Annotated in this window: 54 protein-coding genes and 6 pseudogenes (1 of these 60 cut by a window edge); 27 read left to right on the top strand and 33 right to left on the bottom strand. The window is 60.3% G+C overall.

Annotated elements, in window-relative coordinates:
- From scpA to AC244_RS17445, 4 genes are all read right to left on the bottom strand, one after another.
- A protein-coding gene (scpA, locus tag AC244_RS17460; RefSeq protein WP_053250097.1) for a methylmalonyl-CoA mutase crosses the window boundary here: on the bottom strand, positions 1 to 2103 show its 5' portion. The gene continues 36 nt to the left of window position 1, outside the view; the window shows 2103 of its 2139 coding nt (coding positions 1–2103); the start codon lies at positions 2101 to 2103; the stop codon falls past the left edge of the window.
- 173 nt (positions 2104 to 2276) lie between these two features.
- Positions 2277 to 4280, bottom strand: coding sequence for an acetyl/propionyl/methylcrotonyl-CoA carboxylase subunit alpha (locus tag AC244_RS17455; protein WP_053250096.1), 2004 nt, complete (start codon positions 4278 to 4280; stop codon positions 2277 to 2279).
- A gap of 30 nt (positions 4281 to 4310) precedes the next feature.
- A complete protein-coding gene (locus AC244_RS17450) occupies positions 4311 to 4601 on the bottom strand; it encodes a hypothetical protein (RefSeq protein WP_202596089.1) in 291 nt (96 codons plus the stop codon).
- A gap of 11 nt (positions 4602 to 4612) precedes the next feature.
- The gene (locus tag AC244_RS17445; RefSeq protein WP_053250095.1) at positions 4613 to 6145 is read right to left on the bottom strand and encodes an acyl-CoA carboxylase subunit beta; all 1533 of its coding nucleotides are present in this window, start codon (positions 6143 to 6145) and stop codon (positions 4613 to 4615) included.
- A gap of 141 nt (positions 6146 to 6286) precedes the next feature.
- Here AC244_RS17445 and AC244_RS17440 point away from each other — a divergent pair, with 141 nt between their 5' ends.
- The 4 genes from AC244_RS17440 to mmsB all read left to right on the top strand — a co-directional run bounded on the left by AC244_RS17440 (position 6287) and on the right by mmsB (position 11001).
- A complete protein-coding gene (locus tag AC244_RS17440; RefSeq protein ID WP_053250094.1) occupies positions 6287 to 7705 on the top strand; it encodes a helix-turn-helix domain-containing protein in 1419 nt (472 codons plus the stop codon).
- A 123-nt stretch (positions 7706 to 7828) separates the two neighbouring features.
- Complete coding sequence (locus tag AC244_RS17435) at positions 7829 to 8971, top strand: isobutyryl-CoA dehydrogenase (RefSeq protein WP_053250093.1); 1143 nt, start codon at positions 7829 to 7831, stop codon at positions 8969 to 8971.
- A gap of 12 nt (positions 8972 to 8983) precedes the next feature.
- The gene (locus tag AC244_RS17430) at positions 8984 to 10048 is read left to right on the top strand and encodes an enoyl-CoA hydratase/isomerase family protein (RefSeq protein ID WP_053250092.1); all 1065 of its coding nucleotides are present in this window, start codon (positions 8984 to 8986) and stop codon (positions 10046 to 10048) included.
- Positions 10049 to 10104: 56 nt separating this feature from the next.
- Positions 10105 to 11001, top strand: a complete 897-nt coding sequence (gene mmsB / locus AC244_RS17425) for a 3-hydroxyisobutyrate dehydrogenase (RefSeq protein WP_053250091.1) — start codon at positions 10105 to 10107, stop codon at positions 10999 to 11001.
- A gap of 77 nt (positions 11002 to 11078) precedes the next feature.
- On the opposite strand, the gene AC244_RS17420 is transcribed toward mmsB, so the two are convergent.
- On the bottom strand, positions 11079 to 11489 hold the full coding sequence (locus tag AC244_RS17420) for a tautomerase family protein (protein WP_053250204.1): 411 nt from the start codon (positions 11487 to 11489) through the stop codon (positions 11079 to 11081).
- A gap of 104 nt (positions 11490 to 11593) precedes the next feature.
- On the opposite strand from AC244_RS17420, the gene AC244_RS17415 reads away from it, so the two are divergent.
- On the top strand, positions 11594 to 12457 hold the full coding sequence (locus tag AC244_RS17415; protein WP_053250090.1) for a LysR substrate-binding domain-containing protein: 864 nt from the start codon (positions 11594 to 11596) through the stop codon (positions 12455 to 12457).
- A gap of 15 nt (positions 12458 to 12472) precedes the next feature.
- Here the strand turns inward: AC244_RS17415 and AC244_RS17410 are convergent, their stop codons facing one another.
- The 7 genes from AC244_RS17410 to AC244_RS17380 all read right to left on the bottom strand — a co-directional run bounded on the left by AC244_RS17410 (position 12473) and on the right by AC244_RS17380 (position 19776).
- The gene (locus AC244_RS17410) at positions 12473 to 13222 is read right to left on the bottom strand and encodes an SDR family oxidoreductase (protein ID WP_053250089.1); all 750 of its coding nucleotides are present in this window, start codon (positions 13220 to 13222) and stop codon (positions 12473 to 12475) included.
- A gap of 115 nt (positions 13223 to 13337) precedes the next feature.
- Positions 13338 to 14969, bottom strand: a complete 1632-nt coding sequence (locus AC244_RS17405) for a glycosyltransferase (RefSeq protein ID WP_053250088.1) — start codon at positions 14967 to 14969, stop codon at positions 13338 to 13340.
- 3 nt (positions 14970 to 14972) lie between these two features.
- On the bottom strand, positions 14973 to 16088 hold the full coding sequence (locus AC244_RS17400; protein WP_053250087.1) for a DegT/DnrJ/EryC1/StrS family aminotransferase: 1116 nt from the start codon (positions 16086 to 16088) through the stop codon (positions 14973 to 14975).
- Entirely contained in the window at positions 16085 to 16576 is a 492-nt protein-coding gene (locus AC244_RS17395) for an acyltransferase (protein WP_053250086.1), read from the bottom strand. Before AC244_RS17395 ends, AC244_RS17400 begins: the two co-directional genes overlap by 4 nt.
- A complete protein-coding gene (locus AC244_RS17390) occupies positions 16576 to 17724 on the bottom strand; it encodes a DegT/DnrJ/EryC1/StrS family aminotransferase (protein ID WP_053250085.1) in 1149 nt (382 codons plus the stop codon). The genes AC244_RS17395 and AC244_RS17390 overlap by 1 nt, the downstream gene beginning before the upstream one ends.
- Positions 17721 to 18731, bottom strand: a complete 1011-nt coding sequence (locus tag AC244_RS17385) for an NAD-dependent epimerase/dehydratase family protein (protein WP_053250084.1) — start codon at positions 18729 to 18731, stop codon at positions 17721 to 17723. The genes AC244_RS17390 and AC244_RS17385 overlap by 4 nt, the downstream gene beginning before the upstream one ends.
- A gap of 4 nt (positions 18732 to 18735) precedes the next feature.
- Positions 18736 to 19776 carry a Gfo/Idh/MocA family protein gene (locus tag AC244_RS17380; RefSeq protein ID WP_053250083.1) on the bottom strand — a complete coding sequence of 347 codons (1041 nt, stop codon included), beginning with the start codon at positions 19774 to 19776 and terminating at the stop codon, positions 18736 to 18738.
- Positions 19777 to 19867: 91 nt separating this feature from the next.
- Here AC244_RS17380 and AC244_RS17375 point away from each other — a divergent pair, with 91 nt between their 5' ends.
- Entirely contained in the window at positions 19868 to 20446 is a 579-nt protein-coding gene (locus AC244_RS17375) for an acyltransferase (RefSeq protein ID WP_234716961.1), read from the top strand.
- Positions 20447 to 20477: 31 nt separating this feature from the next.
- On the opposite strand, the gene AC244_RS17370 is transcribed toward AC244_RS17375, so the two are convergent.
- From AC244_RS17370 to AC244_RS17355, 4 genes are all read right to left on the bottom strand, one after another.
- Entirely contained in the window at positions 20478 to 20915 is a 438-nt protein-coding gene (locus tag AC244_RS17370; protein ID WP_053250082.1) for a hypothetical protein, read from the bottom strand.
- Between the two features lie 54 nt (positions 20916 to 20969).
- Positions 20970 to 21746 carry an ABC transporter substrate-binding protein gene (locus tag AC244_RS17365; RefSeq protein ID WP_053250081.1) on the bottom strand — a complete coding sequence of 259 codons (777 nt, stop codon included), beginning with the start codon at positions 21744 to 21746 and terminating at the stop codon, positions 20970 to 20972.
- A 129-nt stretch (positions 21747 to 21875) separates the two neighbouring features.
- The gene (locus tag AC244_RS17360) at positions 21876 to 22271 is read right to left on the bottom strand and encodes a VOC family protein (RefSeq protein ID WP_053250080.1); all 396 of its coding nucleotides are present in this window, start codon (positions 22269 to 22271) and stop codon (positions 21876 to 21878) included.
- A gap of 93 nt (positions 22272 to 22364) precedes the next feature.
- A complete protein-coding gene (locus tag AC244_RS17355; RefSeq protein ID WP_053250079.1) occupies positions 22365 to 23273 on the bottom strand; it encodes a DMT family transporter in 909 nt (302 codons plus the stop codon).
- Between the two features lie 446 nt (positions 23274 to 23719).
- Between AC244_RS17355 and AC244_RS17350 the strand changes: the two genes are divergently transcribed.
- The gene (locus tag AC244_RS17350) at positions 23720 to 24823 is read left to right on the top strand and encodes a DUF475 domain-containing protein (protein ID WP_053250078.1); all 1104 of its coding nucleotides are present in this window, start codon (positions 23720 to 23722) and stop codon (positions 24821 to 24823) included.
- Between the two features lie 125 nt (positions 24824 to 24948).
- Positions 24949 to 25221: a hypothetical protein gene (locus AC244_RS17345; RefSeq protein ID WP_053250077.1), complete on the top strand. Its 273-nt coding sequence runs from the start codon at positions 24949 to 24951 to the stop codon at positions 25219 to 25221.
- Between the two features lie 106 nt (positions 25222 to 25327).
- Here the strand turns inward: AC244_RS17345 and AC244_RS37585 are convergent, their stop codons facing one another.
- The 4 genes from AC244_RS37585 to AC244_RS17330 all read right to left on the bottom strand — a co-directional run bounded on the left by AC244_RS37585 (position 25328) and on the right by AC244_RS17330 (position 28721).
- Complete coding sequence (locus AC244_RS37585; protein ID WP_139110098.1) at positions 25328 to 25495, bottom strand: hypothetical protein; 168 nt, start codon at positions 25493 to 25495, stop codon at positions 25328 to 25330.
- Between the two features lie 261 nt (positions 25496 to 25756).
- Positions 25757 to 27274 carry a tripartite tricarboxylate transporter permease gene (locus AC244_RS17340; RefSeq protein ID WP_053250076.1) on the bottom strand — a complete coding sequence of 506 codons (1518 nt, stop codon included), beginning with the start codon at positions 27272 to 27274 and terminating at the stop codon, positions 25757 to 25759.
- Positions 27275 to 27288: 14 nt separating this feature from the next.
- Positions 27289 to 27780: a tripartite tricarboxylate transporter TctB family protein gene (locus tag AC244_RS17335; protein ID WP_053250075.1), complete on the bottom strand. Its 492-nt coding sequence runs from the start codon at positions 27778 to 27780 to the stop codon at positions 27289 to 27291.
- A complete protein-coding gene (locus AC244_RS17330) occupies positions 27777 to 28721 on the bottom strand; it encodes a Bug family tripartite tricarboxylate transporter substrate binding protein (protein WP_053250074.1) in 945 nt (314 codons plus the stop codon). Before AC244_RS17330 ends, AC244_RS17335 begins: the two co-directional genes overlap by 4 nt.
- Positions 28722 to 29026: 305 nt before the next feature.
- Here AC244_RS17330 and AC244_RS17325 point away from each other — a divergent pair, with 305 nt between their 5' ends.
- Positions 29027 to 29257 (top strand): type II toxin-antitoxin system VapB family antitoxin, encoded by a 231-nt coding sequence (locus AC244_RS17325; protein WP_321166228.1) that lies wholly within the window; start codon positions 29027 to 29029, stop codon positions 29255 to 29257.
- Positions 29257 to 29694 carry a type II toxin-antitoxin system VapC family toxin gene (locus tag AC244_RS17320; RefSeq protein ID WP_053250072.1) on the top strand — a complete coding sequence of 146 codons (438 nt, stop codon included), beginning with the start codon at positions 29257 to 29259 and terminating at the stop codon, positions 29692 to 29694. The genes AC244_RS17325 and AC244_RS17320 overlap by 1 nt, the downstream gene beginning before the upstream one ends.
- A 247-nt stretch (positions 29695 to 29941) precedes the next feature.
- Here AC244_RS17320 and AC244_RS17315 read toward each other — a convergent pair.
- A pseudogene (locus AC244_RS17315) lies at positions 29942 to 30460 on the bottom strand (NAD(P)H-dependent oxidoreductase); the annotation flags it as partial.
- A gap of 239 nt (positions 30461 to 30699) precedes the next feature.
- Between AC244_RS17315 and AC244_RS17310 the strand changes: the two are divergent.
- The 5 genes and pseudogenes from AC244_RS17310 to AC244_RS35390 all read left to right on the top strand — a co-directional run bounded on the left by AC244_RS17310 (position 30700) and on the right by AC244_RS35390 (position 33809).
- A complete protein-coding gene (locus AC244_RS17310; protein ID WP_053250071.1) occupies positions 30700 to 31872 on the top strand; it encodes an ATP-binding protein in 1173 nt (390 codons plus the stop codon).
- A gap of 121 nt (positions 31873 to 31993) precedes the next feature.
- A pseudogene (locus tag AC244_RS17305) lies at positions 31994 to 32364 on the top strand (LysR family transcriptional regulator); the annotation flags it as partial.
- 79 nt (positions 32365 to 32443) lie between these two features.
- Positions 32444 to 32710 carry a hypothetical protein gene (locus AC244_RS37580; protein WP_152975994.1) on the top strand — a complete coding sequence of 89 codons (267 nt, stop codon included), beginning with the start codon at positions 32444 to 32446 and terminating at the stop codon, positions 32708 to 32710.
- A gap of 422 nt (positions 32711 to 33132) precedes the next feature.
- Positions 33133 to 33375 carry a type II toxin-antitoxin system Phd/YefM family antitoxin gene (locus tag AC244_RS17295; protein ID WP_053250069.1) on the top strand — a complete coding sequence of 81 codons (243 nt, stop codon included), beginning with the start codon at positions 33133 to 33135 and terminating at the stop codon, positions 33373 to 33375.
- A complete protein-coding gene (locus AC244_RS35390; protein ID WP_082366886.1) occupies positions 33375 to 33809 on the top strand; it encodes a type II toxin-antitoxin system VapC family toxin in 435 nt (144 codons plus the stop codon). The genes AC244_RS17295 and AC244_RS35390 overlap by 1 nt, the downstream gene beginning before the upstream one ends.
- A 193-nt stretch (positions 33810 to 34002) precedes the next feature.
- Here AC244_RS35390 and AC244_RS17285 read toward each other — a convergent pair whose 3' ends face one another.
- Complete coding sequence (locus tag AC244_RS17285) at positions 34003 to 35070, bottom strand: ABC transporter substrate-binding protein (RefSeq protein ID WP_053250067.1); 1068 nt, start codon at positions 35068 to 35070, stop codon at positions 34003 to 34005.
- Between the two features lie 77 nt (positions 35071 to 35147).
- On the opposite strand from AC244_RS17285, the gene AC244_RS17280 reads away from it, so the two are divergent.
- From AC244_RS17280 to AC244_RS35385, 7 genes are all read left to right on the top strand, one after another.
- Positions 35148 to 35825 carry a response regulator transcription factor gene (locus AC244_RS17280; protein ID WP_053250066.1) on the top strand — a complete coding sequence of 226 codons (678 nt, stop codon included), beginning with the start codon at positions 35148 to 35150 and terminating at the stop codon, positions 35823 to 35825.
- Positions 35822 to 37201: a sensor histidine kinase gene (locus AC244_RS17275; RefSeq protein WP_053250065.1), complete on the top strand. Its 1380-nt coding sequence runs from the start codon at positions 35822 to 35824 to the stop codon at positions 37199 to 37201. The genes AC244_RS17280 and AC244_RS17275 overlap by 4 nt, the downstream gene beginning before the upstream one ends.
- Before the next feature lie 519 nt (positions 37202 to 37720).
- Complete coding sequence (locus AC244_RS17270; RefSeq protein WP_234716960.1) at positions 37721 to 40387, top strand: ATP-binding protein; 2667 nt, start codon at positions 37721 to 37723, stop codon at positions 40385 to 40387.
- A gap of 182 nt (positions 40388 to 40569) precedes the next feature.
- Positions 40570 to 40938, top strand: coding sequence for a hypothetical protein (locus AC244_RS17265; protein ID WP_053250064.1), 369 nt, complete (start codon positions 40570 to 40572; stop codon positions 40936 to 40938).
- An 87-nt stretch (positions 40939 to 41025) separates the two neighbouring features.
- The gene (locus tag AC244_RS17260; RefSeq protein WP_053250063.1) at positions 41026 to 41226 is read left to right on the top strand and encodes a hypothetical protein; all 201 of its coding nucleotides are present in this window, start codon (positions 41026 to 41028) and stop codon (positions 41224 to 41226) included.
- A 51-nt stretch (positions 41227 to 41277) separates the two neighbouring features.
- Positions 41278 to 41685 (top strand): c-type cytochrome, encoded by a 408-nt coding sequence (locus AC244_RS17255; RefSeq protein ID WP_053250062.1) that lies wholly within the window; start codon positions 41278 to 41280, stop codon positions 41683 to 41685.
- Between the two features lie 55 nt (positions 41686 to 41740).
- Complete coding sequence (locus AC244_RS35385; RefSeq protein ID WP_152975992.1) at positions 41741 to 42598, top strand: helix-turn-helix domain-containing protein; 858 nt, start codon at positions 41741 to 41743, stop codon at positions 42596 to 42598.
- Positions 42599 to 42694: 96 nt separating this feature from the next.
- On the opposite strand, the gene AC244_RS38130 is transcribed toward AC244_RS35385, so the two are convergent.
- The 8 genes and pseudogenes from AC244_RS38130 to AC244_RS17220 all read right to left on the bottom strand — a co-directional run bounded on the left by AC244_RS38130 (position 42695) and on the right by AC244_RS17220 (position 48906).
- Positions 42695 to 43003, bottom strand: coding sequence for a hypothetical protein (locus AC244_RS38130; protein WP_152975991.1), 309 nt, complete (start codon positions 43001 to 43003; stop codon positions 42695 to 42697).
- A 26-nt stretch (positions 43004 to 43029) separates the two neighbouring features.
- Positions 43030 to 43220 (bottom strand): annotated as a pseudogene (locus tag AC244_RS36515) (ABC transporter permease); the annotation flags it as partial.
- Between the two features lie 114 nt (positions 43221 to 43334).
- Positions 43335 to 43609, bottom strand: a pseudogene (locus tag AC244_RS35380) (type II toxin-antitoxin system RelE/ParE family toxin).
- Positions 43599 to 43859, bottom strand: a complete 261-nt coding sequence (locus AC244_RS17240; protein ID WP_053250060.1) for a CopG family ribbon-helix-helix protein — start codon at positions 43857 to 43859, stop codon at positions 43599 to 43601. Before AC244_RS17240 ends, AC244_RS35380 begins: the two are co-directional and overlap by 11 nt.
- A 301-nt stretch (positions 43860 to 44160) precedes the next feature.
- Entirely contained in the window at positions 44161 to 45186 is a 1026-nt protein-coding gene (locus tag AC244_RS17235) for an ABC transporter permease (protein ID WP_053250059.1), read from the bottom strand.
- Positions 45187 to 45221: 35 nt separating this feature from the next.
- Positions 45222 to 46763 carry a sugar ABC transporter ATP-binding protein gene (locus tag AC244_RS17230; RefSeq protein ID WP_053250058.1) on the bottom strand — a complete coding sequence of 514 codons (1542 nt, stop codon included), beginning with the start codon at positions 46761 to 46763 and terminating at the stop codon, positions 45222 to 45224.
- Between the two features lie 163 nt (positions 46764 to 46926).
- Positions 46927 to 47856: a sugar ABC transporter substrate-binding protein gene (locus AC244_RS17225; RefSeq protein ID WP_053250057.1), complete on the bottom strand. Its 930-nt coding sequence runs from the start codon at positions 47854 to 47856 to the stop codon at positions 46927 to 46929.
- Between the two features lie 237 nt (positions 47857 to 48093).
- Positions 48094 to 48906: a TIM barrel protein gene (locus AC244_RS17220; protein WP_053250056.1), complete on the bottom strand. Its 813-nt coding sequence runs from the start codon at positions 48904 to 48906 to the stop codon at positions 48094 to 48096.
- Positions 48907 to 49811: 905 nt separating this feature from the next.
- On the opposite strand from AC244_RS17220, the pseudogene AC244_RS38865 reads away from it, so the two are divergent.
- The 4 genes and pseudogenes from AC244_RS38865 to AC244_RS17200 all read left to right on the top strand — a co-directional run.
- A pseudogene (locus tag AC244_RS38865) lies at positions 49812 to 50012 on the top strand (helix-turn-helix domain-containing protein); the annotation flags it as partial.
- Between the two features lie 241 nt (positions 50013 to 50253).
- The gene (locus AC244_RS37570) at positions 50254 to 50880 is read left to right on the top strand and encodes a transposase family protein (RefSeq protein WP_202596088.1); all 627 of its coding nucleotides are present in this window, start codon (positions 50254 to 50256) and stop codon (positions 50878 to 50880) included.
- Positions 50881 to 51086: 206 nt separating this feature from the next.
- Positions 51087 to 51542 carry a transposase gene (locus AC244_RS37565; protein ID WP_202596087.1) on the top strand — a complete coding sequence of 152 codons (456 nt, stop codon included), beginning with the start codon at positions 51087 to 51089 and terminating at the stop codon, positions 51540 to 51542.
- A gap of 95 nt (positions 51543 to 51637) precedes the next feature.
- A complete protein-coding gene (locus AC244_RS17200) occupies positions 51638 to 52348 on the top strand; it encodes a YecA family protein (protein ID WP_053250053.1) in 711 nt (236 codons plus the stop codon).
- A gap of 216 nt (positions 52349 to 52564) precedes the next feature.
- Here the strand turns inward: AC244_RS17200 and AC244_RS17195 are convergent.
- A pseudogene (locus tag AC244_RS17195) lies at positions 52565 to 52895 on the bottom strand (hypothetical protein); the annotation flags it as partial.
- A 278-nt stretch (positions 52896 to 53173) separates the two neighbouring features.
- Positions 53174 to 54517, bottom strand: coding sequence for a Fic family protein (locus AC244_RS17190; RefSeq protein ID WP_053250052.1), 1344 nt, complete (start codon positions 54515 to 54517; stop codon positions 53174 to 53176).
- Between the two features lie 527 nt (positions 54518 to 55044).
- Here AC244_RS17190 and AC244_RS17185 point away from each other — a divergent pair.
- On the top strand, positions 55045 to 55749 hold the full coding sequence (locus AC244_RS17185) for an IS5 family transposase (protein WP_152975990.1): 705 nt from the start codon (positions 55045 to 55047) through the stop codon (positions 55747 to 55749).
- A 345-nt stretch (positions 55750 to 56094) separates the two neighbouring features.
- Here the strand turns inward: AC244_RS17185 and AC244_RS17180 are convergent.
- A partial coding sequence (locus tag AC244_RS17180) for a c-type cytochrome (RefSeq protein WP_152975989.1) occupies positions 56095 to 56494 on the bottom strand: 400 nt, incomplete at its 5' end.

Raw genomic sequence — 56494 nt, 5'->3', positions numbered from 1 at the left:
CACGGCACGGGCGGCATCCAGCACGTTGGTGCCGGGTCCGAAGACGGCCGAAACACCGTTGTCCATCAGATATTCGTAATCCTGTCGCGGGATGACGCCACCACAGATGACGATGATATCCTCGCCACCGCGTTTTTTCAGCGCCTCGGCAAGCTGCGGCATCAGGGTCTTGTGGCCGGCGGCAAGCGACGACACGCCGATCACGTTGACCTTGCTGGCAAGCGCCATGTCGGCCGCCTCTTCAGGGGTCTGGAACAGCGGCCCGGCGAGAACGTCGAAGCCGATATCGCCAAAGGCCGAGGCGATCACTTTGGCGCCGCGATCGTGGCCATCCTGGCCGAGTTTCGCCACCATGATTCTAGGCTTGCGACCGAGTTTTTCCGAGACTTCATCGAGCCGTTCGGTCAGCAACGCAAGTTCAGGCTCGCCCTCATAGGCCTTGCCATAGATCTTGCTGACCACCTTGGGTGTGGCAGTATGGTCACCGAAAGCCGCGCGCATGGCGTCGGAGATCTCGCCGACGGTCGCCCGGGCACGGGCTGCGTCGACCGCAGCCGCCAGCAGGTTACCGTCGCCTGTGCGGGCGAATTCGGTAATGGTGGCCAGCGTCGTTGCCACATCCTGCGAATTGCGCCGACGCTTGGTTTCCTCGATCCGGCGGATCTGGGCGGCGCGCACGGCAGTGTTGTCGATCTCCAGAATGTCGATCGGCTCTTCGTTGTCGAGCCGGTACTTGTTGACGCCGACGATGACTTCTTCGCCCTTGTCGACCGCCGCCTGCCGGCGGGTGGCCGCCTCTTCGATCAGCCGCTTCGGCAATCCGGCATTGACCGCTTCGGTCATGCCGCCCATCGCCTCGACTTCCTCGATCAGCGCCCACGCTTTCTCCGCCAGCTCGTTGGTGAGGCTTTCGACATAATAGGAGCCGGCCAGCGGATCGACGACCTTGGTCACGCCCGTCTCATGCTGCAGGATGAGCTGGGTGTTGCGGGCGATGCGCGCCGAAAACTCGGTCGGCAGCGCGATCGCCTCGTCGAAGGAGTTGGTGTGTAGCGACTGGGTGCCGCCAAGAGCTGCCGACATCGCCTCGAAGGCGGTGCGGATGATGTTGTTGTAGGGATCCTGCTCCTGAAGCGAGACGCCCGAAGTCTGGCAATGGGTGCGCAGCATCAGCGACGACGGTTTCTTCGGCTCGAACTCGGTCATGATCCGCGTCCACAGCAGCCGTGCTGCACGAAGCTTGGCGGCCTCCATGAAGAAGTTCATGCCGATGGCGAAGAAAAAGGAAAGGCGGCCGGCGAACTCATCGACGTTCAGGCCCTTTGCAAGTGCCGCGCGCACATATTCGCGGCCGTCGGCGAGCGTGAAGGCGAGCTCCTGCACCAGCGTCGCGCCCGCCTCCTGCATGTGATAGCCGGAGATCGAGATCGAGTTGAACTTCGGCATCTCCTTTGCCGTGTACTCGATGATATCGGCGACGATACGCATCGAGGGTTCCGGCGGGTAGATATAGGTGTTGCGGACCATGAACTCCTTGAGGATGTCGTTCTGGATGGTCCCCGACAGCTTGTCGCGCGAAACGCCCTGTTCCTCGCCGGCGACGATGAAGGAGGCGAGGATCGGGATGACCGCGCCGTTCATCGTCATCGACACCGACATTTCTTCGAGCGGAATGCCATCGAACAGGATCTTCATGTCCTCGACCGAATCGATCGCGACGCCGGCCTTGCCGACGTCGCCCTCGACGCGCGGGTGATCGCTGTCATAGCCGCGATGGGTGGCAAGGTCGAAGGCGACCGAAAGGCCCTTCTGGCCGGCGGCGAGGTTCTTGCGGTAAAAGGCGTTCGAGGCTTCGGCGGTCGAGAAGCCGGCATATTGCCGGATCGTCCAGGGCCGGCCGGCATACATCGTCGCGCGGGGCCCGCGCAGGAACGGCGCGAAACCCGGCAAGGATCCGAGATGGCCGATGCCGTCGAGATCGTCCGCAGTATAGAGCGGCTTGACCGCTATGCCTTCCGGCGTCTGCCAGGTGAGGCTTTCAGAGGGTGCCTTGAGTTCGCGCTCGGCGAGGGTCTCCCAGTCTTTCACGGTCTTATCGCTCATCGGTAACTCCTTGGCCCAAAGGCCGCCTTCCGGACATCATCCCTGTGCCCGTCACAGGGATCCAGCCACGCCAAGTCCCTCGTGTGAAAGAACGGACTTCGTGCGCCGCCAACGCGGCGCTGCTGGATTGCTGTGACAAGCACAGGAATGAGGGCGTGATTGCTCGGCAACCATCATTCGAATTCCATGATCAACTCGTCAACCGCGAGGCTCGCGCCGGCGGCGACGGCCACACGCTTGACGGTGGAGCGCTTCTCGGCCCGCAGAATGTTTTCCATCTTCATCGCCTCGACGATCGCAAGCGACTGGCCCGCTTCCACCGTGTCGCCGGGCTTGACCGAGACCGAGGTGATGACGCCGGGCATCGGGCAAAGCAGCATCTTCGAGGTGTCCGGTGGCAGCTTCTTCGGCATCAGCTTGGCAAGCTCGGCGACGCGCGGGCTTCTGACCCGGGCAATCACGTCGATGCCGCGCCAGCGCAGCCTGATCGCGGTGCCGGTCAGTTCCACCTTCACGCTCATCGGCTGATTGTCGATGTTGAAGGTGGCAAGCGTGCGGCCCGGCGTCCAGTCGCCGGCGATCGAGGCGGATGTGCCATCCTCGAAGCGGACATAGGCCCCGTCGGCCGATGCACCCGATGTCAGCGGAAGGTCCATGTCGGCCAGAGTGACGACCCAATCGTTGCCGACGATCCGGCGATGATTGCCGATGGTGCCGGAAATCTGGCTGGCGCGCTCCTGCAGGACCTGGTTGATCGAAACGGCGATCGCCGCCAGCTTGCGCGCCGATGCTTCGTCCGGCGTCACGCCATAAAAACCGTCGGCAAACTCCTCGGCGATATAGGCGGTCGTCAGACGGCCGTCGCGGAAGCGCTGCTGCTGCATCACGGCGGACAGGAAAGGCAGGTTGTGACCGATGCCTTCGACCTCGAACTGGTCGAGCGCGCCCGCCATAGCTTCGACCGCGGTCAGGCGGTCCGGTCCCCAGGTGCAGAGCTTGGCGATCATCGGATCATAATACATCGAGATCTCGCCACCTTCGAAGACGCCAGTGTCGTTGCGCGTCACCGTGCCGTCGTCGTTTGCACCTTCGGCCGGCGGCCGATAACGCGTCAACCGGCCGATCGAAGGCAGGAAGTTGCGATAGGGATCTTCGGCATAGAGACGGCTCTCGATCGCCCAGCCGTTGAGCTTCACGTCCGCCTGACCAAAGGCGAGCTTCTCGCCGGCCGCAACGCGGATCATCTGCTCGACAAGATCAAGGCCGGTCACGAGTTCGGTGACCGGGTGTTCGACCTGCAGGCGGGTATTCATTTCGAGGAAGTAGAAGTTGCGATTGCCGTCGACGATGAACTCGACGGTGCCGGCCGAGTGGTAGCCGACGGCCTTTGCCAGCGCCACGGCCTGCTCGCCCATGGCCTTGCGGGTGGCGGCATCCAGGAACGGCGAGGGGGCCTCCTCGATGACCTTCTGGTTGCGGCGCTGGATCGAGCATTCGCGCTCGCCGAGATAGAGCGTGTTGCCGTGCTTGTCGCCGAGAACCTGGATTTCGATATGACGCGGTTCGGTCACGAACTTTTCGATGAAGATCCGGTCGTCGCCGAACGAGTTCTTCGCCTCGTTCTTCGAAGACTGGAAGCCTTCGCGTGCCTCCTGATCGTTCCAGGCGATGCGCATGCCCTTGCCGCCGCCGCCGGCCGATGCCTTGATCATCACGGGATAACCGATCGATCCGGAGATCTTCACGGCTTCGTCGGCATCCGCGATCAAGCCCATGTGACCGGGGACGGTGGAGACGCCAGCCTCGGCCGCAAGCTTCTTCGACGTGATCTTGTCGCCCATCGCCTGGATCGCTCCGACCGGCGGGCCGATGAAGGCGACGCCTTCCTTCTCCAGCGCTTCGGCGAAGGCTGCATTTTCCGAAAGGAAGCCGTAGCCGGGATGAACAGCGTCTGCGCCGGTGCTGCGGATCGCCGCGATGATCTTGTCGATGACGATATAGGACTGCGCCGAGGGCGAAGGACCGATATGGACCGCCTCGTCGGCCATGCGCACATGCATGGCGTCGCGGTCGGCGTCGGAATAGACGGCGACGGTGGCGATGCCCAGTTTCTTCGCGGTCTTGATGACGCGGCAGGCGATCTCGCCACGGTTGGCGATGAGGATCTTCTTGAACATGCGTTTCTCTTTCAAATCCTTGGTGTCGCGTCAGCGTTTGAATTTGCGCCGGTAGGGCAGGAGCGCGATGGACGATGCCGCAACGGCGCCGCCGAAGAGCAGCGCAAAGGGCACGACGACCATGGCCGTGGCGAGAATGGGGCTGGTGGAGCGGGCGATATGGGTGCCGACGGCGCCGATGTTGAGCCAGATCAGCACGCCGGCGACGGTTGCCCCGGTCGCCAGGCCGTAGAGCGCGTTGACCGCCATGTAACGCAGCATCTCGCGGTGGTCGCGGCGGGCCTCTTCGGGCGTCATGATGCGTTCGCGTTCCGGCTCCATGGTTGCCTCCATCATAAGGGGATCGTGTCGTGCTTGCGCCAGCGGAGATCGACCTGCTTGTTGCGAAGCGAGGCGAACGCGCGGGCGATCCGGCGGCGCGAGGAGTGGGGCATGATCACTTCATCGATGAAGCCACGTTCGGCGGCGACGAACGGGTTGGCGAAGCGCTCCTCGTATTCCGTCGTGCGCGCCGCGATCTTCTCGGCGTCGCCGAGTTCGGACCGGTAGAGGATTTCGGTTGCCCCCTTGGCGCCCATGACGGCGATTTCGGCCGTTGGCCAGGCATAGTTGACGTCGGCGCCGATATGCTTGGAGGCCATAACGTCATAGGCGCCGCCATAGGCCTTGCGGGTAATCAGCGTCACCATCGGCACGGTCGCCTGGCTGTAGGCAAAAAGCAGCTTGGCGCCATGCTTGATGACGCCGCCATATTCCTGGGCGGTGCCGGGCAGGAAGCCGGGCACGTCGACGAGGGTCAGGATCGGGATCGAGAAGGCGTCGCAGAACCGGACGAAGCGGGCCGCCTTACGGGAACTGTCGATATCGAGGCAGCCGGCAAGGACCATCGGCTGGTTTGCGACGACGCCGACGGTCTGGCCTTCCATGCGGATGAAGCCGGTGATGATGTTGCGCGCGAAACTCTGCTGCAGCTCGAAGAAGTCGCCCTCGTCGGCAAGCGCAAGGATCAGCTCCTTCATGTCGTAGGGCTTGGCCGCGCTGTCGGGGATGAGGCTGTCCAGCCGCCGTTCCAGCCGCGACGGATCATCGTGGAAAGGCCGGACCGGCGGCTTTTCGCGGTTGTTCAGCGGCAGGAAATCGAAGAGCAGGCGCACATGCTCCAGCGTCTCGATGTCGTTCTCATAGGCCGCGTCGGCGACGGAAGACTTTTTCGTGTGCGTGCCGGCGCCGCCGAGTTCTTCGGCTGTGACGATCTCGTTGGTAACGGTCTTCACCACGTCGGGACCGGTGACGAACATGTAGGACGAATCGCGCACCATGAAGATGAAGTCGGTCATCGCGGGCGAATAGACGGCGCCGCCCGCGCACGGACCCATGATCACCGAGATCTGAGGGATGACACCCGATGCCTCGGCGTTGCGGCGGAAGACTTCGGCATAGCCTGCAAGCGAGGCGACGCCTTCCTGGATGCGAGCGCCGCCTGAGTCGTTGAGGCCGATGACGGGGGCGCCGTTCCTGACCGCCATGTCCATGATCTTGCAGATCTTCTGCGCGTGGGTTTCCGACAGCGAGCCGCCGAGCACGGTAAAGTCCTGGGAGAACACATAGACCTGCCGGCCGTTGATCGTGCCCCAGCCGGTGACGACGCCGTCGCCGGCGACCTTCTGGCTGTCCATGCCGAAGTCGACGCAGCGATGCGTCACATACATGTCGTATTCTTCAAAGGAATCTTCATCGAGCAGAACCTCGATGCGCTCGCGCGCCGTCAGCTTGCCTTTACCGTGTTGGGCGTCGATGCGGCGTTGACCGCCGCCGGCCCTTGCCTCCGCCCGGCGAGCTTCGACCTGTTCGAGTATGGCGCGCATAAATCCCTCCCGGTTTTTGTGTGATTGTGCAGAGGCGTTTGTCGCTTCGCAATAGCGTCGAAGGTCGGATGGCAAAACGCCCGTTCATGTGCAAATGTGAAATAGAGAATATTGCGAAATGTAAATTGCAAAGTTGCGAACATGGCGATCGGCAAACTCTATATCGGCCGCAAGGTCAGGGAACTTCGGGACGCAAATCGGGCGACGCAGGGGCAGTTTGCCGAGCGCATCGGCATTTCCACCAGCTACCTCAACCAGATCGAGAATAACCAACGGCCCGTCTCGGCTTCCGTTCTTCTGGCGCTTGCCGAAAAGTTTCAGATCGATATTGCCGAACTTTCGACCGGGGAGGGCGACAGGCTGCTGTCGGCCCTGTCGGAAGCGCTGAGCGACCCGCTGTTCGAGACCTATTCGCCGAGCCTGCAGGAATTGAAGCTGATAACCCAGAACGCGCCAGGACTGGCGCATGCGCTGATCAGCTGCCATCAGGCCTATCGGCGCAACGGCGAGCAGCTTGCCAGCATCGATGATACCATCGGCCGCGGCGGACCTTCGGTGGAGACGACGCCCTATGAAGAAGTCCGCGACTTCTTTCACTTCGTCGACAACTACATCCACGACATCGATCTTCTCGCCGAACGGCTGGCAGGCGAGCTCGGGCTTGGCGAGGACGACAACCATGCAGCGCTGGCGGCCTATCTCGAGCAGCGCCACGGTGTGCGCGTATTGCGGGGGGCGGCCGGCGACGAGGCGATCCGACGCTACGACCCCCGCGCACGTCTGCTGACGCTGAACCCCTATGCTCCGACGGCGACACGCGACTTTCAGATTGCGCTTCAGATCGCCCAGCTCCACGCCCGGGAAGAGATCGACCGGGTTGCCGGCGGCGCCGGTTTCCGCACCGAAGAAGCCTACGAGATCTGTCGCATCGGGCTGCAGAATTATTTCGCCGGTGCTCTGATCCTGCCTTACCAGGCCTTCCACAAGGCAGCGCGCGAACTTCGGCACGACATCGAGCTTTTGGCGGCTCGCTTCGGTGCGTCGCTGGAACAGGTCTGTCACCGCCTGTCGACGCTGCAGCGCCCCGGCCAGAAGGGTGTGCCGATCTTCTTCGCGCGCATCGACCGGGCCGGCAATATCACCAAGCGCCATAGTGCTGCCAAGCTGCAGTTCGCCCGCTTTGGCGCGGCCTGTCCGCTCTGGAACGTGCACCAGGCCTTCGAGACGCCCGGTCGCATCATTCGCCAGCTCGCCGAGACGCCCGATGGCGTGCGCTATCTCTGCCTTGCGACACAGATCACCAAGGGCGGTGGCGGCTTTCGCGCGGCACAGCCGCGTTATGCCTTGGCGCTCGGTTGCGAAATCTCCTACGCCGACGCCTTCGTCTATGCCGACGATCTCGATCTCGGCAACCGCGCGGCGTTCGATCCGATCGGCATTTCCTGCCGGATCTGCGAGCGCACGAAATGCGCCAGCCGTGCGGTACCGCCGTTGAAGCGAAAGCTGATCGTCGATCATGACTTGCGCGGCGCTCTGCCGTATCGTCTGAGTGAGAGCTGATGGAGGTTGATGACGGTTCTGTTCGTTTTTGAACAGAACCTGTGAGAAGTTGCACCTGTGCCTGTACGGAATTTGGTGTAACTAGCCCCAATCGTTCAATATGCGGTCAGGGAGGACATGCATATGGATTTTCGCCCGTCTGAGGAACAGGAAGCCATTCGCCAGATGGCGCTCGATTTCGCTCGTGACGAATTGGCGCCCAACGCCATCGAGTGGGACCAGGAAAAGCATTTCCCGGTCGATAAGCTACAGGCCGCAGCCGCGCTCGGCATGGCGGGCATCTATGTCCGTGAAGATGTCGGCGGCACTGGCCTGACGCGGCTCGACGCCGCGATCATCATCGAAGCGCTGGCAACCGGCTGCCCGGCGGTCGCCTCCTTCGTTTCCATTCACAACATGTGCTGCGGCATGATCGACCGCTATGGCACCGACGAGCAGCGGCAGCGGCTGCTGCCGCAACTGCTGAGCATGGAAATACTGGCGAGCTACTGCCTGACCGAGCCGGGATCCGGTTCGGATGCGGCCGCGCTCAAGACTAAGGCCGTCAAGGACGGCGACAGTTACGTCCTGACCGGCCAGAAGCAGTTCATCTCCGGTGCCGGCGTGTCCGGCCTTTATGTGATCATGGCGAGAACCGGCGAGGATGGGCCGAAGGGCATCTCCACCTTCGTGGTGGAAAAGGATGCGCCGGGCCTCACCTTCGGGGCGAACGAGAAAAAGATGGGATGGCACGTCCAGCCGACGCGCGCTGTGATGCTCGATGGCGTGCGGATTCCCGCTGAAAACCGCCTCGGCGCCGAAGGCGACGGCTTCAAGATTGCCATGGGCGGGCTCGACGGTGGCCGGTTGAACATTGCCGCGGCCTCGCTCGGCGGTGCACAGGCGGCCTTCGACAAGGCCCTTGCCTATGTTCAGGAGCGCCGAGCCTTCGGCAAGGCGATCGGCGAGTTCCAGGCGCTGCAGTTTCGCCTGGCCGATATGGCAACCGACCTTGAGATCGCCCGCACGTTTCTATGGCGTGCAGCCTCGGCGCTTGATGCCGGTGACCCGGAAGCGACCAAACTCTGCGCCATGGCCAAGCGCTTCGTCACCGATCGTTGCTTTGACGTCGCCAACGATGCGTTGCAGCTCCACGGCGGCTACGGCTATCTCGCCGACTACGGCGTCGAGAAGATTGTCAGGGATCTGAGAGTGCACCAGATACTCGAGGGCACCAACGAGATCATGCGGCTTATCGTGGCGCGCTCGATCATCGGCCGGAAATAGGAAGGGCTTTTCATGGAAATGCAGGCGGTAGCACCGGAAGTCATTGTCGAAAGCCAGGGCGCAGTTGGTCGCATCCGGCTCAATCGCACAAGGGCGCTGAACAGCCTCAATGTGCCGATGATCCGGTTGATCGCCGAAGCGCTGACCGAGTTCGAGAACGACCCTACGGTCGCGGCCGTCATGGTGACGGGCGAGGGTGAGCGCGGGCTTTGCGCCGGGGGCGACATCCGCATGATTTATGAGAGTGGACGTGAGCGGCCGGCCGAAGGCGCACAGTTCTGGCGCGAGGAGTTCATCGTCAACAGCCGGATTTCCGCGTACCCGAAGCCCTACATCGCCATCATGGACGGCATCGTCATGGGCGGTGGCGTCGGTATTTCGGCGCATGGCAGCCACCGTGTCGTGACTGAGCGCACGCGGCTGGCCATGCCGGAAACCGGTATCGGCTATTTTCCGGATGTCGGCGCAACCTGGCTCCTGCCGCATGCGCCCGGCGAGTTCGGCACCTATCTCGGCCTCACCGGCCGCGATATCGGTGCCACTGACGCGATCCATGCGCGGCTTGCCGACCATTACGTCCCGACCGGCAAACTCGACGATCTGATCCGTGCGCTTACCGCGCTGCCGTCTTTGGCCACGGCGGCGGATGTAGACGCCGCAATTCGGCGCGTTGCCGTCCAGGCGCCATCCTCACCGCTTGCGGCACATTTGAAGGCAATCGACCGATGCTTCGCTTTCGATACGATCGAAGAGATCCTATCGGCGCTCGAGGCGGAAGACACCGATTTCGGTCGGGAAACGCTGGCCCTGCTTCACTCGCGTTCTGCTCTGAGCATGAAACTGACGCTCGATCTTTTGCGTGCCGGGCGAAAAAGCGCCTCGCTCAATGAATGCCTCGAGCGCGAATACTCGGCCACGCTCGGCATGCTTTCCAATCCCGATTTCTATGAGGGTGTGCGGGCCGCCGTTATCGACAAGGACCGCAGCCCGAAATGGTCGGTGGGCTTGTCCGACGTGACGGAAGAGATGCGCGCGCGTTTCGCGAGCCGAGATCACCTGCCACTGTTTGTCGCCTGAAGGGAGCCAGCCGCTCCGATCGGCGCGGGTCGAATTGCAATCCAGGAGGAGTGAAGATGACGAAGATCGCCTTTATCGGGCTTGGAAACATGGGCGGCCCAATGGCGGCCAATCTGGTGAAGGCGGGTCACGCGGTGACCGGCTTCGACCTGTCGGAGGCATCGCGCAACGCCGCGGCCAAGACAGGTGTTTCGGTCGCGGGTTCGATCGCGCATGCGGTGCGTGAGGCGGAATGCGTCATCACCATGCTGCCGGCCGGTGCCCATGTCCTCTATGTCTGGGATGAGCTGCTCGGCTTCGTTGATCCCGGCACATTGCTGATCGACAGCTCGACCATCGATGTCGACAGCGCCCGCAAGGCGCATGCGCTTGCCGACAAGGCCGGATGCCCGTCGCTCGACGCGCCGGTCTCCGGCGGAACCGGCGGAGCTGCCGCCGGGACGTTGACGTTCATGGTGGGCGGCGCGGACGATGCCTTTTCCCGCGGCAAACCGCTGCTCGACGCCATGGGCAAGAAGATCGTTCATTGCGGCGACGTCGGCGCGGGCCAGGCGGCAAAGATCTGCAACAACATGATCCTCGGCATTTCCATGGCCGGCGTCTGCGAGGCCTTTGTGCTCGCCGAGCGCCTCGGCCTGTCGCATCAGGCACTGTTCGACGTTGCGTCGACCTCTTCCGGCCAATGCTGGTCGTTGACGACCTATTGCCCGGTACCAGGACCCGTGCCGACGTCGCCCGCCAACAACGACTACAAGCCGGGTTTTGCGGCAAGCCTGATGCTGAAGGACCTGAAGCTGTCGCAACAGGCGGCAAGCACGAGCGGCGCCTCGACGCCCATGGGTGCCCAGGCCGCCCAGCTTTATTCCATGTTTGAAAAGCTCGGCCATGGCGCCGAAGACTTCTCAGCGCTTATTCGTCTGCTGCGCGGTAACGAAGAGGCGAAGCCCGGCTGATCAGGCACGACAGATTTGTGGCGTCGATCCGAACCGACGCCGCATATCCACATTGGCTCAATCGTCAATGTTGGCGTCTAGGCTGCCGCTTTGAGCTTGTTGCTGATGTAGCGAAACTCCTGCGTCTTGCCTTCGAAACCATAGGCGGCAGCGGAGACTTCGTGTACGAGAATATAGCTTTCCGAATGCACATTGCCGAGCAGCTGCTGGAAGCCGGCGAACACGGCCTCAAGGTAACTCGCCATCTCCTGCTTGGTGTTGGTGCCGTCCACCACCTTGATATCGAGCCAGAAACTGTTGGTGCCCTGTGCGGCAAGCGAACGACCGCCGGCGAACCAGTGCGCCGGGTCGGCGTAGTTGACGACGATGGCCGTAATCGTAGGGTCCTTGTGCAGATGCTTAGCGGTCAAATCGCTGACGGCGGCGGCGATGCGCCGGGAAAGGGCGGGGTCGGCTTTGCCGGTGACGGTGATATTGATGATGGGCATGATCGGCTCCTTCGAACGCCGGTTGGTGTTGAGCAAATCTCGCACTCCTCTTGGTGAACTAAAATCGAATTGTTCTTGATCAACAATTCGATTATAGTGAAGTTATGCAAACGCTCGACCCAGACCTGCTGCGCACGTTCCTGGCCTTTGCCGAAAGCGGCTCGCTGGCGCATGCCGCCACGGTCGTTGGACGAACCCCTTCGGCAGTCACTGCCCAGATGCAGCGGTTGGAGGCGCTGATCGGGGAAGCGTTGCTGGCACCGTCCGGTCGCGGCCGCGTGCTGACGCCGGCCGGCGAAGACGTGGTCGTGCATGCCCGCAAGATCCTCGACGCGCACCGCGACGCCTGGCTCAGCCTTAGGGGTGCGCGGACCGACGGACGCGTGTCGCTCGGCTGCACCCAGGATTTTGCCGACAGCACGTTGCCGGCACTGCTGCAACAGTTTGCGCGTGCCCACCCGCGGGTGCGGCTGGATCTGCGGGTAGGTCGCTCGAAAGAACTGGTGAGCCAATACGACCAGGGCGCGGTCGACGTGATGATTGTGATGCGGCAAGGCGGGGCGGTCGACGAAATCGCGGTGCTGCGCGAACCGATGGTCTGGCTGTGTGCGTCGCCTGATGTCATGCTTGCCGACGAGCAATTGCCGCTTGCCGTCCTCGATCAGCCCTGCGGTTTCCGTTCAGCGGCCGTCGATGCGCTCGAGACAAGTGGTCGGCCCTACCGGATCGCAGCGACAAGCCCGAGCCTCTCAGGCCTGCGGGCCGCAGTTCGCAGCGGCATCGCGTTGACAGCAAGAACTGAACGCTTCGTCGGCGAGGGCGTGGCGATTGCGCCGGAAAGGCTCGCGCTGCCAACCCTACCCGATGCCGAATTCAGCCTGCGTCTCAAGGGGAATGCCGAAAAGGCCGCGACCACACTTGCGGGCCTGCTTGCCGATGGGCTTTCAAAGCCGTTCGTTGCGCGCTAACGGCCGCAGCGGGCCTTACATCTGAACCGTCATGCCGCCGTCGACCGTCAAGGTGATGCCGTTGACGAAGCTTGCGGCCGGCGATGCAAGGAACACGGCAGCAGGCGCAATCTCCTCCGGCCGGCCCCAGCGCTTCAATGGGATGCGGACATCGACGAACTGCTGCAACACGGGATCGGCGGCAAGCGCGGCGTTTGTTTCCGTCGCAAACCAGCCGGGTGCGATGGCATTGACCGTCAGGTTGTCGGAGCCGAGTTCGACCGCAAGCGATCGCGTCAACGCCTCAAGTCCGCCCTTTGCCGCGGTATAGGCAGGGTCACCGGCGCGGGCTGTAAAGGCCGCGATCGAGGTGACGAAGATCAGCCGCCCGGCGATCGACTGCCGGAGATAGCGCAGCGCCGCCTTGGCCATCCCGTAGGCGGCAGTCAGATCAGTGTTGATGAGGGCCGCAAAGCCGGCCGCATCCATATCGTCGGTACCGCGGCGGTCGCGCTCTCCAACGGCGTGGATCAGAATATCCAGCTTTCCGGTGCTGCGTGCCGCCGCCGCCAGGATCTCTTCAGTATCCGTCGTCACGTCGCCAGCCACGATCTCGAGCCTGATGCCTTCGCTCGCGACCTGATCGCGCGCGGCATCCAAAGTCAACCGATTGCGGCCGTTGATCGCGACAGATGCGCCCGCTTTGGCGAGTGCCTTTGCCATCTCAAGGCCAAGTCCACGGCCACCGCCGGTGACCAGTGCGGTCTTTCCTGTCAGATCAAACATATCTTGCCTCGTCTTGCCTGTACGAAGGACTTTGGCCGGACGGGAAGGTGGAGGCAAGCTTCGACAGAGGTTATGGAAGCGACGAGGCCGTCGATATCAACGGCCTCGCACCAATTCAGCTCGTCCCGAGCATGATCTTGGACCGGCCGTCGAGAACGGCACCGTAGCGAATCCGATCGGCCCTGCTATTGGCAGCGAGCACGCGCTCGGCAAGGGAGATCCAGGTTGCGAGATCCTCTTGGCCAAGCCAATGGATCGACAAGCAGTCGCCAGGCTCGGGACCATCGACGCCGGTCGCGTGGTCATCGAGTTCATCAGCATCGGCACGCCATAGCCATTGCATGCGCCGGATGCTGACGTGGGGAGCGTCGATCGCACGCTCCAGCATCAGGTCGCGAAGGCCTTCATCTTCCAGCAGTTCGGCAAGCATCAACAGCCAGGCGATTTCGACCGGATCGAGGCGGCCGAGTTCCGGGTCCGATTGGCCCTGGGCATTGCCTCTGCGGCTGAGCCAAAGGGCCGCCTGGTTGAGGTCACCCTCAAGAAGCGCGATGACGCCCATCAGGATCCAGGGCTCCGCCACATGACCGATCCAGGTGGTCAGCTCGTTGAGCCCTGCCTTGGTTGACGTAAGGTCTTCTCCCGAGAGGATCGCGTCGCGCGCCGACCGCAGGACGGCGGACATCGGGCTATCGAAGATGACGGCGTCGGCAATCCACGGTGTGCCAGGAGCGGCCGGGACATTCTCGAACCGTCCGAATTTGCCCTGCTGCTGCACGATTTCGCCCGGCTGAAGCCTGATGCGGCATTCGAACCAATCGAGCATGTGTGTCCAGGATTGCCGGGTATAGCGGCTGTGAACGAGGTCGTGCCCCTGCTTGCAGATATAGGAATAGAGATCAGGGCTACGCGAGATCGCATTTATCTTGATATAGAGCTCGCGGCCGGAGCCGAGCACGCAATTCTCAAGATCGACGAAACCGTATTCCTTCAAGGGCTCCGATTCCGGCGCAACGAGGATGGCGCCGGATGCCGGGATCTCCAGATGTTTGCGAACGACGTAGTCCATCCGTGTGGTGTCGGAGATCGAGAAATAGCTCTGTGAAATCAGCTGCGAGTATTTCTCGTCACGTACTTCGAAGGGTGCCTGATGGTTCTTGTCGTAGCCGGGATGCGTGTAGACCAGTGTCGGGAACAGGCGTTGGACCTCTTCTGTCACCTGTGCACGCCAGGGGTAGAAGGTTGGGAACAGATGCCCACTGAAAACCGTGACGGGGATAATCTTGTCGAGTTTGTAATCCCGGAACACGGTCGGATCGATAAATTTTGGCAGTATGAAAGAGGTGATCCGCAGCAGTTCCGGCATATGTTGGATTTGTTCGTTGCCGGTGCAGAAAACCGTGTCGATGCCGTAGTTGTCTAGCATCTGCAGAATGAGCGGACGCATCGGGTCGTGCGGGTCGCAGTTGAGATACAGCGCACGCGGTACATGCGGATGCGCTTGTGCGTTGGCGATATTCAACCGGTGAGGTCGCCCCCAATGGACGGAGTCGAAGATCAGGAAATCGGGCTTCAACTGCTCGTAGACCTCAGCAAAGTCGAAGTCCTGCTCGATGACGCTAACGTCGCAGTGAAGCGCGAGCGCATGAACCCATTCATCGATAACCGTCGCTAGGACCGCCGCGCAGTTCGGGTTCTGTCGCGGTCGCACGCAGAGAACCTTGCGACGTTGTGCTGTCTCAGCCATGGCTCACTCTCCGTCGAAAAATGCAAGGACGGCGTCAATGACGCGTTTCTGCTGGTCGGCGCGCATGCCCGCAAACATCGGCAGCGACAGACCCTGTGATGCGAATTCCTCGGCGACAGGGAAGTCCGACTGCCCCGCAGCGATCTCGATCAGGCACGGCTGCCGGTGCAGCGGGATCGGGTAGTGCAGGCCCGTCTGGATGCCGTGTCCATCGAGATAAGCCTTCAACTCGTCGCGGCGATCCGTCCGCACCACATAGAGGTGATAGACATGGTCGCCGTGCACGATCTCAGGCAGCTTTAACGGCGTTGCTACCAGAGCGTCCTTGTAACGCGTGGCGATTGCGCGCCGTTGATCCGTCCAGGCGTCGAGGTGGCCGAGCTTGTGGCCAAGGACAAGCGCCTGGATGCCGTCCATCCGGTAGTTGTAGCCAATCCGTTCGTGCAGGTATCGCTGTGACTGCCCATGATCCCTGAGCGCCCGCAGCGCTTTGGCGTGCTCGTCGTCATTGGTGACGATAAGGCCGCCTTCGCCGGCCCCACCTAGGTTCTTGCCCGGGTAGAAACTGAAGCAACCGAGATCGCCGATCGTTCCGAGGCTGCGGCCGCCGTGACGTGCGCCGATCGCTTGCGCCACATCCTCGATGACCGTCAGGTTGTGGCGGCGAGCAAATTCCATCGTCGCCGACATGTCGGCCGGCTGCCCGTAGAGATGCACCGGAATGATAGCCTTGACGCCGTCATCGAGCCGGCGTTTGGCATCGGCGAGATCGATGGTGCCGGTGGCCGCGTCCACATCGCAGAAGACCGGGATCGCACCTTCGTAGAGAAGGCCCCATACCGTACCGATGAACGTATGGGCAGGCACCAGGACCTTGTCACCACGGCGAATTCCGGCGGCAATGACGGCGAGATGCAGGGCGGCGCTGCCGCTGCTGACGGCAACCGCATGTCGCGCGCCGAGATAGTCGGCGATGCGCCTTTCGAACTCGCTGGCCCATGGCCCCAGGCAAAAGGCATTTGCCTCGAACAGCCGCTCGACGTCGGGCATGACGTCGGCACGGATCTGGTTCCACTGGATCGAGAGATCGACGAAAGGTACTGTGGCGTGCGCGTTCATTCGGATGTCCGTTGCGAAGGGGAAGTTGAACCGACGATGCGGGCAGGATTGCCGGCGACGATTGCGTGGTCCGGGACGCTACGCGTCACGACGGCACCCGCGGCCACCAATGCGTATTGACCAATGACGAGATCCGGCAGAATCGTTGCGTTGCTACCGATCGAGGCGCCTTTGGAAACACGCGTCGGCAGGCAGGTCCAGTCGGCTGCCGATTGCAGGCTGCCGTCGTCATTGATCGCGCGCGGGTAGCGGTCGTTGGTAAACATCACGCCATGCCCGACAAAGACGCCGTCTTCGATCGTGACACCCGAGCAGATGAAGCAATGCGACTGGATCTTGCAGTTTGCGCCGATCTCGACGTCCGACTGGATCTCGACGAATGTGCCGACACGTGTGCCATCGCCGATCTTGCAGCCGTAGAGGTTTGCGAGATCCGGATGGTAGATGACGACGTTTTCACCCAGGAAGACAGTGTCGGCGATCGGCATCACTTCAATCCTTGTGCGGAAAGCGACGTCTTCAGGCCTTCGACCACGATCGCCTGCTCGTCTTCCGTCATGCTGTTGAACAGTGGAAGAATGAGATGGGTACGACTGACCTTCTCCGATCGTTCCAACCCGCCGTGACGGGCGTTTTGCCAGGGCTTTTCGAGATGGCTCGACATGATCGCGCGGCGGGTAGCGATGCCCTTGTCCAGCATGGATTGCATGACGCCGTCACGATCCGCTGTTTCAGGCAGGCCGACACAGTAGCTCTGAAAGTTCGAGCGCGCCCAGTCAGGTTCGATCGGCACGGCGATGCCGCCGATTTCGCTGATCTGCTCCGCGTAACGTCTCGCCAAGGCACGGCGCTCGGCAACGATGCTGTCCACCCGCTTCAATTGCTCGCGCCCGACCGCCGCTTGCATATCGGTCATGCGGTAGTTGAAGCCGGATTCATCATAGGTTTCGGTCACGACGCGGTTGGACTTGTGGCGGGCAAGATCCGAAACGCTCATGCCGTGCTGGCGAAGCAGACGGCAGCGCGCGTCAATTTCGGGGTCGTTCGTCGTAATCATTCCGCCTTCCCCTGTGGTCAGGATCTTGCGGGGATGGAATGAGAAGCAGGCGACATCGGCGAATATGCCGCCGAGCTTGGTCCAGGTGCCGTTGGCCTGGATTTCCGCACCGCTCGCACAGGCCGCATCTTCAACCACCCGCAGACCATGGGCGCGGGCGACCTCGCAAATCGCGGGAAGGTCGCAGGGCATGCCGATCTGATCGACGCATAGCACTGCCTTCGTGCGCGGGGTGATGAGCGCGGCGATTGCGCTCGGGTCGATATTGAAGCCGTCGGGACAAATATCGGCAAAAACCGGCGTTGCACCGCACATGTGAATGGAGTTGGCCGTGGCAATGAAGCTGTGGCTGACGGTGATGACTTCGTCACCCGGCCCGACGCCGACCGCAAGCAACGCCAGATGCAGGGCCGTTGTGCAGTTCGATACGGCGCAGGCATATGCAGCACCCGTCATGGCTGCAAATTCGTTTTCGAAGGCAAGAACCTGTGGGCCCTGCGTCAGCCAGCCGGAGGCGATGACCGCGGCAACGGCTTCGGCTTCGGCCTGGCCGACAAGAGGACGCATCAGCGGGATCATTGTGCTGCCTCCATCGCGAGCGCACGTTCCTGCTGCCACCACGCGACAAGATCGGACAGTCCCTGCTCAAGGCTGATCGTCGCTTCGAAGCGGAGCTGTTCTTTTGCCTTGGTTGGGTCGGCGAGACGCCGCTCGACCGGATTGACGCTTCGAGCCGGCATATATTCGATCGACAGATCTAGTCGTCCCATGGTCTTCAGCAGCGCATCGGCGAGTTGCTTGAGCGACACTTCCTCGCCAGAAGCCACGTTGTAGACCTGATCGGACGCCGGGGAGAGTGCTGCTGCGATATTGGCGCGTGCAACGTCACGAACATCGATGAAGTCCATCGTCTGCAGGCCGTCGCCGAAAATGATCGGTGCCTGTCCGGCGGCGATACGCTCCATCCAGCGGATAAGCACCTCGGTGTAGCGACCGTGGATATCCATGCGCGTGCCATAGACATTGAAATAGCGCAGGGCGCAGTAGTTCAGGCCGAACATGTCGTTGAACGAGCGAAGCAGGCTTTCGTTGAGGAGCTTGAGCCCGCCATAGAGCGTCCGGTCAGCATAGGGCGCTGCGGCCTCCGTCGTCGGGAACTCCGGTGCAAGCCCATAGATCGAGGCAGAAGAGGCGGCGATGAGCTTTTCGACGCGGTGCTTCACGCAGGCTTCGATGAGATCGAATGTCGATTGACCCATCACTTCGAAGGCGTGGCGCGGTTCGGCAGCGCAATGGGTGATGCGAAGGGCTGCCTGATGGAACACGACGTCGCTGTTGCCGATCAGCCTGTCGAGCAGGTCACGATCGCGAATGTCCGCGTTGATGACTTCGAGGCGATCGGGGTGGGCAACTGATGCAAGGTTGGCGAGCCTACCGCGCACCATGTTGTCGATGACGACGACCTTTGCCACGTCTTGCTGCATCAGTTGATCGACTATATGCGAGCCGACAAAGCCGGCTCCTCCTGTGACCAGGATGCGCTTGCCATTTAGGGTGTTGACGGTCTTGGACGATGTGTTCTGCATTGGTTTATTCCGCGGCTACAGCGTTGATTGAAGCAGGCATGAACCCACGGACGCGACGAAGGCTAAGGTCGAGTGCGGCTTGCGCGCGCTCCAGGGTGCGCACGACGCGCAGGCCAAGGCGCCCGTCTGTCTTGCAGGTGACTTGTTTCGTGATGGACTGCCGGAAGTGTTCGACGACATCGACAAGCGGCTCGGACGCTGCAAGCCGTGGCGAGGAAACGGATCCAATCCGGTAGTTCGGCAGGATGAGATCCCGTTCCTGCTTCGAATGGAACGTGATGCCGGAATCGTAGATTTTTAGCGGCTCGTCTCGATTGAGATCATCCCAGACGACCATCTGCTCGCTGCCACCGATCGCGACGCGGCGAAGCTTCACCGGCGACATCCAGCTCAGATTGAGATGAGCCACCATCGAATTGGGATAATGCAGCGTCAGGTAGCTGATATCAGGCGACCCCTGGTTGACGTGGCAGTAGCCCGTGGCCTCGACATCGACCGGTTCGATGCCGAAGAGGAAATCGAGGATCGACAGATCGTGCGGCGCGAGGTCCCAGAGAACGTTCACATCCGGCTGGAACAGACCGAGATTGATGCGCTGTGAGTCGAAATAGGAAACGTGACCTAGCGCTCCGGAGTGGACGAGTTCCGCCAGCTTCAGGACCGCCGGGTGGAAAAGGAAGGTGTGGTCGACCATCAAGGTCAACCCGTAAGCCTCGGCGCGTGCGACAAGGTCACTCGCCTCGGCGCTCGACGCGCACATCGGTTTTTCGACCATGACATGTTTGCGGGCTTCCAGGGCTGCGCGCGCTAGGTCGTAATGTGAAAATACCGGTGTCGCGATGACCACTGCGTCGATCGTCGGATCGGCCATGACGGCGCTGGCGTCGGCGTGAACCACGATCTGCGGGTGCGATTGGCGGAGCCTGTCTGCGAGCTCCGGTTTCGGATCGACGACGGCGACGAGTTCTATGCCGGAGTTGCTCGACAGCACCCGAAAAAGATTCCGTCCCCAATACCCCATCCCGCAAAGTGCGACCCTGACCATGCTGATTCCTCTCAAGCAACCGCGTAGGTTCATATTGCGAGGAAAGCTTGCTTGGGCCTGACGTGGGTATAACTCTCGGAGCCGGGCAATCTTGCCTGTTGTTTCCACCGCAGGGAAATTAGGGTGCAGGTATTGCGGATTGGTCAGGGGGAGCCTGGTGTTCAATGCTCTAAGAGTGCTGCAAGCTGCCTTGCAGAAGGAGAAGCTCGAAAAGTTCAAACGGCGTGTCTCTCTCGGGGATCTCCTTACCGATCGCTGGGAGAACGCACGTGAGTATGGCCTCGGCGAGGGGACATCCTGTTACGACAATGTTTTGATCCTTGGCGACGTCAAAGTCGGCGCTCACACCTGGATCGGCCCGAACACCATTCTTGATGGTTCTGGTGGCCTGGCGATCGGAGACCATTGTTCTATCTCGGCCGGCGTTCAGATCTACTCGCATGACACTGTTCAAAGGAGCGTCACGCTTGGCCAGGCACCGATCGATTATGCTCCGACGACCATTGGCCACGGCGTCTATATCGGTCCAAACGCCATCATCGCCAAGGGCGTGACGATCGGTGATCGCGCTGTCATCGGTGCAATGTCCTTCGTCAACAGCGACATCCCGGCCGAAAAGAAGGCGTGGGGAACGCCGGCGCGTATCGCTGGAGACGTCGTGACCGATTGAAGTTACGGAACGCGTCTAGCAGAGGAGTGTGTCAGCGCACCTGCCGAAGCTGATCAAGGAAGCGCTCATGCGGGACGGCGAAATTGCCGGTTACGTGTCCGCCGTCCGCAACGTCGCGCGTGACAACTGCTCCCAACGTCACCCTCGCGTGCCGCCCGATACGGAGCCCGTTCGAAACCGTCGCATTTGGCCCAATCCGAGCGCCATCCTTGATGATGGTCGAGCCGGCGAGAAGGCAACAGGCGGTGATCTGGCATCCCTGGCCTATACGGACGTTGTGGGCAACCTGCACCAAATTGTCGATCACGGTGTGGGCGCCAATTTCCGTGTCGCGGCCGTACATTCCCCAATCGCCACTCGTGTTACTCTGGATGACGGCGCCGCGGCGGATGATGACGCGCCCATGGTGGGGGAGGGATATCTGGCGACCGTCGATGGTCCCGGCTTCAAGCCAGTCGCCGCCGATCACCGACCCTGTCCTAGCACCGACCGCCCTGGTGGCGGTCGGTCGCAGCCGATCTGTCTACTTCATCGTATAGACGTCGATAGTGAAGTATTTGTCGTTGATCTTCTTGTAGGTGCCGTCGGCGCGGATTTCGTCGAGCGCCTTGTTGAGTTTCTCGCGCAGCTCGTTGTCGTCCTGGCGAACGGCAATGCCGACGCCATCGCCGACGAACTTCTTGTCGGTGATCGGTTCGCCGATGATTTCGCAGCAGGCCTTGCCGTCGTCGTTCTTCGTCACCCAATCCAGGAGCGGCAGCATGTCGCCGACCTGCAGGTCGAGACGGCCGTTGACCATGTCGAGATTGGCTTCATCCTGGGTCGGATAGAGCTTGATCTCGGCGTCCGGATAGGTAGCAGCGATGAAATCCGCCTGGGTGGTGCCCGACTGGGCACCGATCACCTTGCCCTTGAGGGCCTCATTGGTAAAGGCGGTGATGCCGGCGCCCTTCGGCGCGACATGCGTCATTGCCGCAAGATAATAGGGATTGGTGAATGCGACCTGCTTCTTTCGCTCTTCGGTGATGAACATCGACGCGATGATGAGATCGTATTTCTTGGCGAGCAGACCGGGAATGATGCCGTCCCAGTCCTGCGCGACAACCTCGCAGTCCGCCTTCATGCGCTCGCAGAGCGCCAGCCCGATGTCGACATCGAAGCCGCCGATCTTGCCGGCGGAATCGACGAAGTTGAAAGGAGGATAGGCGCCTTCGGTGCCAATCTTGATCTTGTCTGCGGCCCCGGCCGACGTTGCCGTCGCCATGACAGCCAGCATGATTGCTGCAATCTGCGTCTTCATCCGTGTTCCCCTTGTTGGCGCATCATTCTTGATGCTTCCGGAGAACACTAGATCCGGCCGGCCTATAAGCGAAATAGATAGGCGCGATAATCGGTATTGTTTTGATTGATTGTGATCGCCGTCAGACGATCACTTGTACCGGCCGTGACGTTGCAGGACCTCGATCTTGTAGCCGTCCGGATCGGTAATGAAGAAGAACCGTGCCAGAAGCGCACCGTCGCGATTGAATTCGACGATCTTGTTCGGGCCAAGCCCAGCCTCGGTCAATCGCTTGTGCTCGCTGTCGAGGTCGCTCACCGACAGGGCGAGGTGACCGTAGCCGTCGCCGAGCGCATAGGGTTCGGTGCGATCCTTGTTGATCGTCAGTTCGAGTTCGAATTCGCTCTCATCATTGCTGAGATAGACGAGCGTGAAGGCTTCGAAATCGAGCCGTTCGGCGACGGAAAGCCCGAATGCAGCGCCGTAGAAATCCAGGGATTTCTGTTCGTCGAGAACCCGGATCATCGAATGGATCGCTTTGGCCAAGTGAGCCTCCTTCAGCTTTGAGACGCGTGCGAAGTATCAGAGGACGAGGGAGGTGGAAACGCTGCTCCCAAGGTTCCGATTGCTGGCCGGCGGCTAAACGTTTCGGCCGCGCTTCTTCAACTGCTGTTCGCGGAAGAAGATGAAGAGGCCCGAAGTGACGATCAGCCCGGCGCCGATGATGACGGTCGGGCGCGGCATGTCGCCGAAGAACCACCAGCCGAAGACGACGGCCCAAAGGAGGAGCGTGTATTGCAGCGGTACCACCGTTGCAGCGTCCGCGAGTTTCAGTGCGCGGTTGACCAGAATGTGCGCCAGCATCGCAACGATGCCCAGCATACCGAGTTGAAGGATCGCCTCGCCATCGACAGGCGCCCAGCCGGAAGGGTTGGCGACGACGCCTACAAGCGAAAAGACGAGCGCGCCGATGACCTGCCAGCAGACCAGCGTCGTATCCGGGGTCGAGCGCAGCGTTCGACCGAGCATTAGCGCAAAGGCAAAGGCGGCGCTGCCGACAAGGGCAATCAGGGCCGGCAGGCTGAAAGTGTCCTTCGACGGCTCGAGCGCGATCACGACGCCGGCAAAACCGACGAGGATTGCCGTCCAGCGTCGCCAGCCGACCTTCTCGCCGAGCAGGAACGGCGAGGCGGCGGCAACATAGATCGGCGCTGCCAGCCAATAGGTCATGGTGTCTGCAAGCGGCATGTAGGCGACGGCGAAATAGAAGGCCGATGCATCTACGGCAAAAAGCAGCGAGCGCAGCGCCTGGAGCCAAGGCCGCTCGACGCGCAACATCGAGCGCAGCCCGCGCTTCAGGATGAAGGGCGAAAGCACGAGCAGTGCCGCGATGCTGCGGATCACCATCAACTGGCTGACGGAATAGGTCGCCACCAGCCATTTGCCCATGACGTCGTTCAGCGAGAACATCAACATGCCGAGAAGCATGATGATGACACCTGTCCGAGCAGCGTTCGGAGCGGTTGCAGAGGCGGTCAGTATGGTCATGGGAGCGGCTTTCAAACGTGTTCCCGTGCCTTTTACATATTCCCGCGCGCCGATCCATCGCGCTCTTCGTATGGGACGATAAGTTTTACGAATGAATCCCGCTGCGCCGACCTCAATCCGCTTGCCTGATTTCGATCATGGAATGCCAGATCGACCTGTGGGAGATGGCGTTGCCTCTTGACGTAACGCGCGGCGCTGCTACTTAAGGGGTGATCCTGCCGTCCAGACATCGGACCACGGGATGAACACTGGTGCCGGGCCCCTCTGGCGAGAGTTTTACGGCGCTCTCGTGATGTCGGTACCGCCAGCAAATTAGCCGGCGGATTAGCTACCATGAAAACTGATTTCATGCCTAACGCATGTGCCCTTTCGGCCGTGCGCGTTCTCGTTTCCAAATCTCACTTTTTCTCCGAACCGGGTGTCGTGCGCGCGAAGGAGGTCCGTCGATGACGCAGCCTCAAACGCACACAAGCGCAGTTGGTTATTTCAAGTGGGCCTTCATCGTCACGGCGATCGGCCTTGTGCTTGGCGCCTGGCTCGGCTGGCAGTCGACCGGCACGCTCGGCGGCATGGCCACGGTGTTCTTCATCTGCACCGTTTTGGCCGTTCTCGAAATTTCGCTGTCCTTCGACAACGCGATCGTCAACGCCAACAAGCTGAAGGACATGACCCCGGAATGGCAGCACCGCTTCCTGACCTGGGGTATCATCATCGCCGTCTTCGGCATGCGCATCGTCTTTCCGCTGCTCATCGTCGTTATCGCGGCGAGCATCGGCCCGATCGATGCGATCGTTCTGGCAGCGACCAAGCCCGAAGAATATGCCCGCATCATGAATGATGCGCACCTGCCGATCGCCGCCTTCGGCGGTACCTTCCTGATGATGGTGGGCCTCACCTACTTCTTCGACCATGAGAAGGACGTGCACTGGATCCACTGGGTCGAAAGCAAGATGGCGCGTTTCGCCACGATCAAGGGCATCGAAATTGCCTTCGTGCTGGCGCTTATCCTTGGTTTCTCGACCCTGCTCGATCCCGCCGAGGCACATACCTTCGTTTATTCGGGTATCTACGGCTTGCTGACCTTCCTCGTCGTCGAGGTGGTCGGAGGTTTGCTCGACGCATCGCAGCAGACGTTGAGTGCTGCGGCAAAGGGCGGCTTCGGTGCCTTCCTTTACCTGGAAGTGCTTGATGCGAGCTTCTCGTTCGACGGTGTCATCGGCGCCTTCGCCTTGACGCAGAACCTCTTCGTCATCGCCATCGGCCTTGGCATCGGCGCGATGTATGTGCGCTCGATGACAATCATGCTGGTGGAGAAGGGCACGCTCAACGAGTACCGCTACCTGGAACACGGCGCGTTCTACGCGATCCTGATCCTCTCGGTGGTGATGTACTTCCAGACGCTGGTGCACATTCCTGAAGTGATCACCGGCCTCGGCGGCGCTGCCCTGATCGGTATCTCGCTCTGGTCCTCCATCCGCTACAACAAGCGGGAACGCGAGGCAGAACCCAGCGGGGAAGTGAGCCATCAACGGGCCCACGTCGAGGCATAAGCAGCTCAACCACACATACTTCTTGAAAGGCCCCGTGCGATCGCGCCGGGGCCTTTTTGCAGCCGAAAGCCAGCAACGACGGCCGCCGGCATTGCCAAACTGCCTTCGTCCCGGGATAACGGGGGATGATTTCAGGTGATCTGCAGCGGGTTTTGGAAGAGGTTTACCGAGCAGGCGCCCATCGGGTGCCGGCCGATGATATCGATTGGCCGCAAGAGCTTCACGCCGCGGTCTTTCGTGCCTTGAACATGCAGTACATCACAAGACGCGAGATCGACGGCAGCGTCCGCTTTTCGCTGACGCAGGCCGGCTACCGGGCAATTGATGCCGAGGTGCCGTGGGGGCGCATCCTGCGGCAGCGCATGCGCGACTTGATGCGGATGGCCACGGGACGCTAGTAGGGTCGATTGGCCAAAAAATAACGGCCCGTCCTCTCTCGAGGTCGAGCCGTTTCATCCTTGGGAGGATAAGGCGCCCTGTCGTGACGGGCGCTGGAAATCTCTGTTAGCTGCGGCGTGCGTCCGGGAAATTGGCCGGATCGATGCCGAGGGTGCGCAGATCGCTTGCTTTCGGGCGGCGGTGGCCTTCGACAGCAGCGGCAGCGGCGCTAGCGGCGCCGAGAACTGCGAATGCGCGGCCGATGAAACCCTTGCGGTAAGTTGTGGTAGCCATCTCTTTGCTCGCTTTCGTTTTCTCTCTGATGAGCAAAAGATGGGGTTTGCCAGGTCTTTTTGCAATGCACAATTAGTCACTGCAGCCATGCAACGGAAGCAGACCCGGTCGATAGTCGATCGACCGGGCCTGCTAATTGAGCCTTGGGAGGCTCCTGCATAATCCCCTAAATCAGAATCGATTTAGGGACAAAATTATGCAGAAGATCAAAATGTTACAGCGCCGCGCGCCTGAACAGGCGCGTGGCGCTGTAGGGCTTTCTTAGTCTTCGTTGGCTGCAAGCTGCGCCAGCACTTGGCCGCGTCCGCGAGCCCTGAGGATCAGTGGAACGATCAGCGCAGCCGCAGCGATGACCAGCAGTACGGCGGCGATCGGCGAGGTGAAGAGCACGCTGACGTCCCCCTGGCTGATCGCGAGCGCACGGCGGAGCTGCTGCTCGGCGAGCGGCCCAAGGATGAGACCGACGACAACAGGTGCGATCGGATAGCCGAACATACGCATGGCATAGCCGAGCAGGCCGAAGGCGAGCAGCATGCCCAGCTCGTAGACCGACGGGTTGGCGCCGATGGTGCCAAGCGTCGCAAACAGCAGAATGCCTGCATAGAGCCACGGCTTCGGGATGGTCAGCAACTTAACCCAAAGGCCGATCAGCGGAAGGTTCAGGACCAGCAGCATGAAGTTGGCAATCAAGAGGCTGGCGATCAGACCCCAGACGAGCTGAGGGTTGGTTGCAAACAACAGCGGTCCGGGCTGCAGACCATATTGCTGGAAGCCGGCGAGCATGATCGCGGCGGTCGCGGTCGTCGGCAGGCCGAGCGTCAAGAGTGGAACGAGCGTGCCGGCAGCCGATGCATTGTTGGCAGCTTCCGGACCGGCCACACCTTCGATGGCGCCGTTACCGAATTCTTCCGGATGCTTGGCCAGGCGCTTTTCTGTCGCATAGGACAGGAAAGTGCCGATTTCAGCGCCACCGGCCGGCATGGCGCCGATCGGAAAACCGATGAAGGTGCCGCGCAGCCAGGGCTTCCACGAGCGTGCCCAGTCGAGTTTGCTCATCCAGACCGAGCCGCGTACGGCCTCGACCTTGTCCGGCCCCTTGTCGCCTTGCGCCGCAATGAACAGCGTTTCGCCGATCGCGAACATCGCCACGGCAAGCGTGGTGACCTCGATACCGTCAAGCAGTTCCGGGACGCCGAAGGAAAGGCGCGTCTGGCCGGTCAGCTGATCGATGCCGACGACGGAAAGCGCCAGGCCGACGAAGAGTGCGGTCAGGCCACGAAGCGTGGAATCGCCGAACGCTGACGACACCGTCACGAAGGCGAGAACCATCAGCGCGAAATATTCACGCGGGCCGAAAACCAGGGCCAGCTTGACGATATAGGGGGCGATGAACGCAAGGCCGAGCGTCGCGATCAGGCCGGCAACGAATGAGCCGATGGCCGCGGTCGCAAGCGCAGGTCCGCCCCGTCCGGCGCGGGCCATCTTGTTGCCTTCGAGCGCGGTGACGATCGAAGCGCTTTCACCCGGTGTGTTGAGCAGGATCGAGGTGGTCGAGCCGCCATACATGCCGCCGTAATAAATGCCAGCGAACATAATCAGCGAACCGGCCGGATCGAGCCGGTAGGTGACTGGAAGCAAAAGGGCGACGGTCAAGGCGGGGCCGATGCCGGGAAGCACGCCGACGGCGGTCCCGAGCGTCACGCCGATCAGCGCATAAAGCAGGTTCATCGGCTGGGCAGCAACCCACAATCCCTGCAACAGGAAATCAAAAGTAGCCATGGTCGTCGGCCCTCTTAGAAGAACAGGCGTTCAAGCGGCCCTGCGGGTAGCGACAGTTGCAGGAGCTTGGCGAAGATCACCCACACGGCAAAACAGAGCGCGATGCCGACAGGCAAAGAGAACCAGAGCTTGCGTTTGCCGAAACCGCGTGCGGTGAGCGCAAAAAGAATACCGGTGGCGATCGAAAATCCGGCGACGTTCAACAGCAGCATCTGTGCGACAAGGCCCGCGACGATCCAGAATACTGGACCGAACTCCTGACGCTCGCGCTCGGGAAAGTCGTTCCGGAGGGCTTCGAAGACCGTCCAGACCGAAAGGCCGGCGAGACAGCAGGCGATCGCGTAGGGGACCGTCGTCGGTCCGACCTGGGAGTAACCGGCAGCGCCTGCCAGGCGCGACACGTCCCAGAAAATGAGGCCAGCGATAGCGGCAAGCACGGCCGCGATGAAGAGCGCCGCCCGATCCGGGCGACGCGTTGTGGTGGAAGGGTTGAGCCCCTTGGTCATTTCACCAGTCCAATGTCCTTGAGGACGCCTTCGGTGGCCGCAACGTCCTTTTCGAGCTGGGCGGCGAATGCGTCACCTGCAAGGTAGCTATCCTGCCAGCCCTTGGTCTTCAGGACCTCCTGCCAGCCGGCCGACTTGGCAAGCTTTTCGACGTCGGCCGAAACGGCCGCCTTCTGCTCGTCGGTGAGGCCGGGAGCCGCTGCAACCATGCGCCAGTTTTCAACGACGACATCGAGGCCGGATTCCTTCAGCGTCGGAGCGTCGATGCCGGCGATGCGCTCGCCGCTCGAAACCGCGATCAGGCGCAGCGTTCCGGCCTTGACCTGGGCTTCGAACTCGCCGTAGCCGGAGATGCCGGCCGTAACCTGGCTGCCGAGGATGGCTGCAAGGGCTTCGCCGCCGCCGGAGTAGGCAATGTAGTTGATCTTGGTCGGGTCAACGCCGGCTGCCTTGGCGATCAGGCCAACGGCGATGTGGTCGGTGCCGCCGGCAGAGCCGCCAGCCCAGGAAACCGCGCCCGGATCCTTCTTGAGGGCTTCGACGAGGTCAGCCATCGTCTTGATCTCGGAAGCAGCCGGAACGACGATCGCTTCATATTCGCCGGTGAGGCGTGCGATCGGGGTGACATCCTTGAGGGTGACCGGCGACTTGTTGGTCAGGATCGCGCCGACCATGACGTATCCGCCGACGATGAGCGCGTTCGGGTTGCCCTTCTGCTGGCTTGCGAACTGAGCGAGACCGATTGTGCCGCCGGCGCCCGGTACGTTCTGGACCTGTACGTTGCCGGAGATGCCTTCCTGCTGCAGGACGGTCTGGAGCGAACGAGCGGTCTGATCCCAGCCGCCGCCCGGATTTGCCGGAGCGATGATGGTGTAGTCAGCCGCATAGGCCGGCAGCGCCATTGCGCCGGCGAGAATGGATGCCAGGAAAAAGTGTTTCAAGGTCAGTCCTCCATGAGGCGCGATTTTCCACGCGCACGTTGTTTCTGCGTGCGAACGGGAAGAGGCGACGGTGCCCAAAGGACCCTTGTCGCTGACCGGATTGGTGACTTCCTCCCAGACGCAACCGGCGGGCCCGCCTCCACGGGGCGCCAGCGACTGCTAAGCCATCATAGAAAGCTGACATTAAGCTGACATCAAGTCCTCAATGCGAAAAATGAACCGCAGTGTTTACGAAATCTTAGGCTGTTGCTTGCCGCTCGCGGCGCGAGTGGGCTCGCCATGGGGCCCTCTGCCGTTTCCGGTTGGTGCGCGAATCGCGAACGTTCTCGCGTCATTTGCCACAGAAGCTGTCCAAGGCTCCTAACAAGACAGAGGCCGTTCGGCGCGCCTTGCAGCATGAACTCGATCGCATCCGGCAAGAAGTGCCGTTACGCGAGCGCGTCGCGAAAATTCAAGGCAAGTTCAGGGCGCGTATGGGGTCGAACAAGCCCAACTTTGACATGAAGCGCTTCACCGACGAGATGTGGGAACTCTGATGTTTCTGGACGCCTCTGTGATCGTGGCGGTGTTGGCCGGCGAGGAAGATGCTGGTTATCATCTCGCCAAAATCGAGATGTCAAAGACGCCAATCTTTTATTCGTCACTTGCTGTGTTCGAAGCGGTGATCAGCCTGGCACGTATCATTGCCATCTCGCACAACGGCGACCAGGCTCCAACGCCACCGGATATCATCGAACTGGCGCAGGAGAGTGTTGACCAATTCCTTGAAGCAATCGATGGGCAAGAAATGCCTATCAGCGGATCCCTGCACCGTGCAGCGATTGAGGCGGCACGCAACTATGGTCGCTTTGTCGGCCATCCGGCGCGGCTGAATTTCGGCGATTGTTTCGCCTACGCTTGTGCGAAGTCCCAGCATGTGCCGCTTCTGTTCGAAGGCGATGACTTTTCCAGGACAGATATCGATGTTGCCTGAGATCGCCGGCTGGGACGACGCCAAGCCGTAGACAGCCGACCTACCTTGTCCTGAGTAGCAGCCAGCGTCCTGAACCCGGCAACCGTCGCCGTAAATGCAACGCGGCGTGTGGCCGTTCGGCGCCACAAGGCTGAGGCCGGAGTTCCGTCCGCCATCCGTTTCCCGATCAGACCGGGAAACGGTTCGCTGGCGATGCGCAAGAGCCAGTGGAGCCGCTTCTGCAAATTTCATCTGCAATGCTGCACGGCTACTCGGCTGCATATTGCCGATCGATGTGGAGGGCGAAGCCGCGGTCACTCGGATTGGCGAGGTCTGGACGTAGCTCGAGGCTTGGGATCAGGTAGTCGCCACCGTTCTGACGTCGGTAGGGAATAGGCGGTGTGGTCGAAAGTGTCCTCATGCGCTCGCGCAGGCGCTCCGCCACATCCTCGAAGCCGGCTTCGCCGATGCGATCGACCCGATAGGCCACAAAAGGTGGCAGCACGTCATATCCGGGATAGTAGAGGATGCCGTGGTTGATGGGGAACAGCAGGTCGTCGATCGGCCCGTTGACCCCGCGAGCCGAGTAGTGCTCCTGCCATCCGCCGGTGGTGACGATCAGCATCGCCCGCTTGCCCTTGAACGTCCCCTCACCAAACCGCTCACCCCAATAGGTGTCGCTGTGCTCGCCAACACCATAGGCCAATCCGTAAGCATAGACCCGGTCCACCCAGCCTTTCAGGATCGCCGGCATCGTGTACCACCAGAGCGGAAACTGCAGGATGAGAGTAGTGGTTTATGATCGTGGGAGTGGCTGGCTCGGTCACATTGGCGAGGGAGTATCTTCGCTTCAGCCGGTTGAGCGTCTTCGCGGCCCATGCGATGGCATCCTTCCGACCATCGGTAGTTTGCTAACCGACGCTGAGCACAGGCTCTCAGCGAATCTAGATGCTTCTAGGGAGTTATATTTACATATAATCACTTATAGGGTATTTACGCTATATCTATCTAAAGCGGGTATGAGTCATGGATGAAGTTCGCAACCCTTTCGCCCCCGGAGCTGGATCGCAACCCCCCGAACTGGCCGGTCGTGACAGGATTCTTCAGGACGCGCGTATCGCTGTCCAGCGAGCCATTTTCGGTAAGCCCACCCAATCGCAAATACTACTTGGTCTTCGCGGTGTCGGAAAAACGGTGTTGCTAAACAAAATCGAGCAGATCGCCAATGACCATGGGCACTTAACTTCGATGATTGAAGCGCCGGAAGGGATTCCTCTTCCGGTCCTCCTATATCCCCGCATCCACCAGGTTCTTCGCAAGCTCAGCGTAATTGAGCAGGCGAAAGCTACTGCCTTTAGCGCGATGAGAGCGCTCCGTAGTTTCGCCTCGATATTCAAAGTTGAAATGGGGGACTTTGCCTTGTCCGTTGACCCCGAGATGGGGACTGCTGATAGCGGAAACATTGAATATGATCTTGCTGAACTCTTCGTCAGAGTCGGTGAGGCAGCAAAAGCAGCGGGGCGCGGTTGGACCCTTTTGATCGATGAAATCCAGTACATTGGCGAAAAGGATTACGGCGCATTGATTGTCGCCATTCATCGGACAAACCAAAAGGGGCTTCCTGTCTTGTTCTTCGGCGCCGGCCTACCTCAGGTGGCCGCACTTTCCGGTGATGCAAAGTCCTATGCGGAACGGCTATTCTCTTATCCCTCGGTCGGCGCACTTGATCAAAAGTCGGCCGAGCTAGCGATCAAAAATCCTATTGAGGTAGAAGGCGAGCGGATCGCGGTCGACGCATTGCATGCCATCGTCGCGAAGACGCGCGGCTACCCATATTTCCTTCAAGAATGGGGCTATCAGGCATGGAATACGGCAGATCACTCGCCAATAGATGCCGCAGACGTTGACCAGTCTTCACAGAAGGCTTTGCGGCGACTAGACGACGGATTCTTCAGAGTTCGTTTTGATCGCCTGACGCCGCGGGAACGTGAGTACGTATGCGCCATGGCTAAGCTGGGCAACGGGCCCTACAAGTCAGGCGACGTTGCGGAGATGATGAAAGAGCCACCTAACAAGCTGGGGCCAATGCGGGCAAGTATCATCAAGAAGGGAATGATCTATAGCCCTTCCTATGGAGATATCGATTTCACAGTGCCTTTGTTTGGCGACTACTTGGTGCGCAATTGGATAGAGCCCTAGACTCAGAAAGCTTAGCAAGAACGCTGCAAGATGATGGCGCCGCCGCTCCGCCCTTCATTCCAGCTTCCCAAAAGATTTGCCGAGATCGTCAATGCCGGAGAGGGTTCCGTAGCGCGCAAGAATCCTCAATCGAAATAGGTGGCCTGTTTCGCGGCAATTGCGCGAACTGGAGGAGGCGCTGGGCGTGCCGCTGCTCAGCCGGACGACCCGCCGCATGACGATGACTGACGAGGGCAACCGTTGCTATGCCAACAGCGTCCAGATCCTGCGCCTCGTGGAGCAGGCCGGTACGAGGCGCGCGGAACGCGCGGTGCCTCGGCCGGTACGATCCGGGTCTCCTGCACAGCGGCCCTCGGTGTCCTGCACGCCACGCGACTGATCTTTGCCTTTCAGGAGTGCTACCCGGATATCGGGGTTGATCTCAGCCTGACGGACGAGCGCATCGATCTTGTTGCGCTTCGTCTGGGGCCGCTCACCGACAACTCGCTGAAACGCTGAAACTACGGGCACTGGGGCAATCGGGGTTGCGCCGACGCACGACTGCTTATCGTAGCTGGGGACTGAGCGGCCCATGTCGACCAGACCAACGAAACACATTTTACCGGGTCGACCGCTGGAATTAGTGGAGCCGCAGAATCTCGTTCCAGCCGGCAATCGACCGGGACCGCTTCACCTGGTCGATTGTCTGTCGCTGTTTCCGTCCAAGCGAACCGACGGCCTCATTCGGACCGTGCAGCGTCGAATGAAGATCTGGCGCAGTGCGCAAGCCAATGCGTTGGTGTTCGGGCCGTTCGCCGATGCTGCGCGGCAGACGGAAATTGTAGAGGTCATGCAGTGAGATCATTACTGAGCAATACAGAATCGGCAGAGGCTAAATCTCGGGAACCACCAGTGACGCAATCGAGAACATCTGAGTGAGGCAACCGCATTGTTCTTTGGGAACACTCTTGGGTGAGGCAATACGACTCCCATCCAGATTGACGCACTCCCATCCAAATTCCAAATTGTCGCGCCACACCGGGTGGCGACGGCAACTGGAATGAGCAGCCGCCTACTCGTGAAGAAGATTGCAACGGAACTGCGCGCTTTCGCCTCCAAATCTGCAGGGAATCCATTCATCCGTATTGTATGGCGGTGGCATGGTGTTGTTAAAACATAGAAGACAGAAGCAACCGACCGGACGACTCCAAGACCTTTGGCTCTTGCTCAGGGGCGTCGATGCGACTATATGACTACTGTAGTCATTATTGGGAGGCTGACATGAGAGAGATCCAGCTGAAGGATGCCAAGGCAACGCTTTCTGCTGTTGTCGATCAGGCGATTCACGGCAATCCTGCGATCATCACCCGGCACGGCAGAAAGGAAGCAGTAGTGCTTTCGTTTGAGGAGTATGAAAAGCTGAAGCACGTTCCCAGTTTCGGGCGACTCCTATCTTCCTATCCAGGTGATGAGGACGATATCTCGCCGCGCAATAATAAGCCGAGTCGGATGCTTGATCTCTAATGTTTCTGGTCGATACGAACGTGATATCTGCGTTTGCCCCGTCCAAGCGTCAAAGTTCCGAGCAGCTTGTGGAATGGCTCGATAAAGCCAGCTCGCAGCTGTTTCTATCAGTTATCTCGGCCGCTGAAGTTAAATCGGGCATCGCTAAAGCGGAACGAGAAGGTGCGACCACCAAGGCGCAGCGGCTGAAAAATTGGTGGGAAAGCATAGAGTATCTGTACGCGCAGAAGCTGCTGCCGTTCGATCTGCGATGTGCGCATGCAGCCGGGCAGATTCTCGATGATGCTCGTGCCCAGCAGCCGGGTTTCGAGGATATTGCGATAGCTGCCACAGCCCAAGTGCATGGCTTGACAGTGTTAACACGCAATTTCCGTCATTTTGGACCGTTAGGCGTTCGAGCACTCGATCCCTTCAAAGCATTGCCGGGGTTATAGGGTAAGGGCTTTTCTCCCGCAGCCCTGCGGCTTTCGTGAGATTGACACAGAAGCGAACTCTCCGACGCTGATAGCGACCGGTCATTTCGGCCGAACACGCGACGCACGACGGTCCATGGTCGTCAGGGATGTTTGACCGATCCGAGAACAGACGGAGTAGCGAAACAGATTTCACCAGGGCAAAACGCTGGAACTAATGGAGCCGCAGAACCTCGTTCCAGCGGGCAATCAGCCGGGATCGCTTGACCTGATCGAGATAGACCATCAGTCCGGGGCTGACGGGTACCGGACGCAGTTGCGCGCCGAGCATTTCCTGCATGGTGTTGGCGGTGTTTTCACCCGCGACTTCAGGGCTGACGGCGGGGATCTGCAGTTGCCGCGCCATGATCGTCTGGCCCTCCTTGGACATGAAAAATTCCAGGTAGCGGCGGCCGAGGTCGGGCGAGGCGGATGCCTGCGGCACGAGGCCGATCCGGGACATCACCACGGTGTAGTCCTTTGGCAGCACGATGCCGACATCCGGATGACGGGCTGCCCAGTCGGCGGCATAGGAGCCGAGGATGTTGTAGCCGAGCACAAACCGCCCGTCGGCGACGCGCTCCAGAATGGCCTGGCTGGTGGAGTAGAGCTTGACGCCGGCAGCACCCATGGCCTGGATGACATCCCAGATGTCGCCGAACTGTTCCTGGTCGCGCGCCATGAAGAGAAAGCCGACGCCTGAACGCTCGATGTCATAGGTGCCGATCCGACCGAAGACATCGGCGCCCTGACGCTTGAGGTAGGCGACGAATTCGGCGCGGGTCGAAGGCGGCGCTTCCTTGGTAAAGCTCGGCTTGTGATAGACGAAGACCGCCGGCTCGAAGGTCAGCGCATAGGCGGTGTTGCGCCAGTTGGCCCAGGCCGGCCAGCGACCGCTCATCGGCAGGTCGCTGCGCTGGGCATAGCCGTCGTTGCTCAGCTTGACCTGCAGGTCCATGGCAGACGAGAAGGCAAAATCTGCGGTTTTCAAGCCGGCGTCGGTTTCCTTGACGATCCGGTCGTAGATCTCACCTGTCAGCATATCCTCATATCGCACCGCGACATCCGGATTGGCTTTTTGAAAGCCGAGGATCATCGGTTTGGCGAGCGGTTCGTCGAGCGAGGAATAGACGACGAGCGTCCTGGCATCGGGGGCACCCGAAAGAGAGGGGAAAATGACCGGTGCGGCTAGAAGCAGCCGGGGACAGAGAACGAAAAAGAGAAGAGAAATCAAGTACCGCATAAATCCACAATGCCTCAGCGCGTCGCCGTTCACAAGCAAGCCAACGGCGGATAGAGTGGAGGGGGGAGTGAAGACAATTGCGCATATTGCTTGTTGAAGACAATCAGGTCCTCGCCGAGGGTCTGTCGACCATCCTGCGTGGTAGCGGCTACGCCGTCGACGTCGTCAGTGACGGCGCATCTGCCCATGCGGTTGCCGCCGCCGAGACGTTTGATCTGGTGATCCTTGACCTCAACCTGCCCGAGATGGACGGGCTCGATGTCTTGAGGGCGATGCGCGCCCGGCAGAACAGCGCGGCGGTGTTGATCCTGACGGCTCGGGGCACGCCGGAGGAGCGTGTGAAAGGCCTCGATCTCGGCGCCGACGATTACATGATCAAGCCGTTCGATATCGGCGAGTTCGAAGCGCGCGTGCGCGTGCTGCTTCGCCGGCAGGCGGGATTGCGGGCGTCGACGGTCAGCTACGGCAACGTCTCGCTCGATCTCAATGCGCGCAGCTTCTCCTCCGGCGGCGTGCCGATCGAAATCCCGGCCCGTGAACTGGGGCTGCTAGAGCTCCTGTTCATGCGCGCCGGCAAGGTCGTCGCCAAGGAGGCGATCATGCAATCGCTAACCGGTTTTGACGACGATCTGAGCCCGAATGCGATCGAACAATATGTCAGCCGCCTGCGAAAACGGCTTGCGCCGCATGGCCTGACGGTCAGAACCGCGCGCGGCATCGGATATTATCTCGACAAAACGGCCGGACCCGAATGAGGGCGGCGGTCTATTCCCTTCGCCGCAGGCTGCTCGGCTGGCTGTTGATCTCAACCGCCGTCATCGGCGTCGTCGCGCTCACCGATACCTACCGCGAGGCGGTGGCGACAGCCAATGTCGTGTCGGATCGTGTTCTCGCCGGTTCGGCTCTCGCGATCGCCGAGCGCGTGGTCGTTGCCGAGGACGGTTCGCTTGAGGTCGACATTCCCTATGTGGCGCTCGAGATGCTGACATCGGCGGCACAGGATCGTGTCTTCTACCGTGTCGACGGGCCGCCGGGGCAATTTATCACCGGTTACCAGACGCTGCCTTCCCTTGACGAGGTCCCCGGTAGCTCGACGACCTTCGCCGACTCCTTGTTCCGCGGCGAGCCCATCCGGATCGCCGCCCTTCGCCGCTCGGCCTCGACCGGCATCAACTCGGTTCCCTTCGTCGTGACGGTGGCAGAAACGACGATCGCGCGCCGACAACTGGCGCAGACGATTCTCGTTCGCTCCGCCCTGCGTCTTGGCCTGATGATCGCGGGTGCGGCCGTCATCGTCTGGATTGCCGTTACCTTTTCGCTTAGGCCGCTCTATCGCCTAGGTGATGCGATCGCGGAGCGGAGCCCCGACGACCTGCATCCGATCGGCGAACGCGTGCCCAACGAAGTCCAGGGCCTTGTCGATACGGTCAACTCGTTCATGGGGCGTCTGCAGTCGGCGCTCGACGCGCTTCGCAATTTTACCGGCAACGCAAGTCACCAGCTGCGCACGCCGCTCGCAATCATCCGCACGCAACTGGCCTTGGCACTGCGCGCGGGCTCGATCGAGGACACCAAGAAGGCGGTGAAAAAGGCCGATGAGGCTGTGGCGAACGCCGAGCGGATCCTCGCGCAACTGCTGCTGATGGCGAAGATCGACGCTGCCGGAAAGGATGAAGCTCGAAAGCTGGAGCGTATCGATCTAGTCGAACTGACGCGCGGCATCACCGCCGAACATGTGCCCGCTGCGGGAGATGCCGGCATTGATCTGGGATTCGATGGGGAGGGTGAAGCCTTCGTTCGTGTCGAGCCTCTGCTGGTCGGCGAGATGCTGAAGAACCTTATCGGCAACACGCTGCTTTATGCTGGGCGCGGCGCGGAGGTGACGACACGGGTGAGCGAAAAGGCAGGCTTTGTATCCCTCGAGGTCGAGGACAACGGACCAGGGATCAAGCCGGAACTGCGCGAGAGCGTGCTCAGGCGGTTTCAGCGCGGTGCGAGCGAAGCCCCAGGAACGGGGCTCGGTCTGCCGATCGTGGAGGAAATTGCCGCTCTTTACGGTGCGAGAACCAGTCTGAGCGATGGAGCAGGTGGGCGCGGGCTTAAGGTTGCCATCCTGTTTCCGGCCGGCTGAACAGGGCGGGACGCTCAGTTCTCATCCAGCGCGCGCAAACAGAGCGGTTCAACCGTTGTAGACCACCGATCCATAGATCGGTCCTCGATCCAGCAAACGGAACGTATCCATCCCAGAATCTACATCTGGACGTCATTCGGGAGCCCGCTTCGAGGCTGCGAAGCTAGCTGGCGTTGCGCCATAGTCCCGGCCATGAGCGAAGGCGGTGTTATATCAGGTGGCCAAGTTTCCTTACGGGAAACAATGCCGCTGTCCAATGTCCTCATCATAGATGAGACGCAGGTAGTCTCAGTTGTTGCGGCAACCTGGGAGTGCGGGAGCGGCAATAAGTGCCGCGTGCTCATCCTCGCGCCCGCTCCGGTTTCAGTGTGAGACCAAAGCAACCGCAGGAAGATTACTTGAAAATTGCCGGAAATAAAATCAAAAATCACACGCATTATTAGTAAAGAACGGCCTTCAATTTACACAAATCGCATCGTGCAGAATTGAGCTTCTTGTTATACTCCCCAAAGGGGGTACATGATGCTGCTCGATCGAGACGGTCCACTCGAAGCTTTGCTGACCGCAGTGCGGAACGCGGCGTCCGGACACGGAAGCATCGTGCTGCTCGAAGGCGAAGCCGGGATTGGCAAGAGCTCCCTTCTGCGCGAGTTCGCGGAGCATGCAGACAAGGGCTGCCGGGTACTATGGGGCTGGTGCGAGGCGCTTTTCACGCCGTGCCCGCTCGGACCTTTGCAGGACATGAGGCAATCGCTTGATCCGCGTGTGGCGGCGCTGCTCGACCAGGCGGCTCCGCCGGAGCGACTCTTTCCGGTACTCTTGAATGTGCTCCAGCACGCCGATGATGCGATCGTACTCATCTTCGAGGATGTGCACTGGGCCGACAACGCGACACTCGACCTCGTGAAATATCTCGGTCGTCGCATCTCCTTGCTTCCCACCGCGCTGGTGCTCAGTCTGCGCAGCGATGAAATCGGCGCCGATCACCCTTTGACGCATGTGCTCGGCGATCTGCCGTCCGCATCGGTCACCCGCATAGCGCTTGAACCGCTGTCTCCCGAAGCTGTGACGGTACTGGCTGAGCAGGTGGGCCGCTGCGCCGCCGATCTCTATCGCATTACGGAGGGCAATCCCTTTTTCATCACGGAACTCTTGGCAAGCGGCGAAGCCGAGCCGGGGCACGTACCGGACTCCATACGCGATGCGGTTTGGGCGCGTCTCTCCCGGCTGACGGCGGGTGAACGGGAAGTGCTTAAGGTGATCAGCATCGTGCCGGGCAGCGTAGAACCGCGGCTGATCCGGGCTCTGCTGGGCGTCGCGGCCGAAACACTGGTGGACCAATGCGTGGCGCGCGGATTGTTGCGGCGAGACAATCAAGGCGCCCTGATGTTTCGGCATGAACTTGCCCGGCAGGCGACGCTCGACCGGCTGCCGCCGAGCCTTCAGAGGTCGCTCCATGCAAAGGCGGAGGCCGCGATATCGCAACTTCCCGCGGCACACGCGTTTGCCCTGCTTTCACGCCGGGTACATCACGCCGCCGGCGCCGACGACGGCGCGCGCGTCCTTGAACTCGCGCCACAAGCCGCGGCTCATGCTGCGCGCCTAGGTGCCCATCGGGAGGCGGCCTCACATTTGGCGACGGCTCTCAGGTACGTCGCGCAAGCCACACCGCAGTTGGCCGCACAGCTTCACGAGGATTGGGCCTGCGAGGCGGGACTGGCGCTGCTTGTCTATGAACCGGTGATCGAGGCGCACCATCGCGCTATCCAGATCTGGCGCGAACTCGGACGCATCGACAAGATCGGTCCTAATCTGTGCCGGCTGTCGCGGCTGCACTGGCGCCGCGGCGAAGGCGAGCCAGCGGAGGATTACGCAGACCAGGCGGTGCGCGAAATGGAAAAGCTGCCGCCCGGGCCGGAATTGGCAATGGCCTATAGCACGCGCTCTCAGTTCCATATGCTGCACTATCGCTTCGACGAAGCGATCGACTGGGGCTTGCGCGCGATCGCTCTCGCCGATCAGCTTGGCGAGGTTGAAACGCGCGTCCACGCCCTGAACAATGTCGGCACCGCGCTCCTTTTCGCCGACCGTCCGGGTGGCCGCGAGCGACTGGAGGAAAGCTTGGCGCTGGCGCTTGAGCACGGATTTCACGACCATGCCGTGCGCGCCTACACCAACTTCGCGGAATGTGCAGTCGCGTCCAAGGACTTTGCCCTGGCTGAACGCCTGCTGGCCGAAGGCATCGCGCTCGCCACCAAGCATGATCTCGATTCAGCGGCACAATACCTGCTCGGGCGGCAGGCGCAGCTTCGCATGGAGCAGGGCCGTTTTCGAGAAGCCGAGACCATTGCGCAGGGTGTCATGAACCTGGAACGGCTGGCGATGGTCATGCATCTGCCGGCCCTAACCGTGCTCGGAAGGGTGCGCGTGCGACTGGGCGAGCCTGATAGCTTGGCCCATCTTCAGCAAGCGCTCCAGGAAGGACTGGCAACTGGCGAGCTCCAACGGATCGTGCCAGTCCGCATGGCGTTGACCGAGGCCGCCTGGCTCGCCGAAGACCGGAGGGCCAGCCACGAACAACTGACAGCGCTTGCCGCGATGGATCTCGACAACTTCCGTGCCTGGGATTTGGGCGAACTGGCCGTATGGTGGCAGCGATGCGGTATGGCTGTTCCGCTGCCGACGTCGACCCCGCGGATTCCTTTGCGGCGGTCCGCCGAACTCTGCGGCAATCCGTTGGCGGCGGCAAAGGAATGGGAACGCTTAGGGCTTCCCTATGAAGCGGCGCTTGCCCTGATGCAGGTTCGCGGAGCCGAGGCTGGGCCCGCACTGGCTCGTGCCGTGACCATATTCGAGTCGTTGGAAGCGCGTCCCGCTGCGACGCTGGCGCGAAAGCAGGCGCAGCGCCTGGGTGTTGCAGGCCAGTTGCCGAAAACCCGCAGAGGGCCTTACGGGGCGGCTCGCCGCCACCCGCTTGGTTTGACGCGGCACGAACAACAAGTGCTCGCCTTGATGGCTGAAGGTATGAGCAACAAGGAAGTCGCCCGGCGCTTGTCGCGCTCGCCGCGCACAATCGAGCATCAGGCTTCCGCTGTGCTCAGCAAATTCAACGCCGCCAACCGAATGGAAGTCCTCCTGCGCCTGCGCGGCGAGCCGTGGCTCCTTTCGGCCAGCGACGCGCTGTAAGCCCTCGAAAATTAGCAAGTTCGCGAAAATTAGGGGATCAGCCACAGGAAATTGGGGGACCGCACCGATTTGCCTGAGCGCATCCGCGCATAGGCTGAGCGTGTCACCATGGGAACAGACTGCACAGTCACTATGGGAATATACTGTGTAGACAGTTGATGGCCGGCGGAGGAGGACTAGTGATGACCAGACATTCTACCGTATTTGCGGTGGCCTTGCTCGCCACGACAGGCGTCGCCGCGGCGTCGGATCTGGCCCCCGGCAACGGCCACAGCATTCATCTCGGCCGCTTCGATGGTGCTGTCTATTACACCGTCGAGAAGGATGGCTACCGGGTGGTTGCGACGTTGGCCTCCGGGGCAGAAGCGCAGCCGATCCGCTTCGTGTCCACGCTAGGACCCGGGCAGCGCCTGATGATCTCCGTGCCTCGAGCCATCGGCCAGCCGTCCGCCGATATTGAGATCAAGCGTGATGGCGACGTTCTTTTTGTGCGCGAGCCCAGCGCCGCTCCGATCGACAACATGGCGACCAGCGCCGTACTCGAGGAGTAACGGTCCTTCTTGGCCAGTCCGGAATCTTGGCCGGTCCTGTCCCGGGGGGCGCATACCAAGTAAGAGCTTCGGCAAAGGGGGGAGGCGATGCTCTACACACTGATTATGCTGGTTTGTCTGGCTGATGCGCCGCAGGCCTGCGAGGTTCGTGAGCAGATTGTCGGGGATTTGGCCGCACATCCTGGTGCGGCCTTCATGCAGGTGCAGCCATTAGTCGCGCATTGGATCGAGGAACATCCCGGCTATTTCGTGCAGCAGTGGAGGCTTTTGCCTGATCTGAGGACTTGAGATCTTTTGCGCAGATCTGAACCAATCGCGAAGCGGCTCCGGCAACGAAAGATGCGTCCATTGCGGCACCTGATTCTGTTCGCCATCGTCGCGTGGGGCTTCGCGGACGTTTGCGGGGGATATTTCCAGGAGGTCGCAGCCGCCGACAAGTTCTATCGGGTCGTCGACGGCAAGGCCGATGTGCGGACCTACAACGGCTACCGGCGTTACCATGCCGGCTGCAACCATTGCCACGGCCCCGATGGAGTCGGCTCGACCTTCGCGCCCTCTCTCGTCGACCGGCCGCGCGACATCGAGGAGTTCAGGCGCATCGTTCGCGACGGCCAGAGCAGTAGCGGCACCTCGGTCATGAGAGCGTTCGCCGACGATCCTAATTTCGCTCCTTACATCGACGACATCTACGCCTATCTGCAGGCCCGCGCCGAAGGCGCGCTCGGCCGAGGGCGGCCTAAAAGGTGAAGAAGGTTGCGGCAAGCAACTAATACCAACCAGCGGACATTGACGCCGACCCGTGATGGGATTCCCAAATCAGCGGAATTCTGACTCCTTGTGCCAAACGGAGGTTTGGCATGGCGAAGGCGATATCATTGCGGGCAGATTACGATGGAACGGCACTCAGGAGGCTCGCGAAGAGGGCAAAGGATGCCCTCAGGTCCGGCGACTGTTGGCGCTGGCTTCGATTTATGATGGCGGCTCCCGGCGGTACGCATCCGAGATAGGCGGGGTGACGGTGCAGATCGTCCGCGATTGGGTCTTGCGCTTGAACGAACGCGGCCCCGGCGGATTGATCAACGGAAAGGCACCGGGCGGCCGGGCGAAGCTGAACGACGCGCAGCGCCAAGCGCTGGCGAAGATCGTCGAAAGCGGTCCGATCCCCGCCGTTCACGGCGTGGTCCGCTGGCGACGCAGGGACCTCGTGCAGTGGCTTTTCCAGGAGTTTCAGGTCTCTATCGATGAAACAACGGTCGGGCGGGAATTGAAGGCGCTGGGCTTTGCCAAACTTTCGGCCCGTCAAGGCTCGTCGATCAGCCATGGAAGATCATGTCCATCGCGAGAGTACCAGCCAGGCGACCGGGCTTCGGCGGGTGGTGGCAACGAGGCCGAAGGGGAGGATATTGTCGTCCTGGAAATTGGTATCGACGAGGCGCTTGCGATGGTCGGCTCGGGGGCAATTCGGGATGGAAAAACGATCATGCTGCTGCAGTACGCCGCGTTGAACCTCTTCTACTGTCAAGCGAAGCGAGGAATTGACCCCCCAGTCAGTTTCTCATTTCGCCCGACATCTACAATCAGACGCCAGTCGACGTTGGCGCAGCAAGCCCTTCCTGAAACGGCAGCAGTCACCGGCAGTCGCGGCAGCGTTCTTCGATGAGCTCGGCACGCGCCATGCCCTGGAACTCCGCTGCCTGAACGGCCTCAATCTGCGGCTTACAAATAGAGCAAGCCGGACAAGGACTGGAGGTACGCTTTAGCGGCTGCGCTGACCGAAGAGGGAAGCTGTTTCGCGGGTCTGGACCCGAAGCATCGCGTTCCAAAGCTGAAGAACGAAACGCGGCTGGAACTGGCTCGCAAGCTTGCGCTGCGACAACATGGTAAATCTCCGATAGTTTTGCATGGCTTTGATATAGTCGATCGCAGATGCAGTTGCCAGAGCGGTTGCGCTGTGGCAGCCCTGCGCGGCAAGCATATGTTGAAACGTGGCCGGCGCCGCGAAAATACGTGGATGCAGATAATAAAATGCCGAGAGGACTTTCATCATCCCGGCCAGTTGGCTCACTGGGAGAACACCTCTTCTTTGGAGGGTCAGGCTTTCTTGCGGTTTTTCTGTCGGTAGACGCCGATCACGACTGCAGCGACGATGATCAGACCTTTGACGATCTCCTGATAGTAGACATCGACCCCGCAGGAAGGTGAAGCAGGAGTTCATGACATCGAGGATGAGGGGGGCGGTGATGCGATCGGCAAGAACGACCAGCACCATGCGTTGATGATGTGTCGAAATACGGGTGTTTAACAAGCGTGGTGACGAGCCGGATCGGAATATCTGTTCCATCGCCCCGTCTCGCCTGCCTCTATCGTGGATAGTGCGAAGTTAGGCTGGCGCTGGTTCAACGGTCCTCGCGGGTATGCCATGCGCGCAGAACATAGATTATCGACTGTTGAATCTCGTAGCGGATCTCATAATGCCCAACGAGGATACGGCGGACTTCGCGAGGCGCAAATTCTTCGAGCTTCTCTCCAAGTCGCGGCTGTTCAATAGAAGCGTCGGTGCAGTCGTTAACGATTGAACCGTGCGCGCAGCGGCCCGCCGATTAACAGGAGCGAGAAATTCGAAAAGGCTTGCGAGATCACCAAGGGTCTTGCTTGTCCATCTAACCTGCATCAGAGCGCGGCGTGGCGTTGTCCAGACTATCGGCCCAGGCTTGCACGGCCTGATGGTCAATGACTTGACCGGCATCCACGTCCGCGAGCGCCTCAAGAGTCAGTAAGCGCCGCTCATCCTCTTGATCTACCCAGACCGTGAGTGCCTGATTGATGATCCAGCCGCGCGAACGTTCCAGCCGGCTAGCGAGTTGATCTACCCTCTCCGCAAGCGGCAGCGGAACATGCGCAGTCAGTACTTTGGTTTCCATCGAACGTCTCCGACCTATCGGACTTAATCATGGTGATTGGATTCGATTAAGTCGAGGCGCTGTCTGCGCTTTTTGGGGCGAACAGCCTCGCGGGCATCAAGCTGGGGCAGCGTCCACGAATTCACTGTGATGCACGCGTTTGGCAAATGGATTGCCGATCACTTACACCAAGCACCAAGAGCAAGGTTGTCTGCCAACTTCCAGATAGCGCCGGTAGCACCACGGATACAAAAAAAGGCCGGGATGATTTTCATCATCCCGGCCAGTTGGCTCACTGGGAGAACAGATCTTCTTGGGAGGATCAGGCTTTCTTGCGGTTTTTCTGTCGATAGACGTCGATCACAACGGCGGCGACGATGATCAGGCCCTTGACGATTTCCTGATAGTAGGCGTCGACCCTGAGGAAGGTAAAACCCGATGTCATGACTCCGAGGATGATAGTGCCAATCACCGTGCCGGTGATGCGCCCGACACCGCCGGTCAGCGATGTGCCGCCGATGACGGTCGCAGCGATGGCGTCAAGCTCGTACATGACGCCCATGCCGGCTTGGGCCGTCTGCGCGCGAGCGGCAGTGACCACACCGGCAAGGCCCGCCAGCATGCCGGCAATGGCATAAACCTTGATCAGGTGCGCCTCGACATTGATACCCGAGACGCGGGCTGCCTGAACATTAGCGCCGATCGCGTAGGTGAACTTGCCGTAGCGGGTGTAGCGCAGCGCAATGTGGAAGATGATTGCGACGACGAGGAAAACGATGACGGGCCAGATGCCGGTACCGATGAAATTGAACTGCTCGGTGAGGCCCGAAACCGGCTGACCCTTCGTGTACCACTTGGAGATACCGCGCGCCGAAACCATCATGCCGAGCGTGGCGATGAAGGGCGGGATTTTTGTTCGCGCGATCAGCTGCCCATTGATGAAGCCCGCAAGCAAACCAACGCCGACGCCGAGCCCGATCGGCACGATGGCTGGCAGGTCCGTCAGTGACGGATAGAGCGCGCGCGGCCAGGTGGAGGCCTGCGCCACGCTCGCAGAGAACATGGCGGTCATGCCGACCACAGAGCCGGAGGACAGATCGATACCGCCGGTGATGATGACCTGGGTCACGCCGACGGCGATGATGCCGATAACGGCAACCTGTAGGATCATAATCGTCAGGCGCTGCGGGTTCATCAGGAAGCTTTGCCCAACGAAGATCCAACCGAGGATTTCGTAGACGAGCGCGATGCCGATCAGCACCAGGAAGATGCTGAATTCGGGCGGCATCCGACGCTTCGCACCCGGAAGGGCCGAGCCGGTGCCTTGTGCTGCGACATTGGTTTCCATTGTTCGTTCCTCCCTGTGGTCCGTTCGGTTCGCGCTTAGCTGGCGGCGAGTTCCATGACCTTGATCTGGGTTGCTTCGGCGCGGTCGAGGATGCCTGTGACGCGACCTTCGTGCATGACCATGATGCGATCGCTCATGCCCAGCACTTCTGGCATTTCCGAAGAAATCATGATGACGGCTACGCCGTTGCGGGCGAGTTCGGTGACGAGGCGGTGGATTTCCGCCTTCGCCCCGACGTCGATGCCGCGCGTCGGCTCGTCGAGGATCAGGATGCGCGGGTTGGTCAGCAGCCAGCGGCCGATCAGCACCTTCTGCTGATTGCCACCGGACAGGTTTTCTATCCGCTCCTGCAGGTTGGGCGTCTTGACCCGAAGCTTGCGGCTCATCTCCTCGCAAGCGGCGGTGATATCCTTCTCGGCGACAAAGCCGCCCTTGACGAAACGGTCCTGCAGTACGGCGATCTGCATGTTTTCGAGCACGTCGAGGATTAGCAGACAGCCAGTGTCCTTGCGGTCTTCCGTCAGGAACGCCATGCGGTTGCGGATGGCGGTGTTGGGGCTATCGATCGAAACGGTCTTGCCGTCGATGGCGATGGTGCCGGAACTTGCAGGCGTTACGCCAAACAGCGTCTCGGCGACATTTGAGCGGCCGGAGCCGACCAGTCCGGCGATCCCCAGGATTTCGCCGGCGCGCACGTCGAAGGAAACGTCGCGAAACACACCGTCAAGCGTCAGATTGTTGACCGAAAGCATGACGTTGCCGATCGGCACCTCTTCCTTCGGGAACATCTGGGTGATTTCGCGACCGACCATCATGCGAATGATGTCATCGCGGGTGACTTCGCTTGAAGCATGCGTGCCGATATATTTGCCGTCACGGAAGACCGAGAACTCGTCGGCAATCTCAAAGAGCTCGTTCATCTTGTGGGTGATGTAGACGATGCCGATGCCCTGTGAACGCAGATCTCGGATGATCTCGAACAGGTGCGCGACCTCGCGCTCCGTCAAAGCCGAGGTCGGCTCATCCATGATCAGCACGTCGGATTCGTAGGAGACCGCCTTGGCGATTTCGACCATCTGGCGGTTGGCAACCGAGAGGTGGCGAACCTCGATCTCCGGGTCGATCTTGATCTTCAAACGGTCGAACAGCCGGGCGGTGATCCGCCGCATCTCGCCGTGATCGACGAAGCCGAAGCGGTTCTTTGGTTCGCGTCGGATCCAGATGTTTTCAGCGACCGTCATGAACGGCATCAGGTTCAGTTCCTGATGGATCATGGCGATGCCATTTTCGAGCGCGTCGAGCGGCGACTTCAGTCTGATGTCGGCGCCTTTCAGCCGGACTTCTCCCTTATCGGGCGTATAGATTCCGGCAAGGATCTTCATCAGTGTCGATTTGCCGGCGCCATTCTCGCCCATCAGCGCATGGACGGTGCCACGCCTCAGGCGGAAGGACACGTCGTCGAGCGCGACGACGCCCGGAAATTCCTTGCGAATGCCTTCGACGTTGAGAAGGTATTCGGCGTTGGGTACGGCGCCGCTGGCGCGCACGGCGGCCATCGTTGTCGGACTGAGCGTCATTGTCATTGCCTCCCCGTCAATTCCGGCTTTCGCGGAAAAGTCCTCGCAGCTGGTGGGTCAACCAGCCATTCTCCTCGCAGGCGCCAATCTACAGGATCAGCGCACCTGCCGCGGGACTGTTTTGGTTGGGAGCGCGAGATATCCCGCGCTCCCAATGCAAGCGTCAGTTCTTCGCCTGATAGCTGGCCATGTTTTCCTTCGTGACAAGTTCGAAGGGGATGTAGACCTTCTTCTCGACCGGCTCGCCCTTGGCGAGTTTGAGGGCTGCATCGACAGAGCCCTTGCCTTGGCCGGCGGCGTTCTGGAACACCGTCACGTCGAGGTCACCTGCGGCCAGGGCTGCAAGCGCATCCTGTGTCGCATCGATGCCGCCGATGACGACGCTGTCCATCGGACGGCCAGCAGCCTTCAGCGCCTGGATCGCGCCGATCGCCATTTCGTCGTTGTTGGAAATCACGGCGTCAAACTCAAGGCCGGCAGAAAGCCAGTTGGTGAGTAGGTCCGAGCCCTGGGTGCGCGACCAGTTGGCGGTCTGCTCCTCGACAATCTCGATACCCTTGCAGGCTTCGGTCGCGAGCACGTCATGGATGTCCTTGGTACGCATGCGGGCAGCCTGGTTGGAAAGCTCACCCATCATGACGACGGCCTTGCCCTTGCCGCCGAGCATCTTGCAGATTTCCTGGGTCTGCAGCGTGCCCGATTCCTGTTCGTTGGAAGCGACGAAGGCCTGCTTTTCCGGCAGGGTGTCGACGTTAACAGGTTCGCGGTTGACGTAGACGAGCGGAATGCCCGCGTCAGCGGCGATCTTCGACATCGCGGCCGTTGCGTCGGTATCAACAGGATTGACGATGATGGCGGTGACGCCGGCTGCGATGAAGTTCTGTATCTGGCTCTGCTGCTTCGAGACGTCGTTCTGTGCGTCTTCGATCTGCAGGTCGACGCCGTCGAGCGTCTTGGCGTAGTCGGACATGCCGTTGCGCAGGACCGTCAGGAAGTTGTCGTCGAACTGCGCCATGGAAACGCCGATGGTTTCGGCATGCGCCGCCGTCGACATCATCACAGCCATGGCTGTACCTAGCAGGAACTTCTTCATTGTCTTTCTCCTCCACATTTGGTGCCCGGCCACACCTTCTCCAGCCGGAAACGCGAACCGCCTCGGGTCGCGCCCATCCCTGATCGGAAGCGGTACTCCCGCTACGCTCCAATCAAAACGGAATAAAAGAACTAGTGATTTGCAATTACGGAATATGTATTCCATTTTATGCGGGCGCCGTCAAGGGTGTCTTTCGACGCCTCGCTTCGTTTTCCGGTGTTCGGCCGGCTTTGCCAGTCAGATATTGGCTTCGATGTAAGTCATGCTGGTTTTGACGGCGTTTGCTGGATCGGCAACGCCGTGTACTTCATCGGCGAAGGGTTCGAATGAGAGGGGCCCGGAATACCCGGCTGCCTTTAAGCGGCGGATCTGCCCGATATTGTCGAGGGTGTCGTTTTTGTCGACCAGAACACGATGCGAGTCGCGAAGATCGCGGATCGCCACATCGCTGTCTGTGACGCCCGATATATGAACGAGGCCGGTCATCTCGGGGTAGATCGCCGGTTCGCCAGCGAGATGGTGGTGGAAGGTGTCGTGCACGACGCGGAAAGATGCTTCGCCGTCCACGGCTTTAATGCCGTCAACGGCTTCCGTCTTGGAACGAAGCGAGCAGATATCAAAGCCGAGTGGCTCGACAAGGCCAATGATGCGGGCGGCGTCGAGCATCGGTTTTAGTGCCGAAAGGGCTTCCTTCAGATTGGCCTGACGCTCGCCATCAGCCTGGCCGCTGCCGTCATTGACAGGAACAAGAACGAGCGCCTTTGCGCCGCAGTCTCGCGCGTAGGAAATCAGGTGCGCGGCCTCGGCGGCACGCGTCTCGTTCCATTCATTGAAGCGTTGCAGGGCGTTGATGGAGAGGATGGTCAGTCCATATTCCGTGGCAAGTGCCGCCACCTCTGCGGCGGACGTGCCGTCCAGGATGGCGTTGTCGGTGAGGTCGTTGCGGATTTCGACCGACGTTATGCCGAGCGATCGTGCAAGGGCAAAGAAAGCGCCGACTGACAAGGCGGGCGTCGTCATGTGGTTAAGCGCGAAGGGCAGGGTGGTCATGGGAATGTCTCCTCCAGGTTGGGTTTGTTACTAGCTATAAATGGAACGTTCATTCCATTTATAGCTAGCCGGACAAATCGCCCATGGCTAGGAGTTGGATAACGCGTGTCCCGTCAAAGCACTTGCATTGCTGCAAGATTGTTGTTCTCAGATGATGGAATCCAATCAGATCCCCGGTGGTTTCGGTGCAGATCTACTGTGCGCGAGCGACCGCCTTTGAACTCTTGCTAGGTTGGCCTGGTTCGAGACGGCTGGCTTTCGGTGCCCCGTCGGTGTCGGCAAGGATGGAAGTATTCCGATCTCGATTGTCGTCGATGATAAAGCGCTGCCGGTCGATGCTGGCCGCATCTCTCGTTTGGAATTGCTGATCCGCTGGCGCTGCCGCTTATGGCCCGTAGCGGCCTCATGCTCTTTCTGCGCCGGGGCATGTGCGGATGGGCTCAGACGCTGACCGCAACAGCAAGCGCACCGCGAGAGCAGATTTACCCATCGCCAGCTACCTTGCCGCTGCACGCCGGACACAGCGCCGTCGTTCACGTCCTTGCGACAATCGCCATGAGCATCCGCCATAGGAGATCACCATGAATGTACATCTCAAAGTCGAGCCTCATCACCTCGAACGCGACGCCTACCTATACATCCGCCAATCTTCGATGCGGCAAGGGAGAACGCCGAGAGTGCCAGGCGGCAATATGCGCTTCGGGGGCGCGCTGCCGCCCTCGGCTGGCGCGACGAGCAGATTATCGTCATCGACAATGAAGGGCGGCGAGCACTTCCCCTCGTCGCTGCTGCAACGGCTGTCACCGGAACCGTTCGCCTCGACCAGCCCTTCCGCTCGGCAGACCGAAATGTCCGATGGCACCGTCTTCGCCAACCAGCAACGGCGTTCGCCCGAGGTCAGTCTCGATGGATTGACGACCCGAGAGGTCCGAATCCTCGATCTGATTTGTATGGGTACGCAGAACAGGTCATCGCCGCACGGCTAGGACTGTCCGAAAAAGGTTCACGTCCGCAACATCTTTAAGAAGATGAACGTGCGCAACTGCACCGAAGCGGCCTCGCGCTATTTCACCGCCGAAGCGGATTCAGAACATGTGAACGAGTAGATCAGGTGTCCGATATCCAGACCGCTCGTTGCAGCCAGATCCAGCCAGTGCCGGAAATCGGAGCAACTTTTGATCGGGGGTTTTCGGATGGGATCATGACACATGAAGGCGGATCACTGTCTCCTCAGCCCGGTGCGTCTGTTCCAAATTGGGTTCTTCCGCATATTTGGTGCAGGAGGATTCACGTGCGGCGCGAATACGGTCATAGATTCGGAATCGTAGTCTATGCAGTGATTTGCTCGTGCTGCTTCACTTTTTCAACTCGTTGCTTCCGGAGAATTTCGAGGTCGTGGAGATTGTGCGCCAATGTGGGGCTGTCGTTATTTCGGCGCGGTCGATTTCGGCCTCGGCAAATTGCCCCACTTGCGACCGATCCAGCGGGCGCGTTCACAGTCATTACCTGCGCCGGCTTGCCGATCTGCCTTTCCAGGATCAAGCTGCGGCGATCCGCCTTCGCGCCAGGCGTTTTCGTTGTGTCGATAGACAATGCGTAACGCGTATCTTCACCGAACGATTTCCGGGATTGGTTTTGGCCAAGGCCCGTCGAACCAACCGCCTCAGAGCGGCGCAAACAGCGGTCGGACTTACGGCAGGAGGCGAGCCCGGCGGTCGCTTATCGCAAAAGCTGACCATTCCTGTGAGCGGCGATACACTTCTGCGAATGGTCAGTTCATCGGTACACGAATCCTATCCTGCCCCTCGGATCGTTGGTATCGACGATTGGGCCTGGCGCAAGGGCCAGCGTTACGGCACGATTGTCTGCGATCTGGAACGCAACCGCGTTCTTGATCTGCTTCCCCGAACACCCATCGCAGAAGCAAACATCGCTGCAAAGCTTGCGGCACCAGCGAAAGCTGCAACGTCGTGATCTGTATGAGGAGGTGATGCGCCTGCGTGATGCGGGGATCACCTCTGCGAGGCAGATTGCGCCACAGATCGGCATGAGTGTGCGCACAATTGAACGGTGGCTGGCAGCGGGCGGTGAACCCGAACACCACCGCCCTTCGGTTCAACACCATACCCTCCTGGCATTCGAGGATTATCTTCTTCGACGTTGGAACGAAGGATGTCACAATGGTCGACAGCTTCAAAACCCAGGGATTTAAAGGGAGCCGTGCCACCGTTTACCGATGGATCGCAGCCCTGAAGAAGCAGCCACAATCATCTAGAAGCGAAAAGAGCCGGCCTCAATCCTGTGACACAAAGACCGAATGTTTCCTGAAGCATGTTTACGAATATGCGCCGCAGCTTTCGGTTGCCGGGCATCTTTCTCGCCGATTAGCCGCAATATTGCGGGGTGATGATGCCTCCCTCCTGGAGGGATGGATCGCTGAGGCCGGGGACAGCGAACTGGCCTCTTTGGCTGCCGGAATTAGCCGCGACATCGAGGCCGTCCGCGGCGCGATCAATCATCGATGGACGACCAGCCCCGTCGAGGGTCAGATCAATCGCCTGAAGACGCTGAAGCGGCAGATGTATGGCCGTGCCAGCTACGCACTGCTGCGCAGTCGCGTTCTAATGGCGGCATAGCTGATACTCAGAATGCCGGGGACGGGAACCATTCAGCATTGCCTGTGGCGGAGCGTCGGCCTTAGATTTGTTCGAAGCTCTACAAGGATTGCGATATGGCTACGCATCAGACGTCCTTCACCGAAGCAATGAGCCTTGATGATCTCGATGATTATCTCATGTCCGACAGCTCTCCAGCGGAGAGTATGCTGCTGTCCGACCTGGATGGTTTTTTGACCGGCATCGCCGTCGGGCCGGAGGTGATTCCGCCTGAGGAATGGTTGCCGGTCATCTGGGGCGGAACTGCGCCTCAGTTTGACAATGAAAGCCAAGCCCAGGCTGTCCTAGCGGCCATTCTGGACCGTTACGACGAGATTGTCCGGCAAATCGACAACGAGAGCGTCGATCCAATTTTTTGGCAATCCGGCGACACCGTCATCGCCTGGGACTGGGCGGAGGGATTTGTCGAGTCCTTCGCGTTGCGCCAGCGTCACTGGACGAAGATGGCCAAGTCTGAAGCCGCGATGCTGCTCGTTCCCATCATGATGCTCTGTGATCCCGCAAATCTGCCCGATGAACTTGCAAGCGAGGAAAAAGAGCAGGTGGTTGACGAAGCAATTGAGGCCCTGCCGGACACCGTTTTGGCGATTGCGGCCTATTGGCGTATGTCCGAACTCGAAAAGAAAAGCGTCTCTGCCGGCCTGCGCTCGTTAGCCAGTCCCGGCCGAAACGATCCCTGCCCGTGTGGATCGGGCAAAAAATTCAAAAAATGCTGCGGCACTGCTCCTGAACAACCATCGCGAAACCGCAAGCAGGCGGAGACCTGACCTGCACCAAATATGCGGAAGAACCCCAGATTGTCGCCGCCGTCTCATCCTGATCGCCGCGCCATAGCTGGGTGACGCAATGCGCATCTATGTCGTATTGGACTATGCCTTGTGACACAGCGGGCGCCTGGCCATCCACTACGCCAAGTTAGCAGTTGATTTCGCACGATTTCTTCGACTCAGCTGTAACCAGCCGCCCCTCGGGGACGCTCAAGGATGCGGTCTCGCCATAAAGTCCCGGCCGCGTTTTGTGGGCAGCAGGATGCGTATTCCGTTGAAGAAGCTCTAAATGTCGGGCCATATCCCGGACCACCCAGAGTGGCGGCATGTCAGCCTCCTTGAGAACCTTGTTGATGCTGTATAGGTCTTCAAAGGTGTATTCGGGCCAATCGAAATGAACGGCCGCCCAGTGCACGAACTTGCGGTTCATGGCGCCCGTCGCTGTCAAGCCTATACCGTCGTGAGTGTCGGCATAGGATATCGTCACGATCATCCCGCGAAGCCGTGGCGACAGGGCGGCGCGGATCGTTGGGAAGGCAGCAGGCAGTCGCGATGGTGCCGGAGGCGCGATCAGAATTCCGGTCGCACGCGGAAAACCCGAAAAACGGCCGCAGTCATCATCCCCGCTGCGTCCGGCTGACTTAGTCGCCGTCTCCCACGTGAACTATGATTTTGATAATGTGCCCCACGTCAACAAGGCGCAGGTGCTCGACTTGAGACGGACTATTTCATGCACAAGTCATGCATCAATGTGATCTCACCGAATTCAGCTAGCCATTACAAAAGCTTGGGATGGCCTTTCATGCAGGCCGTCCAACTTTGGCGTTACGACGTGCTACCCGTCGCCTGCTGCTTGGCAAGCAGGTATCTCTCGACTGTTTCCGGATCGACACCGTATGCGACGCAGTTAACTTCGTTGATTTCTTCCATGATGTCGTTGAACGACTGGATGATGACTTCAAGCTCATCCCCCTCCAGGTCATTGAACACTGATGCCACGAAATCGTGTGGTGACATCATGGGGTCATCCGCTGCGGCTGTAAGGAAGCCGCGCACTGCGTCATCGAGCTGGCGACGCAGGCGGATCTCCACCGAACGCGGCACGCGCTTTGTAGCGGATGCGACAATGTAGGACGGTGCTGTCAGGGCGTAACCTTCCGAAATCGACTTGCTCAGATAATTCGGATCGCCAAGTTCGTACCAAGTGGTCATGCCGATACCGTACTCGGCCCGGCCCACTCCAATGAATGAAATGGGAGGCAGCCCTGCTTTGAGGAGCGGAATGTTGCTCAGCAGTCTTCCAGTCCGCTTGTTGCCGTCGATGAACGGCTGGAGATAGGCGATGCCTGCGAGAAGTGCGAAGGACGCTTCAAAGGGGTCGGTGGTCTTGGAAGCCTTCCAGCAGAGCTCCGACAGACCCATCGCCAGATCAGCGCTATCTGCAGACGGAACATACGAACTCGTCGTTATCGAAACGGGTTCCCTTCTGACAGCACCTAGGTTGTTCTGACGGACAAGCGTTCGCATGAGCATGGCATGCAGCCTCATCACTGTCTCGGGTGTGATCTGCACCGTTGCGATGTTATCGATCACCCAACTGATTGCCTGCTTGTGGTTGAGGATCATCTGGACTTCGATTTCTGATTTGCCGCCTGCAACCTCGGCGTATTTGATCAGAGCCTCGGTCTCGGGCAGTGAATAGGTGTTGCCTTCGAGAGCCGAAGACGCCCAAGACATCTCGATCAGGAACCGTTCTGCAATCTCGCGGGTATAGGTCGAAGGGTCGAGATCGACGGAATTGTGCCCGACGGCCCCGCCCATTAACGCTCGCGCACTCGCCTCCAGCCACGGCATCGTTACCGGGTCATAGGACTGTATGCGCATCGGATCGTAACGGACCGGCGGGCGAAGATGTCCTGGCGTCGAAAACCACTTAGCCTCCGCTGTCAGCTTGAATGAAGCGTCCCTCGTCGTTCCTGTCTTCTCAACGAGCCCCGAGGACATAAGCTTACCCAGGGCTCGCGACACGGATGATTGGCTGGAACTGGGGAGGCCGAGGAACTGGATGACCTTCGTCTGGGAAAGACCGTTTGCGCCGCGTCGTGTCAGCGTGTCGTAGACTGCTTTTTCGAGGCCCTGCAGCTCGGGAACAAGTAGAACGGGATGCATGGAGGTCTCCTGGGTGGCGCTTACATGCATATAATGCATAAAATATGCATAAATAAAGACCGCAAAGAGAGAATACCATTATACTGCATGAAACTATCAGGCTAAGCATTTGCTTTTGAAGATAAAATAACAGGACCAAAGCCGACCGGCATAAAACATGCATGAAAGGCTCTGGATCGCGGGCCTGAAGGCCAGGCACTCGATCGACCTCCACACTCCTGAAGATCCGTGATCCGGTCTCGAGGTAGTGCTCCCAAGAGCGATGGCACTTCGTCGATCCGTCGCCGCGTCGATCCCGGCTCGCACTGAACGTCCGCCCAGCGTGCGGGTTTCGGTAATTCGCGGACAGGGATTCCGTTCAAAAGCTGAACCTCTCTGTTAGGTGATCTCGCTCACTGTCGCCGAGAGGAAGTGTCTCGTTAATGCATGACGATCCCCGGCTCGGCCTTAGCGCAATTTCGCTTCCCGCTGCCATCGGAGACGGCCGGCAATCCAAAAGTCGCGAGATTTATCTGCGTGGCTAGCCGCTGGACGACAGAGGATCGTTCCGACGCTTCTGCGGGTTCTCGGCTCACGAGCCGACACCGGAGCGAACGGCTTTCGTGCGTTTTCGAAAAGCCCTCGTGGCCCATGGTCTGGACAAGACCCTGTTCGACGAGATCACCCGCCAGATCAAGGCCAAAGCGATCCAGGTGAAGACCGGCACGCTTGTCGATGCGACGATCATCGCCTCGGCCAGTGAGGATGATGAAGAGGGCCATTGGGTCAAGCATAAGGGCCGACGAGCGGTTCATGGCTTCAAAGCCCCTGTCGGCGCCGACGCCGATACGGCCCTTGTTGAGGAGATCGCCGTCACGCCCGCCAACATCAACGACGGCAAGGCCGGTCCTGATGCTCTGCCCGACAATCTTGGCGAAGGGTTTGCCGACAACGCCTACCGCGGCAATCATTTCGGCGACGCGGTGAACGCCAAGGGCGCAATGCCACGCATCGTCGCCAGCGGCATGTGGGGACGGGACGAAGCCGCAACACTGGCACGCCTTGAGGCCTGGAACCAACCGATCCACCGTATTCGTGGTCGGATCGAGAAGATCTTCGGCACCTGGAAACGAAGCTACGGCCTTCGCCGCATGCGATGGCGAGGGCTGGCAAAGGCAGGCTTTCAAATTCGCCTCACTGCCATCGCCTACAATATGAAACGCAGTTTGACGGTCATCGCTATGGCTGGATAGCAGGCAAAAACGCCACTGACGCTCACCCGAGAGCGTCACAAGCCACATTCGACGACGTTGGCGCTGACATCTTTCCGCCCTTTATCCTCGAAGCCGAAAAGATCAAACAAAATCAACGCAAAAGGCTTCCCGCGCACAGGTCTCCTAACCAACGTGCACGGATCATGACCGATGCGCCCCATCGCGCAACAGGCGTATATTGTTGTGAATGTTCATTCAGACCGATCTGGGAAACTTGAGGCCGCAACTCCGAGCTCCTGCATCCGCGTGCAATGTGCGACTTCCGGAAAGCTCACAGCCAAGCAGCCGGTCAGGCGGCGGCGTACTTTAGTGGGAAGCGGTCGCCTATTTGTGCTGGTGATGAGACCCGCCTTGTGTGGGGTGGAGATGTGTTTCCTCGGGCTGGGCTCGCAATTCTTCTATCTGAACCGTTTTGCTGGCCAGATACGAGATGAGGTCCGATGCGTCGCTCGCCGACAGGCCGAGATTTGGCATGCGGACGCCTTTGTATTTCGCGTCGAGGTCGGCGAGGATCGGATCTCTATTTGCGCGCAGCCCCGCCGGGTTCATGATCATTTCCACCAGCCACTTGGGGTCACGCCGGTCCGTGACGCCGAACAGATCGGGGCCGATATGGTCGGTTACGCCCACTGTGTGGCAAGGTGCACAGATCTTCTTGAACAGGACCTGCCCCGGCTCGCGGCCGTTTGTCAGGCCCTGTGGGTCATGGTCTGCTCCCAAGGCA

Source organism: Ensifer adhaerens (assembly GCF_001270265.1).
In the GTDB taxonomy this organism is placed as follows: domain Bacteria; phylum Pseudomonadota; class Alphaproteobacteria; order Rhizobiales; family Rhizobiaceae; genus Ensifer; species Ensifer adhaerens_B.
The sequence above is the reverse complement of the archived record's forward strand: the minus strand, read 5'-3'. Positions and strand labels throughout refer to the sequence as shown.

Bases quoted from the DNA above. Each gene is read 5' to 3' on its own strand.
- AC244_RS17385 (WP_053250084.1), bottom strand. From the start codon at position 18,731: ATGCAGAACACATCGTCCAAGACCGTCAACACCCTAAATGGCAAGCGC.
- AC244_RS37565 (WP_202596087.1), top strand. From the start codon at position 51,087: ATGGTCGACAGCTTCAAAACCCAGGGATTTAAAGGGAGCCGTGCCACC.
- AC244_RS17260 (WP_053250063.1), top strand. From the start codon at position 41,026: ATGCTCTACACACTGATTATGCTGGTTTGTCTGGCTGATGCGCCGCAG.
- AC244_RS17400 (WP_053250087.1), bottom strand. From the start codon at position 16,088: ATGAACGCGCACGCCACAGTACCTTTCGTCGATCTCTCGATCCAGTGG.
- AC244_RS17225 (WP_053250057.1), bottom strand. From the start codon at position 47,856: ATGAAGAAGTTCCTGCTAGGTACAGCCATGGCTGTGATGATGTCGACG.
- AC244_RS17345 (WP_053250077.1), top strand. From the start codon at position 24,949: ATGATTTCAGGTGATCTGCAGCGGGTTTTGGAAGAGGTTTACCGAGCA.
- AC244_RS17265 (WP_053250064.1), top strand. From the start codon at position 40,570: ATGACCAGACATTCTACCGTATTTGCGGTGGCCTTGCTCGCCACGACA.
- AC244_RS17395 (WP_053250086.1), bottom strand. From the start codon at position 16,576: ATGCCGATCGCCGACACTGTCTTCCTGGGTGAAAACGTCGTCATCTAC.
- AC244_RS35390 (WP_082366886.1), top strand. From the start codon at position 33,375: ATGTTTCTGGTCGATACGAACGTGATATCTGCGTTTGCCCCGTCCAAG.
- AC244_RS17440 (WP_053250094.1), top strand. From the start codon at position 6,287: ATGGCGATCGGCAAACTCTATATCGGCCGCAAGGTCAGGGAACTTCGG.
- AC244_RS17420 (WP_053250204.1), bottom strand. From the start codon at position 11,489: ATGCCCATCATCAATATCACCGTCACCGGCAAAGCCGACCCCGCCCTT.
- AC244_RS17320 (WP_053250072.1), top strand. From the start codon at position 29,257: ATGTTTCTGGACGCCTCTGTGATCGTGGCGGTGTTGGCCGGCGAGGAA.
- mmsB (WP_053250091.1), top strand. From the start codon at position 10,105: ATGACGAAGATCGCCTTTATCGGGCTTGGAAACATGGGCGGCCCAATG.
- AC244_RS17340 (WP_053250076.1), bottom strand. From the start codon at position 27,274: ATGGCTACTTTTGATTTCCTGTTGCAGGGATTGTGGGTTGCTGCCCAG.
- AC244_RS17255 (WP_053250062.1), top strand. From the start codon at position 41,278: ATGCGTCCATTGCGGCACCTGATTCTGTTCGCCATCGTCGCGTGGGGC.
- AC244_RS37580 (WP_152975994.1), top strand. From the start codon at position 32,444: ATGTCGACCAGACCAACGAAACACATTTTACCGGGTCGACCGCTGGAA.
- AC244_RS17190 (WP_053250052.1), bottom strand. From the start codon at position 54,517: ATGCATCCCGTTCTACTTGTTCCCGAGCTGCAGGGCCTCGAAAAAGCA.
- AC244_RS17415 (WP_053250090.1), top strand. From the start codon at position 11,594: ATGCAAACGCTCGACCCAGACCTGCTGCGCACGTTCCTGGCCTTTGCC.
- AC244_RS17410 (WP_053250089.1), bottom strand. From the start codon at position 13,222: ATGTTTGATCTGACAGGAAAGACCGCACTGGTCACCGGCGGTGGCCGT.
- AC244_RS17365 (WP_053250081.1), bottom strand. From the start codon at position 21,746: ATGAAGACGCAGATTGCAGCAATCATGCTGGCTGTCATGGCGACGGCA.
- AC244_RS17275 (WP_053250065.1), top strand. From the start codon at position 35,822: ATGAGGGCGGCGGTCTATTCCCTTCGCCGCAGGCTGCTCGGCTGGCTG.
- AC244_RS17390 (WP_053250085.1), bottom strand. From the start codon at position 17,724: ATGATCCCGCTGATGCGTCCTCTTGTCGGCCAGGCCGAAGCCGAAGCC.
- AC244_RS17310 (WP_053250071.1), top strand. From the start codon at position 30,700: ATGGATGAAGTTCGCAACCCTTTCGCCCCCGGAGCTGGATCGCAACCC.
- AC244_RS17350 (WP_053250078.1), top strand. From the start codon at position 23,720: ATGACGCAGCCTCAAACGCACACAAGCGCAGTTGGTTATTTCAAGTGG.
- AC244_RS35385 (WP_152975992.1), top strand. From the start codon at position 41,741: ATGGGATTCCCAAATCAGCGGAATTCTGACTCCTTGTGCCAAACGGAG.
- AC244_RS17270 (WP_234716960.1), top strand. From the start codon at position 37,721: ATGATGCTGCTCGATCGAGACGGTCCACTCGAAGCTTTGCTGACCGCA.
- AC244_RS17230 (WP_053250058.1), bottom strand. From the start codon at position 46,763: ATGACGCTCAGTCCGACAACGATGGCCGCCGTGCGCGCCAGCGGCGCC.
- AC244_RS17220 (WP_053250056.1), bottom strand. From the start codon at position 48,906: ATGACCACCCTGCCCTTCGCGCTTAACCACATGACGACGCCCGCCTTG.
- AC244_RS17335 (WP_053250075.1), bottom strand. From the start codon at position 27,780: ATGACCAAGGGGCTCAACCCTTCCACCACAACGCGTCGCCCGGATCGG.
- AC244_RS17240 (WP_053250060.1), bottom strand. From the start codon at position 43,859: ATGGAAACCAAAGTACTGACTGCGCATGTTCCGCTGCCGCTTGCGGAG.
- AC244_RS37585 (WP_139110098.1), bottom strand. From the start codon at position 25,495: ATGGCTACCACAACTTACCGCAAGGGTTTCATCGGCCGCGCATTCGCA.
- AC244_RS17380 (WP_053250083.1), bottom strand. From the start codon at position 19,776: ATGGTCAGGGTCGCACTTTGCGGGATGGGGTATTGGGGACGGAATCTT.
- AC244_RS17455 (WP_053250096.1), bottom strand. From the start codon at position 4,280: ATGTTCAAGAAGATCCTCATCGCCAACCGTGGCGAGATCGCCTGCCGC.
- AC244_RS17285 (WP_053250067.1), bottom strand. From the start codon at position 35,070: ATGCGGTACTTGATTTCTCTTCTCTTTTTCGTTCTCTGTCCCCGGCTG.
- AC244_RS17235 (WP_053250059.1), bottom strand. From the start codon at position 45,186: ATGGAAACCAATGTCGCAGCACAAGGCACCGGCTCGGCCCTTCCGGGT.
- AC244_RS17295 (WP_053250069.1), top strand. From the start codon at position 33,133: ATGAGAGAGATCCAGCTGAAGGATGCCAAGGCAACGCTTTCTGCTGTT.
- AC244_RS17445 (WP_053250095.1), bottom strand. From the start codon at position 6,145: ATGCGCGCCATACTCGAACAGGTCGAAGCTCGCCGGGCGGAGGCAAGG.
- AC244_RS17430 (WP_053250092.1), top strand. From the start codon at position 8,984: ATGGAAATGCAGGCGGTAGCACCGGAAGTCATTGTCGAAAGCCAGGGC.
- AC244_RS17405 (WP_053250088.1), bottom strand. From the start codon at position 14,969: ATGGCTGAGACAGCACAACGTCGCAAGGTTCTCTGCGTGCGACCGCGA.
- AC244_RS17200 (WP_053250053.1), top strand. From the start codon at position 51,638: ATGGCTACGCATCAGACGTCCTTCACCGAAGCAATGAGCCTTGATGAT.
- AC244_RS17450 (WP_202596089.1), bottom strand. From the start codon at position 4,601: ATGGAGCCGGAACGCGAACGCATCATGACGCCCGAAGAGGCCCGCCGC.
- AC244_RS17355 (WP_053250079.1), bottom strand. From the start codon at position 23,273: ATGACCATACTGACCGCCTCTGCAACCGCTCCGAACGCTGCTCGGACA.
- AC244_RS17435 (WP_053250093.1), top strand. From the start codon at position 7,829: ATGGATTTTCGCCCGTCTGAGGAACAGGAAGCCATTCGCCAGATGGCG.